This is a genomic window from Tsukamurella sp. II2bb, assembly GCF_057815145.1.
In genome coordinates this window covers 433,277-490,947 of sequence record NZ_JBYPZI010000002.1, presented here as the reverse complement: position 1 = coordinate 490,947, position 57,671 = coordinate 433,277, and the positions used below count along the sequence as shown (strand labels likewise).

Genomic DNA, 57,671 nt, shown 5'->3' with positions numbered 1-57,671 from the left:
CTGGCGTAGAGGGCACCGTCGGGTCCCCAGGCCAGGCCCTGCGGATTGCGGTGACCGAGGCTGTAGACGAGGGAGCCGGGGAAGGGGTTGTCGGCGGGGGACGGCCCCGTCGGGCGTCATCCGCAGTATCTTGCCGCCGAGTGCGCGCGGGTCCTGCGCGTCGCCGGGCCGCGCCGCATCGCCGACGGTGGCGTAGAGCATCCCGTCGGGTCCGAAGGCGATGCGGCCGCCGTTGTGGATCGACGCCGCGGGCAGGCCCGTGAGGATGGTGCGCGCGGGGCCCAGGGTGCGGGTCCCGGCGTCGCCCCGCAGCGGCATGCGGGCGATCCGGTTGTCCGTCGCGGTGGTGAAGTACGCGAACAGGTCGCCGTCGCGGATCGCGATCCCGAGCAGGCCGACCTCGCCGCGCGCCGCGACACCGTCGATCCGCCCGACCTCGCGCGGTGCGCCGTCGACGATCTCCACGATCCTCCCGCGGTCCCGCTCGCTGACCACGGGAGTGCCGTCCGCGAAGGCGATCGACCAGGGCGCGTCCAGGCCGGTCGCGATCGTCTCCATCGGTGCCGGTCCGGCGCTCGGGCTCCGGCCCGGGTCGCCCGACGGTGCGCCGCCGCACCCCGCGAGCATCAGTCCCGCGAGCAGCGCGACCGCGCTGCGTCGGTACCTGAGCCGGGTTCGCATACGTCCACAGTAGGCGAAAAGACCGATTCGGCTGCTGTGGCGCCCATGATCGGGTGCGTGGCCCGCGAGTGCTGGAAGGTACGCATAGGCCCGCTTAGCTGGCGATTTCTCGTCCCCGAGACGCATGGGGTAATCTTCTACAGCACCGCGAGAGCGGGCCACGGGCTGTGGCGCAGCTTGGTAGCGCACTTGACTGGGGGTCAAGTGGTCGCAGGTTCAAATCCTGTCAGCCCGACTAGAAGGTCGCGGAAACTTACCGGTTTCCGCGACTTTTTCGTTGGTGAGGTTTGATCCGGTTATCACAAACCCATCTTTTGACCTCTCTGCGGCCTGCCCTGATTGCTGCTCTAAGACGGCTGTTCGTCCGCTGCGGTCGTGCCCGTTCCTCTGCAGCGCACCTATTCGGCGTGGACACCGAGCACCCCGCAGACAACCACTGGGGCTTGGAGCCCCTGCTCGACGTCGGCCCACTCGCCGCCTACCTGGGCGTGCCGGTCTCGACGGTCTACGACTGGCGCACCCGTGGCCTCGGGCCGTGCGCGTACCGCTTCGGCAATCACCTGAAGTTCGCCGTCTCCGACGTGCGCATCTGGGTCGAGCAACAGCGCGACTCCTCTTCGTCGGAGAGGAGGTGATCGTGTGGCGCGCCAGCGCTTGACCATCGGCACTTTCGGCGAAACCGGCTACCTCTCCGGTCCGAGCGGCCGCGTCGTCGCTCGCGCTCGCTATCGCGACTGGGACGGCAAGAACCGGCTCGTGTACGCGACCGCCGATACCCGCAAGCGGGCGGAGCGTGCGCTGAAGGCGAAGCTCACCGACCGCAGCCTCCGTGTCGGACCTGTGGCCCGACAGCCCGTTCGCGGACCTCGTGACGTCTTGGCTGGAAGACCTCGAACTCGAAGGATGCATCTCCAAGCGCATACTGCAGTTGTTCGAGCGGAACATGCAGACGCTCGTGCTGCCGATGTTCGAAGGCCTGCCCATGCGGGAGGTCGGTGTGGCACGCTGCGATCACTTCCTCAAGCAACTCGCGAAGCAGAGCTACGCCGAGCCAAACAAGTGCGCGTCGTGCTCCGGCTTGCGCTCGGGCTAACGGTGCGGCACGAGGTGCTGCCACGCAACCCATGGATCACGTCTCCCGGCTCCGTCGCCCCGTCTCGACCCCCAATGCACTGACGCCTGCTGAGGTGAATGCCGTGCCTGCGGCGATCGCGTAGTGGGAGGCCGGACGCTCGTACTCGGGGCTGAGGTCCGATGGGCAGCTCGGTGCGATCATCGAGGTGCGACCCCGTCGATCCGGGTCGCCGGCACCATCGTCAGTCACCGTGGTGAGCCGACGGCACGGCAGGACCACCCGAAGACGGCGACGTCCAGGACTTGACTGGCCGCGGTCCAGGACTCGGCGGCGACGAGCGCCCCAGCCCGTATGCCTGTCGCTGGTTCGCATCGCGTTGGGCCGGGATGGAGAAGCCGTCCCGCGCGCCTCCGCGATCTGCCTGACGAACAGTAGAGACGCGGATTTAGGAGATCGCAGAACGTGGTGCGGACGAGGTGAGATCGTCGGCTGGAAATTGTGTGGAGATGTTGTGGTTCACTCCGACAACGCTTGTCAACGGGCAGGTGGGAAGCGCTGGTCAAGGAGGCGAGGAACCGTAGGTTTAGAGCTCGCGCCTGGAAGGTGAACTCGCGGAGGCGATGCCGAGATCCGTGCTACGGACGCGTCCGTGATGATCGACGCCATCGATCGCTTGGCGCGTGTCGCCTGAGAGCGAGGGCGGGATGAGAGAATATGAAAGGATATTGGACGAACAGTAGGTGACCCGGTCACCGGTAGGAGGTTTCCGCCAGGTGATGTCAGCCAGTGCCGACGTGACAAGTCGTCACCAGAGTTCAGCGCGGCGCTGTCCGTCTCGTCGGGAGCGTTGAAGAGTGGCCGCGGCGAAGGGCGCCTCCACTCAGCGAACCGGTTCCACCGCATCGGAGCGGGTGCGCGCGTCACGTGACGGCGACCGATTCCACTACACCTGGGGTGCGGCTCGTCTACTACGCCTCTTGAGTCCTGCGTCCAACCTTCGGCAGGTGCACGTAGAGGGAGCCGGATCAACTCTGTCGGACGACGAGCCCGACGGGGCCGAGGTTATAGACCTTACCGAGTTTTACGGCCCTCCCGAGGGAGACTTTACATCCCTGGAAGTGCGCCAGTTCAAGCACTCCACGCTGCGCTCTAACGAAAACCTCCCTTTCGGCGAGGTTTGCGCGGTCCTCCGCAAGTTCGCCGAGATTGACGATGCGTTAGACGCGCAGCACCCCCACGCCACCATTCGCTTCTCAATCGTCACGAACAAGCCAATTGCCCTGACCGCGATTAATGCAGTGCGAGAACTGGCGGCTGGTCCGTCGTCCGCAGATGGATCGGCAGCTGAGAGGCTGAAGGACACTGCAAAGCTCAACACCGAGACCGCCGCCTCTCTATGTTCGCGTCTCGACCTTCGCGGTCGTGAGCCGGGGGTTACCGCTCTCCGGCGCGGACTTGATCGAGAGGTTGGCGGCCTCACTGCCGACGCTGACCTCCGCGTGTCTGCCTCGCTTGTTGACCTTGTCGCGTCGCGAGCGAGTACCGAGTCCAGCGGCCCAATCCTGAAGTCGGACGTACTCACTGCTTTCGGGTGCCGAGAGGATGAGCTTGCTCCCGCGCCGTGCCTACTCGACGACACGCCCTTCATCGCGCGAGATGCGTACAGAGACCTCGCGGATCAGATTCTCGAAACTCCTGGATCGATGGTCCTCACTGCCGAGGGCGGCGTAGGCAAGAGCACGTTCGCTCGCGCGCTACCAGACCTGCTATCTGATCGTGCCGATCTCATCATCTACGACTGCTTCGGGAATGGCAATTATCGGAATCCGGCTCACCCGAGGCATCGTCACCGGGACGGGCTCGTTCAACTCGCGACTGAGATGGCCGGACTAGGACTGTGCTTTCCAATCGTTCATTCTGGGAATCTCGCTCCTGAGGAGTATATCAAGGCTTTCGTTCGTCGTCTCAACCAGGCAAGCGAGATGCTCATGCAGAGCGGAAATCGCCAGTTGGTCATCGTGGTGGACGCTGCCGACAACGCTGTGATCGCAGCCGAGGACAACGCAGATCCCAGGCCGTTTGTGCGTGACCTCCTCCGGCTGCAAGCAGATGTTCCTCCGAATGTTCGCATCGTGCTGACCTGTCGACCAGAGCGTCTCGATCGCCTTGAGGCTCCAATTGGCTTGGCTTCGTTCGAATTGCCACTCGACGTCGATCATTACCGGCCGACTCTAGTTCCAGCGAAGCGTGGCAAGTACGATCCCGCGAAGTCCAATGACGAGGATCTCAATCGCTATCTGCGTCCCGCGATCAGCTGGCTGAGCACCTGGGCAAAGTACGCTCGCGGCAGCCTTGACCCGCAAGCCGCAGCGGCAGTGATCGCGAGCTACCCTAAACGCCACTTACAAGATGATCTTTGGTCGATGTCCAATCGAGTCGCTCGGCAGATCTTGCCCTTACTCGGCGCGGCCTCCGAGGAAGAAGCAGTGACGGTCGCTTGCAATCAAGCGATTCAGGCGATCGCTGCTGATGCTCCGATTGCTGGTGCTCTCGGCCTGATCGTGGGTTTGCGTGGCGACGCCCGTTTCGCGCAGGCGGTCCTCGATCTCTCCAACGCGGCACGACATGCTCTGACCGGTAGTGCTGAAGGTGCCGACAGCAAGGCCGACACGCTAGTGCGGATAGCTCGGGGACTGCACCGCTTTAGCCAGGCAGAAGCTCAAAGCTACTTCGACCAAGCTGTCAGGGCTGCTGCCGGAGTGGGCGATGACGCGCTTCATCGATGGGATGCAATAGTCGCCCTCACACGGGCAGCTGCTGGCATCGATCCTCTGGATGCGATCGCCCTCGCCGAGCGTGTCGCTCACCTCGGCGAGGCCGTCGAACCGATCGTGTATGACGGATTCAACCAAGACAAGCTCGTCGCTGCACTCGCGCTGATCTCGGGCGCCAATGTTCTCCGGATTCTCGGGCGGTGGCGGGATCGCCGGTTCGGGACGCTCGACTGGCAGTTCAGGGGGCTTGCCGAAGGGTGCGAAGCTCTGTTGGCGGGACGACCAGATCTCACGATAGTTTTGGCGCCCTACTCAACCGGGCTTGATCTAAACGCCGCGCTCCGTGAGCTTGACACATCCGGCCGCCTCAACGCAAAGTCGCTGTCTACCGCAAATGATCTCGCAAACAGACTTGGGTGCTCTCTCGATGCCGAGTTCGCGCAACTCGCACTTCCTGATCCCCCTCGTGCCAATGACCCTGACGAGTTCCGGAGCACAACCTTCGACCTCACCCCAGACGAAAAGGCAGAACGCGCTGCTCAGTTGGAGGCATGTAAGGTGCAGATCGCGGCGCTTGACCTCACTCAGACAAGCGGCGTGAACGCGGCGGTTCGTCTTCAGCAAGAGGCTCATTCATACAGTGACGGCCTCTTCATCGGAGAGGTCTTTACGCGTCCCGTCCTGCAGTGGGGCCCGATCCTGGACGCAGCATTGAGCTCTGACGCCCTCAACGATTATGAGCTGGCCAAGCTCTTGAACGAGGCCCTCGCGCGTCCTCGTACGGCTCAGTCCTTCGTCCACTCACTGAAGAAGGCAGTCGGTACCTATGTCGATCGACATGGCGTCCGTCTACTTCACCACAACTGGATGAGCTTTGACCTGTCTGCGGCAGCAGATCTCTTGGAGGTGCGCAAGACCGATCTCCTTCAACGGGCCCTCGACCACCTGAATCTTGAGGAAGCGTTGACCGACGCCGACCACTGCTACATGCTCGCAGCTGGAGCCTCAGCCGTCCTCGACCCTTCCACGGCTGCCCGCGTGCTTAGCGAAGCGCTCACCGCCTTCGAGGGAGAACTGGGAATTGGTCCCAGGACAGCCATCGACCAGACGCCGGCGGACCCAATCAATATCGCCGTAGCCAACTTCCTCTGGGCCGCGCTGGGCGACCCGCGCTCAGCAGTTCGTTGGCAGGCTGCACACGCAGTGCGTACTGCCGTTGAGCTCGGCGTGAGCGACGTGATCGTTGCGCTCGGCTCCGCCGTCATACGGGGCGATGCAGCTGGCTACGCCGACGAACGATTCCACTACTACGAGATGACCGCGGCAGAGTGGTTCCTGGTCGCTGTCGAGCGAGTAGCTCGAGACGATACGTCTGGCACGGACGCACTCATGTCCGCAGTGATCGAACTAAGCGATCGTTATCCGGACCACGCCGTGATTCAAGGGCGCTGTTCATCAATTGCTCGACTGACCTCCATGCCAATTGGCCGTTCTGTTGGGACCGACTGGAAGGCTTTGCTTGCAGAGCCCGTGCTCGTCGAAAGCGGGCACCGCCCCACATACCCCAGTCCAATGATGAAAGGCGCACCGCAAGGTGAGTTCCGATTCCATTCGGACTTCGACGAGTACGTCCTCGGCGAACTGACCAAAGCATTCGTCATCACACACCAAGAAGTGCTAGATGCGGCTAGCGATCTGATCATCGATGAATGGGGATGGCGAGCCGACAGTGAATGTCTAGTGGACCCGAGGCGGACGGCGGCGGTTTACCAGGACGGCGAAACTTATGGATACAAGTGGGAGATCCCTAAAGCTGAAGACCTCGACTACTACCTAGAACGTCACGCGACACTCACCATCGCCGGAAGGCTGATGCGGACCGCTATTCCGTACCGCGACCCTGATGCGGAACAGCTGGACGTCCTAGAATGGCTCGCCGGCTTCGACGTCGCACGCTACGACGGGCGATGGATTACAGATCAGCGAGGCCCGGTTCCTGGCCCCTTGGCTACCGTCGGCCCACGAGGAAGCGAGCAAGTTCACGGATCCGAGTTCCTGGCCGCTCTCAAACCCGCGAAGGGATGGGTAACGGTCTGGCAATCGGCGTCTGTCACCGAATATGAACGATCCTTAAGTATCGAAATCGCGTCAGCTCTGGTCAACCCCGGGGTCGTCGGGGCGCTTGTGCGTGCCCTGCAAACTGCTGACGGTTACTGGAGTTTCCGAATCCCATCAGCTGACCTCGACGACGAAGAATTCCAGTTCTCTTCACCTCCATTTCAAATTCAAGGTTGGGTGTCAACGCCGCACTCTGAAGGCGGTATTGATCGATTGGACCCCCTCGCCACCGAACTCACTCCCGAGCTGCCTCGCCCTTCCGCGGAAATTGCGGAGAAACTCAGCATCGCGTCCGCGGACGGTGGCCTGCGCTGGGAGCGCGAGAACGGGGACGCCGTCTTGGCGTCTGAGACCTGGGCGGAGATTAGCGCCGGCCGTAGACCACATGGCCCATCAGGAAATCGGTTACGGATTACGACCGAAGCGCTCGACCAGATGTTGGGACGCCTCGATGCCGCGCTCATCGTGGAAGTACGAGTCAGGCGTGAAGATCGTCGCGCTCGCTATGCCGGGATCGCAGACAACGACGATGAAGGAGGTGGCACCGATCATGACAACGACTTCCGGGTCTTCTCCTACCAACCGGGGACAGGATGGAACGACTTCAACGGCTGTGTTGGAACTAGGTAAGTTGCTGGCGGCTGAGCTGGAACAGACCGACACTCTCGGACGCTGGATAGCTCACTATCTTGCGGAGCGCATGATCAGCCTCGAGCAGAAGACCGGATCTGAGAGAGGCGCCGCCGAGGCTGAGGTCGCCGACCTAATCCTCCGCCTCTGGTCGCTCCGACGTCAGCTGCCCGGCGGCAGGTTACCTCTCGCTGAAGTGGACGAGGTCGAGGCGGCAATCGAAAGGCTGGCACCCGGACGAAGACCGTGGGCGTACTTCGGAGCATTCGCCGCTGATACCGAGCCGAGCCCGAAGGAGACCGAGACAAGCACCACGCTGAAAGCCGCACTGCTCGTCGATCGATTCGCCGGCGATCTCGTCCATGGGCTGATTGGCTGCGCGGCTGCACTTGCTGAGGAAGATGGCGCGGCTTGGACCAAGTACGCGGAGAAGATCGGAGATGGGGCGCTGCGGACGGTCCGTCGCATTCGCCCCACCGACCACGGCGGTGAAGACGATGCCGAGAATCCGGACTGGAACAGTGAGGTCATAAGGAGGGCAACAGCGCTGTCATCGGTAGTGTCGACCTTGGTCACTGCACGTGAAGCTGAGGGGCGGGAGCTTCCGGGTGATAGCCGGGGCTGATTTTCCGGCATCATCTCATGGCAGGCCGATGGATACCTTTCTCAGCAGCAGAACGTCGATTGCGCGTTCTCAAACGCAGCCACGATGGGATTGCCTCGTCGGAGCGGCCTCGGGAGAGCTTTGGCGCGCCATGGTCTGCGTGGCTCCGTGCATCCGCTCAGCGAACAGGGTTCAATGGCGTGACAGGTGCAAGATTCCCGACGACGCCCAGCGAGATGATCGGACTGGAGCAGAGGAAGCAGACACGCTACTCGACGGTGACGTCGACGGTGCTGCCCAGGCGTGCGGCCACGTCTGCCCACGAATCCGCGAACGGTCCGTAGGCGGTCTTGATCGTGGTGCCGACGGGGAGTTCCGGGCATTCGTTCTCGCCGTTGGTCCCCCAGTTCACCCAGCCGGACTGCGGCCGCTGGACGATCTGGAAGGCGCCGCTGGGCGCGGACGTCCACCAGACCATCGCGCGGCCCGTTCCGGTGTGCAGTTCGACGGTGCTCTGCGCGGGCCCGGCGAAGATCGTCTCGTCGGGCGTCGCGGAGACGTCCACCGGCTGCTCGCTGATCCGCCACAACCGGTCGGGGTGGTCGGCCAGGACGTGCGAGGCCTCGCGTACCGCGGCGAGCCGGGCACGGATCTCCTCGGGGGACAGGGCGTTCTCCCACGCGCAGAACAGGCGCCAGTACAGGTCCCAGTGGGCGGCGGCGAGGTCGCCGGTCAGGGCCTCTTTGAAGGAGGCGAACGTCGGAGTGCTCGACGAGGATTCGGCGAGCGTCCGGTCGACCATCGCGGCGAGCTGAGCGGCGTACGGGTCGCCCTCCCGATACACGGTGGTGCCGAGGGCGGCGAACCGGTCGAAGACGAGTTCGCCCTGCCCGCCCTCGAACTCGTCGCCGACGGTGATCTTGTCCGTGATCGACCGGCCGTTGATCACCGTCTGGAATCCGTCCACCCGGTACCGCCGGCGGAAGTAGGGCGTCCGATGGGTGAACCACCAGTCGATGGTGAAGGACTTGCCGCGCAGCTCGGGCAGCAGCCCGTCGGGCACGGTGCCGTGCATCCGGTAGTGGTGCAGGACGGGACCGCGCTCGACGACCTCGATCTTGACGGTCGTGTGCTCCGGCGGGTTGATCAGCCCGTTCTCCGGGGTGAAGAACGGCCCGTAGAACCCGCCGATCGCGTTGTTCCCCGACGGGAGCAGATCCACGCCCTCGTCGAGGGACGCGAAATGCCGCAGGCCCCACTTCGCGTCGCCGGTCCCCGTCGCGGTGCCGCTGCACAGCTCGAGGTCGAAGTAGCCGGTGTCGAGGCGGGCGAAGGCGTCGGCCTCCCGGGCGGTCAGTGCCGTGATTCCCGGGGGCGGAGTGGTGACCGGCCCGGCCAGCGTGAGGTCGAGGGCACCGTCGACGTCCACGACGGCGACGAACCGCGTGCTCCCGGCGGGGGCACCGTCGATGCGCTGGCAGACGACCGCGTCCCCACTGTCCGCGCGCGCCTCCCACAGGTCCCCGTCGAGCTCGCCCGCGACGGTGAACTCGATGGGCTCGGCGACCCGGAGACCCGGGTGCGGGGACCGGACTCGAATGGTGTGTGGCATGGTCCTTCTCCGTTTACGCGGTCGCAGGGGCGGTGGACAGGAGTCGGCCGAGCCGGATCGGGTGGCGCTTGAGGCCGTCGATCGCGACGGCGACGATGATCACTGCGCCCTTGATCAGGAGCTGCGTGAAGAAGGGCACGTTCATCAGGATCAGGCCGGTGCTGAGCACGCCGAGGATCACCGATCCGATCAGCGTTCCGTAGAGGCGGCCGCGGCCCCCGGCGAGGCTCGTGCCGCCGAGGACGACGGCGGCGATGGCGTCGAGCTCGTACCCGGTCCCGGCGGTCGGCTGGGCCGAGACCACGCGCGCGGCGAAGATGACGCCGGCGAGTCCGGCGCACGCGCCGGCGATGACGTACACCGAGGTGATGATCCGCTTGACGTTGATGCCGGCCAGGCGCGCCGCCTCGGCGTTGCCGCCCACCGCGTAGACGTGCCGGCCGTACCGGGTGCGCTCGAGGACGAACCAGGCGATGACGTAGACGAGGATCATCACGATCACCGGCGCCGGGATCCCCAGCAGGTAGCCGTTACCGATGCCGCGGAAGTTCAGCATGTTGTCGACGATCGGCTGGCCGTCGGTCATGGTGTAGGCGAGGCCGCGCAGCAGCGTCATGGTGCCGAGGGTGACGATGAACGCCGCGAGTGCCATGTAGGCCGTGAGCACCCCGTTGAGCAGGCCGGCCACGGCGCCCGCGAGGACCGCGATCAGGACCGCGAGCGGCGCGGGGAGCCCGGACTGGGCGGCCAGCACCCCGGCGACGCCCGCCACCGCGACGATCGAACCGACCGACAGATCGATTCCGGCGGTGAGGATCACGAAGGTCATGCCGGCGGCGAGGATCGCGTTGATCGAGATCGCCCGGGCCACGTTGAACATGTTGTCGACGGTGGCGAAGTTCGGGGCGATCGCCGCCATGAGCGCCACGAGCGCAACGAGGACGACGAGGATCCCGACGCGGTCCCACCAATAGGCGAAGTCGGTGCGGCGTGCGGTCGTGCCCGTGGCACCCGGTGCCTTCGGTGCGGCGGGGGACGTCGGTCGGTCAGTCATGATGGTTCTCCGGAGTCGGTGGCGGGCATGGTGCCGGTGGCGTGGGCCATGACCTGTTCTTCTGTGGCGGTGGAGGAATCGAGGCTCGCCGCGATCCTTCCGCCGCGGACGACCAGCAGGCGATCACTGATCCCGATGGCCTCGGGCAGGTCGGAGGAGACGACGAGGATCGCCTTGCCCTCCGCCGCGAGATCGTCGATCACGCGGTAGATCTCACTCTTGGCGCCGATGTCGACGCCGCGCGTCGGCTCGTCGAGGATGAGGACCTTCGACGAGCGCAGGAGCCAGCGGCCGAGGACGGCCTTCTGCTGGTTGCCGCCGGACAGTGCGCCGACGGGCAGGTCGATCGCGGTGCGGCGCAGGTGCAGCCGGTCCATCTGCTCGCCCGCGGCGCGCGCGATCGAGCGCCGCCGCAGCGCGCCGAGCCGGCGGAAGTCGGCGAGCGAGCTGACCGAGATGTTGTCCTGGACGGCGTGCTCGAGGAACAACGCCTGTTCCTTGCGGTTCTCGGGGACCATCGCGATGCCGTGCTCGATGGCCTCGCGCGGGGTGGCCGCATCGGCGGCCCGCCCGTCGACGGTGACCGTCCCTCCGGTCCTGCCGTCGGCGCCGAAGATCAGCCGGACGAGTTCGGTGCGGCCGGCGCCGATCAGGCCCGAGAGGGCGACGACCTCGCCCGCGCGGACCTGCAGGTCGACGGGGCCGACACTGTCGCCCGCCAGGCCCCGTACGTCGAGCACGACGTCCCCGAGGGTGCGCGGCGTATGGGCGTACAGGTCGTCGAGCGGGCGGCCGACCATCATCTTGACCACGTCGGACGGGCTGATCCGCTCGCGGTCGCGGGTGCCGACGAAGGTGCCGTCGCGGAAGACGGTGACCCGGTCGGCGAGCCGCCACACCTCCTCCATCCGGTGCGAGATGTAGATCATGGCGACGCCGGCGCGGCGGCGTTCGTCGATCACGCGGTACAGGTGCTCGGACTCGGCCCGCGAGAGCGCCGCGGTCGGCTCGTCGAGGACCAGTACCCGGGCGTTCTCGGAGACCGCGCGCGCGATCTCCACCATCTGCTGGAGCCCGACGCTGAGCTCGCCGAGCCGGCGCCCGGGGTCGATGTCCGCGCCGATGGCGTCGAGCTTCGCCCGCGCCGCGCGGAGCATGGCGACGCGGTCGAGCACCCCGAACCGGCCGCGCGGCTCACGGCCGAGCGCGAGGTTCTCGGCGACGGTCATCGCGGGAACCGTGTTGAGTTCCTGGTGGATGATGGCGATGCCGTGCGCGGCCGCGTCGGCCGGGGAGGAGATCTCGATCTCCTTCCCGTCGAGCACGATCCGGCCCGTGTCGCGGTGGACGTTGCCGGCGAGGATCTTCATCAGCGTCGACTTGCCGGCGCCGTTCTCGCCCATCAGGGCGTGCACTTCGCCGGCGTGCACGTCGAGGCCGACGTCGCTGAGCGCCTGAGTGGCGCCGAAGCGCTTGGAGATGCCCTCCAGCCGGAGCAGTGGGGTCTTCGTTGCGGTGGTCATGGTGGCCTTCTCCTCACCAGCCGGGGTAGCGGGCGACGTTGTCCCGGTCGATCAGTTCGCTGGGGACGAGGACGGTGTGCTCCGCCGGGGGCCGGCCGGCGATGATGTCCTCGGCGATGGTGACGCCGCGGCGGACCATCTCGGCGGGGTTCTGGGTCGCGGTGGCGATGTAGGGGGAGCCGGGGCGTTCGATCTCGGCGATGCCGTCGGGGCTGCCGTCGACGCCGGTCACCTTGATCCCGGTGCGGTGCGCCTGCTGCACCGCCAGCACCGCCCCGAGCGCCGACGGGTCGTTCATCCCGAAGATCCCCTGCACGGAGGGTGCGGCGGTGAGCATGTCGGTGGTGACGGCGAGCCCGCTCGCGCGGTCGTTCTTCGAGGACTGGTGCCCGACGACCTTCACGCCGGGGAAGTCCTTGAGTGCGTTCTCGCAGCCCTTGATCCGGTCGATGATCGTCTTGATCGGGGTGCCGTCGACGAGGAGGACGTTGCCCTTGCCGCCGATCTGCTCGAACAGGTAACGGCAGGACTTCTCGCCCGCCTGGACGGCGTCGGTCATCACGACGGCGTCGGCGCCCCGCGCCGGGGTGTCGACGGCGATCACGATGACGCCGGCCGCGCGGGCACGGATCAGCGCGGGTTCGATGCCCTTCTCGTCGACGGCGGAGATCACGATCAGGTCCACCTTCTGCTGGATGAAGGCGTCGATCTGGTTGGTCTGCGTGCCCAGATCGAGCTGGGCGTCCTGGATGTTGAGCCGCGCGCCGATCCGCTCCGCAGCCTGTCGCGCGCCCTTGGTCATGGCGGAGAAGAAGGGGTTGGACATGTCCTGGACCAACAGGCCCATCGACGTGATCTTGGTGGGGCGGACCGCTTTGCTCAGGTCCGGGTCTCCGGTGCTGCACGCACCGGTCGCGAGTAACGCGAGCGCCGCGCCGAGCGCGGCGAGTCGTCTGCGGGTGTCCATGGTCGTTCGTTCTTTCGGGAGAGCGGCGTCATCGCCGCGGGACAACGGGGTGGAGGTAGGGCTTGGGGGTGGCGGGGTGCTCAGCACCCGCAGGACTTGCGCACGACGAGTTCCGCGGGCATCTGTCTGCGGTCCTCGGCGCGGTATTGCGGGGCCGCGGTCCCGCCGGCGGATTCGGCCTCGATCTGGTCGTCGATGAGCCGCATCAGCGTGGTCGCGGCGACCTCGCCGATGGCGTCGCTGTTCTCGTCGACCACGGTCAGCGGTGGGTCGAGCAGGGGTGCCCAGGCGAACTCGTCGAAGGCGACCACCGCGACGTCCTGGGGGATCCGCACGCCGTGCTCGCGGAGGAACCGCAGCACGCCGAGCGCGATCGGGTTGTCACCGGCGACGATGGCGCCCGGGAGGCCGGCACCGTCGGGATAGCGTTGCGCGAGCACGGCTGCGACGGCGTCCGGATGGTTCTCGCTCTCGCAGACGGTGAGCTCCGCGCCGTGCAGTTCGGCCGCTTCGCGCAGGCCCTGCTCACGCGCGCGGCGGGTGGCCCAGCGCTCCGGGTAGGCGACGAACAGCCACTCGGTCACGCCGTGCTCCGCCAGGTGCGCGCCGACCTGGCGGCTCGCGCCGGCGTTGTCGACGGTGACCGAGGGCAGCTCCTCGTGCCCGACCGGGGCGGGGGAGTCGACGAAGACCACCGGGATGTTCCACTTGCGCAGCATCGCGATGTTGTTGTCGGCGAGCGTCATCGTCGAGATCACCCCCGCGGTGCGCGAGGCGATCATCTCCTGGACCACGCGATCCTCGTCGTCCGCGGTGTACCGGCCGGAGGCGGCGATATCGGCGACGACGGCGGTGCGGCCGGCGGCGTGGACCGCCCGCTGGACGCCGGCGAGGAGATCGATGTAGTAGGCGTTCGCCGTGTCGGCGGTCAGCACCGTGACCGTCCGGCGCGAGCCGCGCCGGAGCTCGCTCGCGCGCCGGTCCGGTACGTAGCCGAGCGCCTGCGCGGCGGCCTGCACGGCCGCGCGGCTGCTCTCGGAGACCCCGTCCGCGCCGCTGAGCGCCCGGGAGACGGTGAACACCGAGAGTCCGCACGCCGCCGCGATATCCCGCATGGTCGGTGCCTTCATCACATCTCCTAATCGATTAGTGCTAATCGTTTATGACAATAGATGTGATGCGCGCCACTGTCAATGGGTGGCTGGGGAACGCCGGCGGCATGATGGGGCATGAGTCCTTCTGACAAGGCGACCGAGCTCGGCGCGTGGTGTCTCGAGAACGGTCATCGCGCCCTGCTGGCGATCACGGGCGGGCGCTTCCCGAAGCGGGTGCTCGGCATGCAGGCGCTGGAGCTGCACACGATCGGCCGCACCTCCGGCCGGCGTCGTTCGACGATGCTGACGGCACCGATCTACGAGCCCGACCGGATCGTGGTGGTCGCGTCCAAGGGCGGGCACTCGGACCACCCGGACTGGTTCAAGAACCTGGCGGCGAACCCGGAGGTGGAGGTCACCGTCGACGAGGCGACGAGCGCATGGACGGCGAAGGCGGCGTCCGCGGAGGAGAAGGCCCGGCTCTGGCCCCGCATCGTGCAGGCCTACAGCGGCTACGAGGGCTACCAGAAGCGCACGGACCGCGACATCCCGGTGGTGGTGCTCACGCCGCGGTGAGGGATCGTGGATCCGCCCGCTCGAAGTCCGTGCACGGGCTACGGTTCCGGACATGAACATGCAGCGTGTGAAGAAGTTCGCTACTGCGGCGGCCGTGCCCGGGGCCCTGGTCCTCGGTCTCACCGGGTGCTCGCAGTCCACGGGAGGGCACCCCGTCGCCGAGGGCACGGCCGCCGCCACCTCCGCGGCGCAGTCCGCCGGCACGTCCACCGCCGCCAGGGCGGGGCAGTGCGCCCCGGCCTCCGGTCGCGTGCTGACGCTGCCGGCCAAGGCGGCGGGGGAGCCGACGCTGGGGTTGCCGCAGCCGACCGGGTGGGACCGCGAGACCTCCCAGGACTCCGCCGTGATCCGCGGCGCGATCGTGAACAAGAAGCTCGTGGCGGACGGCTTCGCCGCGAATGCGGTGATCACGCTGGAGAACGCCAAGGGCATGACGCCGCAGCAGGCGCTCGACGCCCAGGTCCAATCGCTGCGCGACGGACTCAAGGTGACCGACCTCAAGCGAGTGCCCGGCACCGTCTGCGGTTACCCGAGCACCACCGTCACCTACGCGATGCCCGGCAGCACGCCGAACCACAAGGTCACGACGGTGGCGGTATCCGTCCCCGACGGGGCGAACCTGTGGTCGGTCACCCTGACCGTGCAGTCCAAGATGCCCGACGACGCCACCTACCGCCGTGACTCGCAGGCGATCCTGACGGGGCTGCAGATCACGAAGTGAAGGCCGGATCCCGCCCGATGAAGGCCATCAGCGAGGTCACCTCATCGGTCCCGTCGGGCACCGGGATCGGCGCGCCGAACTGCCCCGACTCCTGCAGCATCGGCCCCATCGACTCGAGCCCGCCGTGCAACGCCTTCGCGAAGCCCGGATCGAGATCGGGCGTGATCCCGTGGGAGCGGGCCAGGTCCCACGTGTGCATGAAGACGTCCGCGGTGTAGAATCGGTCGACCAGCTCATCGAGCGGCGTCTCGCCGAACATCGGCGTGGTCACGGTGCGCGAGGCGTCCGGCGCGTCGAGGAGGGCCTGCACCGCCTCGGTCAGTTGCCCGAACGCGGCGGCCGGCTCCGCGGCGTCCGAGGGCGCGCCGGGTAGCTCGGTTCCGGTCATGGCGAGGAACCCGGGAAGCCACTCGACGAGGTGGCCGACCACGTCGCGCGCCTTCCACTCGGGGACGGGGGTCTGTGCGTCCCAGTCGGTGATCGCGGCGGCGACCTCCGCGAAGGTGGCGGCGGCCGCGCGGTGCCGTTCGGCGGGGGACAGCGAGCTGAGTTCGGTCATGGCGTCACTGTCGCACGCGCCACCGACAGGTAGGTGCAATAGCCTGGAATCCGTGACCGAGTACCTGTCCATCCCCACCCCGGCCGGATCGTTCGACGCCATCGCCGCCGGCCCCGAGCGCGGTCGCCCCGTGCTCCTGCTGCACGGCTTCCCGGAGGCCGGGACCGAATGGCGCCACCACGTCTCGGTGCTGGGGGACAACGGTTTCCGTGCCGTCGCCCCCGATCAGCGCGGCTACTCGCCCGGCGTTCGTCCGGAGCGACCCGCCGAGTACGGCATCACCGAACTGATCGCCGACGTCGTGGCGATCGCGGATGCGCTGGGCTGGCCGGTGTTCGACCTCGTCGGCCACGACTGGGGCGGTGCCGTCGCCTGGTGGACCGCCGCCGAGCACCCGGACCGGCTGCGCTCCCTGACGGTGATCTCCACGCCGCACCCGGCCGCGCTCGCGACGGCGATGAAGACCGACGAGGATCAGGCGAACCGGTCGAGGTACATGACCGAGTGGCGCGCCGCGCCCGCGACCGAGAAGGCCATGCTCGCCGACGGTGCCCGGGTGCTCCGGGGGATCTTCGGCCGGGACGTACCCCGCGATGCGGTGGACGAGTACGTCCAGCGGCTGCAGGAGCCGGGCGCGCTCACCGCGGCCCTGAACTGGTACCGCGGCGGCCGGCCGCCGGCGGCGATCGGCACCGTCGAGACCCCCACGCTGTACGTCTGGCCCACCGACGATGCCGCCTTCGGCGACGTCGCGGCCCTCGGCACCGAGCAGCACTGCACCGGGCCGTACCGGTTCGAGATGCTCGAGGAGGTCTCGCACTGGGCGCCGGAGCAGGCGCCCGAGGCGATCACCGGCCTGATCCTCGAACACCTCGCGGCGACATCGTCTACCCCGTCATGATCGTCGGGGAATGCGTGACGGGGCAGGTCAGGGTCGCGGCGATGTAGCACTGTTCGCCGGCGTCGTGGTGCAGCGCGCGAGCGAGGCCGACGTCGGCGCCGCCCGCGACGGTGACTCGAGGGGACAGCTCGATCGCGGTGAATCCACCGCCTCCGCCGGGGGTTTCGACCATCGTGCCGGTGGCGCTGTCGACGTAGTCGAGCACCACCACGCCGTGCCGCGCGCACAGCGCGAGGTACGAGAGCATGTGGCAGTTCGCGGCGGCCGCGACGAGCAGTTGCTCCGGATTCCACAGGGCGGGATCACCCAGGAAGTGCGGGTCGGCGGACGCCGCGATCGATTGCGCCGCCGCCGAACTGAGGACGTGGTTCCGGGAGTAGGTGCGGTAGCCGGCGGTGCCCTCGGGAGCCGACCATTCGACGTCGACCGCGTACGTATGGGTGTTCACCACGACATCATCCTGCGCCGCTCGCACCGTGTCATCCGAGATGGCGCCGACGGTCCGACCGCTCAGCGGGGGAGCATGAGCTCGCGGAGGAGGCGGGCGATGAGTGCCTCGTACTCCTCCTCGGAGCCGCCCTCGATCCGCACCAGGCGGTCGTAGACCTCGACGGATCCGATCAGGTCCGCCCAGCGCCGGAGTTCGTCGTCGGCGACGTCGTCACGCAGCCATCCGCGATCGCGCCAGAGCCGCAGGATCGTCAGGCTCTCGGTGCGGAGGCCGATCACGAGGTCGCGGAACGACCGGGCGAGCTCCTCGTCGGTGCGGGAGGCCTCGGACAGCGCCAGCCACAGGCCGTGACTGCCGCGGTTGATCGTCGTCAGGATCCGGGCGCTGATCGCCACGGCCTCGTCCGGGGTCTGCGCGCTCAGATACTCGGCGCCCAGCTCGCTCTCGAGCACCGGGACCTCGCCGCGGGTGGCGAAGGCGGCGAGATCCATGGCGTCGTACAGCAACCGGATCTTCGGCCCCTGCGCCTGCACCGTCTCGGTGGACACCCCGGCGGCGCGCGCGATCTGCGGCAGCGACGTTCCGGCGTAGCCGCGGGCGGCGAACAGCTCGGTGGCGGCGCGGATGATGCGCTCGCGGGTCGCCGCCGCCTGCTGCTCACGCAGCCGCGATGTGTAGCGGCGGGAGTTCTCGGACGTCCTCTGCTCCGACATATTGACTACGGTACCACTGGGATGAATACTTTGATGCGGTAGTCGATCGCGCGCACCAGATGGGAATCGTCATGGCAGCCATCCTCTTCGGCAGTGTGCCGATCCACGGGCACGTCACCCCGCTCCTGCCGCTGGCGCGGGCCTGTGTACTCAGGGGCGATCGGGTGCGGTTCCTCACCGGGGCGCGCTTCCGAGACGCGGTCCGGGGGACCGGAGCTGAGCACGTCGCGTTGCCGGCGGACGCCGACTTCGACGACCGGGATCTGTCCGCACGCTTTCCCGACCGCGACCGGCTCTCTCCGGTCCGGGCGATCGTGCACGATGTGGAGCACCTGTTCGTGCGGCCGGGTGTCGCGCAGTACCGCGCGGTGCGGGAACTGATCGACACGGAACCCGTGGACGCGGTCGTCGTCGATCCGACGTTCGCGGCGGGGGCGCTCCTGGTCGAGCTGCCGCCGGAGCAGCGTCCGCCCGTCGTCGTCGGCGGTGTGGTCCCGCTCAACCGGCCGGCGCCGGGGCTCGCGCCCTTCGGCTTCGGCCTCGCGCCGCTGCACGGCCTCGCCGGTCGCCTGCGCAACGGTGCGCTCGAGGCCGTGAGTGCGCGGCTGTTCTCCCGGGTCGAGCGGGCGGGCGTGGACATTCACCGGCAGGTCTTCGGCCGCGCGCCGCGGAACGTCGCCGTCATGGACTGGAGCCGCCACGCCGACGCCTTCGTCCAGTTCACCGTGCCCGCCTTCGAGTACCCGCGCCCGGACGCCGACGCGCGGCTCACCTTCGCCGGACCGGTCTCGTCGTCGGGCACCGTCGAACACGCGTTGCCGCAGTGGTGGGGCGAACTGGACGGGACCCGCCCCATCGTCCACGTCACACAGGGCACGCTCGCCAACGACGACCTCGGCGACCTGATCGTGCCGACGATCGAGGCGCTCGCCGACAGCGACGTCCTCGTGGTCGCCGCGACCGGCGGTGCGCCGGTCTCCGCGCTGGGGCCGCTGCCCGCGAACGCCCGTGCGGCGGAGTTCCTCCCGTACGAGGAGCTCATGCCGCGCACGGCGGTCATGGTCAGCAACGGCGGATACGGCGGCACGCACTTCGCCCTGCGCCACGGGGTGCCGCTGGTCGTCGCCCCGGGGCAGGAGGACAAGGTGGAGGTCGCCGCGCGGATCGCGTGGTCCGGCGTCGGGGTGCGGTTGCGGTCGCAGCGGCCCACCGCCGCGCAGGTGCGGGCCGGCGTCGAACGGGTGCTGCGCGATCCGTCGTACCGCAGTGCGGCGCAGCGGATCCGGGCCGACATCGCCGCGGCGCCGGGGATCGGGGGATTCCTCCGCACCGTCGACGCTGCGATCGCGCACCGCCCGGAACGCTCCGCCCCCTAGTGCCCTGGGGCCCGCCCCGGATCCAGTAGCTCCGCCAGATGCCGGCCCGGTCCCGACAGCCCGAGCTGCGTCACCTGCATGGCGCACGAGAAGCCGTCGGTGACCACCCCGGCACCGTCGGGCAGCGCGCGCAGGGCCGGGGCGAGGGCCTGCTCGGCCACCTGCATGCTGAGGGCGAAGTGCTCCCGCTCGAAGCCGAAGTTCCCGGCGACGCCGCAGCATCCGACCGCGTCGCGGGCGACGGCGCCCGCGGCCGCCAGCACCCGGTGGTGCGCCCCGGCGCCGAAGACGGCGTACTCGTGGCAGTGCGTCTGCAGCACGACCTCCGCGGGCAGCCGTCGCGCGGGCGCGGGGCGCCAGCCGTCGCGCAGCATCGCGTCGGCGTACGAGGCGACCGTGTGCACCCGCGCGGCGACCCGGCGCGCCCGCTCGTCCGCGACCAGTTCCGGCAGGTCCTTGCGGAGCGCGGCGGCGCAGCTCGGCTCGACGACGACGATCGGATCGTCGGTGCCGTCGTCGAGCGCCTCCGCAGCGCGGGCCAGGAGCTTTCGCGCGGTGCCGAGCTGTCCGGTGGAGATCCAGGTCAGGCCGCAGCAGGCATCGGCGGCGCACTCCACCCGCCGGCCCGCGCCGCTCAGCACCCGCGCCGCCGCCCCCGCCACCTCGGGGCGCAGTCCCCGGGTGAACGTGTCCGCGAACAGCACGACGCGGGAGCCGGAGGCACCGTCGGACAGCGCCGGCGCGACCTCCGCGCGCCACGCACGCCGGGAGGCGAAGCGCGGCAGCACCCGCTCCGGGGCGACGCCGCCGAACCGTGCCGCCCACCGTCCCACGCGCGTGCGCAGCGCGGCGTTGACCGCCGGCGCGACGACGCCCGTCACGCGCAGCCACCTCGGGAGAGCCCCCATCGAGTAATGCGAGACCGGCCGCAGCCGGCCCTCGTAGTAGTGGGAGAGGAACTCCGACTTGTAGGTCGCCATGTCGACGCCCGTCGGGCAGTCCGCCGAACAGGCCTTGCAGGACAGGCACAGGTCCAGCGCCTCGCGCGCCTCCTCCGACCGCCAGCCCGCCGCCACCGACGGTGCGCCCCGCACCATCTCCTGCAGGATCCGGGCGCGGCCGCGGGTGGAGTCGGTCTCGTCGCCGGTGGCGCGGTAGCTGGGGCACATCACCCCGCCCGCGTCCGACCGACACTTGCCGACGCCGATGCAGCTCTGCAGGGTGTGCACCCACGGGTCGGGCAGCGCGAACCGGGTGGGCCACGGGCGGTCCGGCACGCCGGCCAGGGCGAGGTCCGCGTCGATCGGCGCCGGATCGGTGATCGACGACGGGTTGAGCAGGCCCGCCGGATCCCAGATCCGCCGGAACGCGGCGAACGCGGCCAGCATGTCCGGTGAGTACATGACCGGCAGGAACTCCGACCGCGCGCGACCGTCGCCGTGCTCGCCCGAGAGCGACCCGCCGTGCCGCACCACGAGTTCCGCGGCGGCCGCGGTGAACCGGCGGAAGACCGCGCGACCCTCCGTCGAGCGCAGGTCGTAGGTGATCCGGATGTGCATGCAGCCCGCGCCGAAGTGCCCGTACATCACGCCGTCCAGGCCGTGTGCGGCGAGGAGGTCGCGGAAGTCCGCGAGGTAGTCCGCGAGCCGCTCCGGCGCGACCGCCGAATCCTCCCAGCCCGGCCACGACTGCGCGCCCGACGCCAGCCGCGAGGACAGCCCGGCCCCGTCCTCCCGGACCCGCCACAGCGAGGCGCGCTCGGCCGGATCCGGCACGACCCGCCCGTCCACCAGGCGCCCGGACGCGCGGAGCCGGTCGAGCAGCTCCTCCGCGCGGGCCTCGACGGTGACCGGATCGTCACCGTCGAGGTCCACGTACAGCCAGGCGCCGCCCTCGGGCAGCGCGGCGACGGCGTCGGCGCCCCGTCGTGCGCGCATCGTCGCGACGATCGCGTCGTCCACGCCCTCCACGGCGGCGGGGGAGAAGCCGAGGATCGTCTCGATGTCGCGCGCCGCCTCCACGACGTCGCGGTAGCCCAGGCAGACCAGCAGCGCGCTGGCGGGCCGCGGCACGACGCGCACCCGCGCGCGGACCACGATCGCGCACGTGCCCTCCGATCCGACCAGGGCCCGGGCGACGTCGAAGCGCTTCTCGGGCAGGAGCTGGTCGAGGTGGTACCCCGACACCTGGCGCGGGATCGTGCTCAACTCGGAGCGGAACCGCGCCAGATTGTCCGCCGCCAGCGCCCGGAGGCGCGCGTTGAGTTCGTCGGCGCGCGCCGCGCCGGTGGCATCGCGAGGGTCCGTGGCGCGCAGGCCCCCGGCGCCCGCGGTGAGCCGCGCCCTGTCGGCGGTGACCAGGTCCAGTTCGACGACGTGATCGGACATCCGGCCGTACCGGACCGAGTGGTTGCCGCAGGCGTCGTTGCCGATCGCCCCGCCGACCGTCGCCCGCGTGCGCGACGACGGGTCCGGGGCGAAGGTCAACCGGCCGCCGGAGCGGTCCTCGACGGTGCGGGACAGGACCGACAGCACGACGCCGGGGTCGACGTCGACGGTGCCCGCGGCCTCGTCGATCGCGTGGACCCGGTGCATGTGCCGGGAGAAGTCCAGCACCAGCCCGGGGCCGATCGCGTTGCCCGCCATCGACGTGCCGCCGCCGCGCCCGATGACGGGGATCCGCAGCTCCGCGCAGGCGGTGACGGCCGCGAGTACGTCGTCGGCGGTGCGCGGGAAGGTGACGGCGACGGGCTCGACCCGGTAGTTCGAGGCGTCGTAGGCGTACTCCGCGCGCCGGAGTGCGGAGGTCTCGACGGAGACGCCCGCCGCGCTGAGGCGCCGCGCGAGCTCGGTCCCGGTATCGGTGGGCGTGTTCATCCGACAATCCTCCTCTCCTGCGTATCTAATGAGGCCATGGTGCACATGGATAAGAACTCCACCATTCTCCGGGTCGTCGGCGCGCTGGCGGCGATGAGCCTCGTCGCGGCGGGCTGCGGCACCGCGGGGGAGCCGGCGGCACCGTCGAGCTCCGCGGCCGGATCGTCCTCGAAGGCCGCACCCGGCAGCGCCGCGCGCCCGGCCCCCGCCGGCGGGGCGGACGACGCCCGGGCCGTGGAGAAGGCCAGGGCGCTCGCGGACGCGGTCACTCTCGACGGTGCGATCACGCACCTGCAGGCGCTGCAGGACATCGCGAACCGCAACGGCGGCAACCGCGCGCTGGGCACGCCCGGCTACCAGCAGAGCGTCGAGTACGCCGAGAAGGTGCTGCGCGATGCCGGCTACAGCCCGGTGCGGCAGGAGTTCACCCATGCCGCGTGGACGGCGTCGAAGACGGATCTGCAGGCCGCCGGCGCCCCGGTGAAGGCGGCGGCGCTGCAGTACTCGGGTGCCACCGGCGGCGCCGTCACCGCCAAGGCGGTCGTGACCGGGAACCTCGGCTGCTCCGCGGCGGATCTGCAGAAGGTCACGCCGGGATCGATCGCGGTGGTCCAGCGCGGTACCTGCCAGTTCGGCGAGAAGTACCGGGCCGCGGCGGCGAAGGGCGCCAAGGCCCTGGTGATCGTCAACAACAACGACGAGGACTGGAAGGGCGGCACCCTCGGCCTCGACGACGGCGCCTCCATCGCCGTCGTCGGGGTCGCGAAGAACGCGCCGATCGCCGACGGTCAGGAACTCACGCTCACCGTCGACGCCAAGACCGTCAAGTCCACGACCTGGAACATCCTCGCCGAGACCGCCAAGGGCGACGCGGACAACGTGCAGATGGTGGGCGCGCACCTCGACAGCGTGGTCGAGGGGCCCGGCATCAACGACAACGGCACCGGGTCGGCCGCCGTCCTGGAGACCGCCGTGAAGCTCGGCGTGAACGCCGACGTCAAGAACAAGGTGCGCTTCGCCCTGTGGGGCGCCGAGGAGGAGGGCCTCGTCGGCTCCGAGCACTACGTCAAGCAGCTGAGCCCGGAGCAGTCCGCGAAGATCAAGCGCTACCTCAACTTCGACATGCTCGGCTCGCCGAACGGCGGCTACTTCACCTTCGACGGTGACGGTTCGTCCAAGCTCCAGGGCGGCGCGGGCCCGGCCGGCTCCGGCGTGATCGAGCAGGTCTTCCGCAACTACTTCGCATGGCGGAACGTCCCCGTCGAGGCGTCCGCCTTCGACGGCCGCTCGGACTACGGGCCGTTCAAGGAGATCGGCATCGCCGCCGGCGGTATGGACACCGGTGCCGACGGCAAGAAGACGGCCGAGCAGCAGCGGCAGTGGGGCGGCACCGTCGGGGCCACCTTCGACCCGAACTACCACAGCGCGCGCGACACCCTGCAGAACGTGAACCGCGACCTGTACCGCATCGCGCTCGGTTCGGTGGGCTACTCCACGGCGTACTTCGCGGCGCTCTGATACCCCGGTACGCTCGGTGACGCATTCGTCGAGCGGGAGGTCACGTGGGCAGGTTCAGCAACAAGGTGTGGAAGGTGCTCGGCGCGCAGAGCACGCGGAACCAGTCCCGGTCCGTCGCGCTGATCGAGCAGTCCGCCGCCTTCGACGAGTGGGCGCAGGGCCTCTCCGACGCGGAGTTCCCGGACGCCGCTCTGGCGCTGGACGTCTACGCCGCCAAGTCGGACGATCGCGCGAAGTTCATCGCGATCGCCCGCGAGGGCGCCGACCGCGCGCTGGGCCTGCGCCCCTTCGACGTCCAGTTGCAGGGCGCCGACCGCCTCCTCGAGGGCGACGTCATCGAGATGGCCACCGGCGAGGGCAAGACCCTCGCCGGTGCCATCGCCGCCGCGGGTATGGCGCTCTCGGGACGCAGCGTGCACGTGATCTCGCCGAACGACTACCTCGCCCGGCGCGACGCGGAGTGGATGAAGCCCTTCTTCGACCTGCTGGACGTCACCGTCGGCTACGTCGCCGAATCGTCCACCCGCGAGGAGCGGCGCGCCGCCTACGCCAAGGACGTCGTCTACGGCTCGGTGAACGAGATCGGTTTCGACGTGCTCCGGGACCAGCTCGCGACGCGCGCGGAGGATCTGCTCTCGCCGACGCCCGACGTCGCGATCGTCGACGAGGCCGACTCCGTGCTCGTCGACGAGGCGTTGATCCCGCTGGTGCTGGCCGGCTCCGTCAAGGGCGACGTGCCGCAGGCCGCGATCATGGAGGTCGTGGCCCGGCTGCGCGAGGGCAAGCACTACGAGATCGACTCGGACGGCAAGTCCGCCTTCCTCACCGACGACGGGGCGAAGCTGGTCGAGGAGGAACTGGGCGGCATCGACCTCTACTCGGACCTGCACGTCGCCTCGACGCTGCCGCAGGTCAACATCGCGCTGCACGCCTATGCGCTGGTCGAGCGGGACGTGCACTACATCGTCCGCGACGGCCAGGTGAAGCTGATCAACTCCTCCCGCGGCCGCGTCGCCGAGCTGCAGCGCTGGCCGGACGGCCTGCAGGCCGCGGTCGAGGCCAAGGAGGGGCTCTCGCAGACCGACTCCGGCGAGGTCATCGACACGATCACGGTGCAGGCGCTGCTGCAGCGCTACGCGCTGGTGTGCGGCATGACCGGTACCGCCATCGCGGCCGGCGAGCAGCTGCGCCAGTTCTACGACCTGGGCGTCTCGCAGATCCCGCCGAACACGCCGACCGTCCGCGTCGACCAGCCGATGCGCGTCTACGACAACAAGGGGAACAAGGTCGCGGGCATCGTCGACTACGTGCGCGAGGTGCACGAGACCGGGCAGCCCGTGCTCATCGGCACGCACGACGTCGCGGAGTCCGAGGAGCTCGCGCACATGCTCAAGATCTCGGGCGTGACCGCGACGGTGCTCAACGCCAAGAACGACGCCGACGAGGCGCGGATCATCGCCGACGCCGGGAAGAAGGGGGCGGTCACCGTCTCCACCCAGATGGCGGGCCGGGGCACCGACATCAAGCTCGGCGGTCACGACGCCGGTGACGACAGCCCCGAGCACGACGAGGTGGCCGAGCTCGGTGGCCTCGCCGTGGTCGGTACGGGCCTGCACGATACCGAGCGGCTCGACCAGCAGCTGCGCGGCCGCGCCGGCCGCCAGGGCGACCCTGGCACGTCGGTGATCTTCGCCTCCGTCGAGGACCCGATCGTCGAGCGGCACCTGCCGCTGAAGCGGCCGCCCGGCGGTGCGGACCCGGAGACCGGCGAGTTCCCTCGCGGCAAGGCCGCCGACATGCTCGAATCGGCGCAGCGCGTGGCCGAGGGCGGGATGCTCGAGACGCACGCCAATACCTGGCGGTACAACCAGCTGGTCAACCAGCAGCGCGACCTGGTGATGGCCCGCCGGCACACGCTGCTGACCACCGACCGGCCGCTCACGGACTTCGCCGAGATGGAGCCGGAGCGCCTTGCGGAGCTGCGGGAGGCGGACATCCCCGACGAGGTCCTCGAGCAGGCCGCCCGCGAGGCCTTCCTGTATCACCTGGACCGCGGCTGGGCGGAGCACCTGGCCTTCGTCTCCGAGGTGCAGACCACGATCCACCTGCGGGCGCTGGGCCGGCAGTCGCCGCTCGACGAGTTCCATCGCCTGGTGATCGAGGAGTTCCGCAAGCTGCCCGACGAGGCCGTGCGCCGGGCGCGGGAGACCCTGCGTGAGGCCGACATCACGGCCGACGGCATCGACCTCGACGGTGCCGACCTCGGCCGCAACACCCTGACCTGGACTTACATGGTCCACGACAATCCGTTCGCCACGAAGGGCATGGCGAACATGTTCGGGATGATCTGAGCGGGAGGTGAGCGCACCGTCGGACACCGGGGCGGGGCCGAGCCCCCTGAACGTGCCCAACGCTCTCAGCGTGCTGCGCCTGCTCGGCGTGCCGCTGTTCCTGTGGCTGCTGCTGGTGCGGCACAGCGACGGGTGGGCGCTGGCGGTGCTCATGGCCTCGGGGTTCACGGACTGGCTCGACGGCAAGCTGGCCCGGCTGCTGAACCAGCAGACCCGGCTGGGGGAGCTGCTCGACCCGGCGGCGGACCGGCTCTACATGATCGCGATCCCGATCGCCTTCGGCGTCCGCGAGATCCTGCCGTGGTGGGTGATCGGCCTGGTGATCGGGCGCGAGGTGCTCCTCGCCGGCACGGTCCCGCTCCTGCGCAGCCGCGGGCTCACCGCGTTGCCCACGCTGTATCTCGGCAAGGCCGCGACGATGGCCCTGATGTACGCGCTGCCCATGCTCCTGGCCGGTACCTTCGACAACGCGCTGGGCGCCGTGATGCACCCGCTGGGCTGGGCCTTCCTCCTCTGGGGCCTGGGCATGTACTGGTGGACCCTCGCGCTCTACTGGTGGCAGACGGTACTGGTGGTGCGTGACCTGCCCCGGGTGCGGTAATCGGGGGGTGTGTTGCTCAATCCTCGTGGCGCCCACTAAGTTGTAACCCGCTGCGCGGCCCCGCCCAGCCCTCGCGAAAGGACATCCACGTTGAGTGCCAGCTTCCCGGGTGAACTGATGTACACCCCCGATCACGAGTGGCTGCTGAAGAAGAGCGAGACGGTGGTGCGGATCGGGATCACCGATTACGCGCAGGACCAGTTGGGCGACGTCGTCTTCGTGCAGCTGCCGGAGGACGACGCCGAGGTCGCCTCGGGTGACTCCTTCGCCGAGGTCGAGTCCACCAAGAGCGTCTCCGACATCTACGCGCCGCTCACCGGCACCGTCGTCGCGATCAACGGTGAGCTCGACGCGAGCCCCGACCTGATCAACTCCGACCCGTACGGCGAGGGGTGGATCGTGGAGATCGAGGCGGCGTCCCCCGAGGACCTGGAGACCGCGCTGGGCGAACTGCTCGACGCGGACGCCTACAAGGCCCTCACCGCCGAGGCGTAGAACGCCTTCCTTAGAACGGCTTTAGAGCAGACCGATCCGGCCGCCTCCGAGGCGCCGGGCACGGTACCGTGGACCGTACGTCCATCAGGTGTCGTGAACTACAGACCTGTGCAGTGATCACTGACGAAGGAGCGATGTGAGCGAGAACGACAAGGGCAACGAATCGGCCCCCGTTGAGACCACTTCGGTGTTCCGCGCCGACATCATCCGCGAGATGGACGCCTCCGGCGGCGTCGAGAGCGATGCGCCCGTCTCGGGACTCGAGAACCTCCCGGCCGGCGCGGCGCTGCTCGTGGTCAAGCGCGGCCCGAACGCGGGCTCCCGCTTCCTGCTGGACCAGGAGACCACCTCCGCGGGCCGGCACCCCGATAGCGACATCTTCCTCGACGACGTGACCGTCTCCCGTCGGCACGCGGAGTTCCGCGCGGTCGAGGGCGGCTTCACCGTGGTCGACGTGGGCAGCCTCAACGGCACCTACGTCAACCGGGAGCCGGTGGACGCCTCGCCGCTCGCGCACGGCGACGAGGTCCAGATCGGCAAGTTCCGCCTGGTCTTCTTCGTCCCGGCGGCCGGCTGAGCCCTGTGACGGCACCACGCCAGGAATCGGCGGCCCCGAGCGCGATGTCGATCGGGGCCGTCCTCGAACGCCTTCGCGACGAGTTCCCGGACGTGACCATCTCCAAGATCCGATTCCTCGAGTCGGAGGGACTGGTCACGCCCGACCGGTCCCCGTCGGGGTACCGGCGGTTCTCGCCGAAGGACTGCGAGCGGCTGCGCTACGTGCTCACCGCGCAGCGCGACTACTACCTGCCCCTGAAGATCATCAAGGAGCAGTTGGACGCGCACGATCGGGGTGAGTCCGTCGAGGGCCCCGCCCCGCGTGCGCCCCGCGCGCTCGCGTCGGTGTCGTCGAAGACGGCGCCCGCCACCGACTTCTCCGCGCGCCGGCAGACCCGGATCAGCCGCGCGGACCTGCTCGCCCGCTCGGGGGCCGACGAGGCCTTCCTCCGGGAGCTGGAGCGCTCCGCGCTCCTGACGTCCGGCAAGGCGGGCTTCTTCGACGAGGACGCCGTCGCGCTGGTGCAGGCGGCCAAGGCGCTCGCCGAGTACGGCCTCGAGGCGCGGCACCTGCGCGCCTTCAAGACCTCCGCCGATCGCGAGGCGGGTCTCATCGCGCAGATCGCCAATCCCGTTGCGCGCGGCGGGGACGCGGGTGCGGCGGAGCGCGCCGCCGAGTTGGTGCGCGAGCTGGCCGCCCTGTCGGTCACCTTCCACACCCAGCTCGTGAAGGCCGCCGTCAAGGACGCGGTGCGCTGAGCGCGCCCGGGTCACGGATCGCTGCTGTGTCCGCGGTTCGTCGGCGCAGTCGCGCCGGTAAGCTGGAAGCATGATCGAGATGACCGTCGCGGGCATCCGGATGGACCCGCCGCAGAACGATCCCGTCCTGCTCCTGCGTGAGGCCTCCGGCCCGCGCTACCTCCCCATCTGGATCGGGCAGGGGGAGGCCACGGCGATCGCGATCACCCTGCAGGGGGTGGAGCCGCGCCGGCCGCTCACGCACGACCTGATCGCGGATCTGCTCGAGACCGTGGGCCGTTCCCTCACCGAGGTCCGGATCACGGGCCTGCAGGAGGGCACGTTCTACGCCGATCTCGTGCTCGACGGTGACCAGACCGTGTCGGCCCGCCCGTCGGACTCCGTGGCGATGGCGGTCCGGCTGGACGTGCCGATCTTCGCCGAGGAGGAGGTGCTCGCCGAGGCGGGTCTGCTCCTTCCCGACGAGGAGACCGATACGGAGGCAAGCGAACCCGATGCGGAGCCGCCCGCCGACGAGGAGGTCGAGGCGTTCAAGGAGTTCCTCGATTCCATCTCCGCGGACGATTTCAAGGCGCCCGGCGAGTCCTGAGTTCCGGGCCCGGAGGTCACGATTCGGTCTCGACCTCAAGTTCACCTTGAGGGTATCGGTGTGTCGCGTTGATTCGGGACGCCGTGCGTCATAGCGTTCACGCCGACACCGCGAAATGGCACCGAGGGAATTACACCGACGGCCGTCGCGCGGCAGGCGTACTGTGTGGAGTGCGCACGGACCTCATGAGGGAGACGGCAGTGACCGATCAGGACGGCACCGGGCGGAACGCCCCGCAGGCGGGTTCCGCCGTAGGGACGCAGGGCACGCTCGAGGACATCGCGCCGGGCCTGTTCCCGAACGACACCATCCCGGACGAACTGCTCGGCTACCGCGGACCCAGCGCCTGCCAGATCGCGGGTATCACCTATCGCCAGCTCGACTACTGGGCCCGCACCTCGCTCGTGGTGCCGTCCATCCGCAGCGCGGGCGGCTCGGGCACGCAGCGCCTGTACTCCTTCAAGGACGTGCTCGTCCTCAAGATCGTCAAGCGCCTGCTGGACACCGGCATCTCGCTGCAGAACATCCGCGTGGCCGTCGATCACCTCCGCCAGCGCGGCGTCGAGGACCTGGCCCGGATCACCCTCTTCTCCGACGGCACCACGGTCTACGAGTGCACGAGCGCCGAGGAGGTCGTCGACCTGCTGCAGCACGGCCAGGGCGTCTTCGGCATCGCCGTCTCCGGCGCGATGCGCGAGCTGACCGGTACCATCGCCGACTTCCCGGGCGAGCGCGCGGACGGCGTGGCCGCCGAGGCCGCACCCGAGGACGAGCTGGCTTCCCGCCGCCGCAACCGCGCTCGCGCCACCGGATAGTCGCTCCCGGGAAAACCTTTCGACACGCCACGGCCCGCGCGCCTAGTTTGGGCGGTATGGCCCATATCGCGATGTTCTCCATCCCCGCCCCGGGGCACGTCCTCCCGTCGCTGGACCTGATCGCGGAGCTCGTCCGCCGCGGCCACCGCGTGACCTACGCCAACGATCCGTCCATGCGCGCGACGGTCGAGCCCACCGGCGCGGAACTCAAGCCCTACCGGTCGAGAATCCCCGCGATCGGCGAGGCCGCGTCCGCCGGGGACGACGAGGCCTTCGCAGGCGACGTGATCGACCAGCTCACCGTCTTCGCCGACGAGTACGAGAACCAGCTGCCCCAGTGGTTCGACCTCTACGAGAACGACCGCCCCGACCTGATCCTCTACGACATCGCCGGCGCGATGTCGGTCGTCCTCGCCCGCACCTGGGGCGTCCCCGCGCTGCAGATCTCGCCGACCTACGTGGCCTGGAAGGGCTATGACGAGGACATGGCGGCCTTCTACGACGGGCTCCGCGCGGATCCGCGGGGCGCGGAGATGCTCGCGCGCCAGGACCGGCTCGTCGCCGGCTACGGCATCGAGGAGTCGTGCCTCGACCTGCTGGGCAAGCCCGAACGCTCGCTCGTGCTGATCGCGCCGTCGATGCAGCCGAACGCCGACCGCGTGGACCGCGACTTGTACACCTTCACCGGGCCGGCGCGGCGCCTGCCGGGCGGAGGGGCCGGCACCGTCGGGCGGAGCGACCGCAGGACGACGCTGCTGGTCTCCTTCGGCTCCGCCTTCACCGACCAACCGGAGGTCTACCGCGCGGCGTGCGATCTCGCCGCGCAGCGTCCCGACTGGCGCGTGATCCTCCAGGTCGGGGGCCGGACGGAGCCGTCGACGGTGACGGCCTCCGACGGTGCCGTGCCGCCGAACGTGCAGGTGCATCCATGGATCGACCAGGTCGCGGTGCTGCAGGAGAGCGATGTCTTCCTCACCCACGCGGGCATGGGCGGATCCAGTGAGGCGATGCTGACCGGCACGCCCGCGGTGACCGCGCCGCAGGCGGCGGACCAGTTCGAGAACGCGACGATGCTCGCGGCGGCGGGGATCGCGGTGCCGATGCCGGAGGAGGTGTCCGGCGCGACGCTGGGGGAGGCCTGCGATGCGGCGCTGGCGCTGACCGGGCGCGCTCGGGAGCTCGCGGCGGAAGTGCTCGACCTGGGCGGACTCGACCGGGCCGTCGAGGTGGTGGAGTCCCGGCTCCCGGCCTGACCTCACCGTACGGGCGTCCTGCTGAAATGCGTTAGAATCTCCGTGCGTCGCAACACCGCGTGGGAGAGCCCAGCGGGCACCGTCGAGCACGGGCCCACGGGCGCCGAAGGAGCAACACCTCTCCGTCAATCTCTCAGGCACCAGGACCACGTGGGTTGGGCGCCTCTGGAGCCGCCGGCGACTGAGGGGGAGGGCACCGTCCCTTGCCCGGAGGTCCCAGTGTCCGACAACACTCCCGTGAGCAACTTCCCCGCGCGCCACATCGGCCCGGACCCGAGTGAGCTCGAGCAGATCCTGCGCGTCATCGGCGTCGACAGCCTCGACGACCTGGCCCGCGCCGCCGTCCCGTCGGCCATCCTCGATCCCGCGGACGAGAACGGCCTCGGCGCGCTGCCGGCCGCGATCGACGAGCACGAGGCGCTCGCGGAGCTGCGCGCATTGGCGGACCGCAACACCGTCGATCGCTCGCTGATCGGCCTCGGCTACTACGACACGCTGACCCCGCCGGTGCTGCTGCGCAACATCATCGAGAATCCCGCCTGGTACACGGCCTACACGCCGTACCAGCCCGAGATCAGCCAGGGCCGCCTCGAGGCTCTGCTCAACTTCCAGACCATGGTCTCCGACCTGACCGGCATGGAGATCGCCAACAGCTCGATGCTCGACGAGGCCACGGCCGCAGCCGAGGCCATGACGCTGCTGCGCCGCGCCGGCAAGTCCAAGAGCCCGCGGTTGGTGGTCGACGTCGACGTCTTCCCGCAGACCCTCGCGGTGATCTCGACCCGCGCGGAGCCGCTGGGCATCGAGGTGGTCGTCGCGGATCTGGCCGACGGCCTGCCCGAGGGCGAGTTCTTCGGCGTCGTCCTGCAGACGCCCGGCGCATCGGGGCGCATCCCCGCCGTGAAAGCGGTCATCGACGCGGCGCACGAGCGCGGCGCGCTGGTCGCCGTCGGCGCCGACCTGCTGGCCATGACGCTGCTGACGCCTCCCGGTGAGGAGGGCGCCGACGCCTGCTTCGGCACCACGCAGCGCTTCGGCGTGCCGCTGGGCTTCGGCGGCCCGCACGCCGGCTACCTCGCGGTGCATTCGAAGCACGCCCGCCAGATCCCCGGCCGGCTGGTCGGCGTCTCCGTCGACGCCGACGGCAACCTCGCCTACCGCCTCGCCCTGCAGACCCGGGAGCAGCACATCCGCCGGGAGAAGGCCACGTCCAACATCTGTACCGCGCAGGTGCTGCTGGCCGTGCTGGCCGCGATGTACGCGTCCTACCACGGCCCGGAGGGGCTGCGGGCGATCGCGTTGCGGGTGCACGCCCGCGCCTCGGCGCTGGCCGCGGCCCTGGGCTCCGCCGTCGTCCACGACACGTTCTTCGACACCGTGCTCGTGAACGTGCCCGGCCGGGCCGACGACGTGCTCGCGGCCGCGAAGGCCGCCGGCTACAACCTGTGGCGCGTCGACGACGACCACGTCTCCGTCGCCTTCGACGAGACCTCGACCCCGGGCGATGTGGCCGCGGTCGCGCAGGCGTTCGGTGTGCAGCCGGTGGAGGCGGCACCGTCGGACATCGAGAACCGCACCTCCGAGTACCTGACGCACCCGGCCTTCCACGCCTACCGCACCGAGACGGCGATGCTGCGCTACCTGCGCAAGCTCGCCGACAAGGACATCGCGCTGGACCGCTCGATGATCCCGTTGGGCTCGTGCACCATGAAGCTCAACGCGACCGCCGAGATGGAGTCCATCACGTGGCCGGAGTTCTCCCGGCAGCACCCGTTCGCGCCGGCGTCCGATACCGAGGGCATCCGCGCGCTGATCGGCCAGCTGGAGGAGTGGCTGGTCGCGATCACCGGCTACGACAACGTCTCGCTGCAGCCGAACGCGGGGTCGCAGGGCGAGTACGCGGGCCTGCTCGCGATCCGCAACTACCACCTCTCGCGCGGCGATGCGCACCGCACCGTCTGCCTGATCCCGTCGTCCGCCCACGGGACGAACGCGGCGTCGGCGGTGATGGCGGGGCTGCGCGTGGTCGTCGTCGCGTCGCGGGAGTCGGGCGACGTGGACACCGCGGACCTCAAGGAGAAGATCGCCAAGCACGCCGACGAGTTGGCCGCGATCATGATCACGTACCCGTCCACGCACGGCGTGTACGAGCACGAGGTGCGGGAGATCTGCGGCGCGGTGCACGAGGCCGGCGGGCAGGTCTACGTCGACGGTGCCAACATGAACGCGCTGGTCGGGCTCGCCCGGCCGGGCAAGTTCGGCGGCGACGTCTCGCACCTGAACCTGCACAAGACCTTCTGCATCCCGCACGGTGGCGGCGGTCCGGGCGTCGGCCCGATCGGCGTGCGCAGCCACCTCGCGCCCTTCCTGCCGGGGCATCCGCTCGAGCCGTCACTGGGTTCGGGGCCGACCATCTCGGCGGCGCCCTACGGCAGCGCCTCGATCCTGCCGATCACCTGGGCGTACATCCGAATGATGGGTGCGTCCGGTCTGCGTGCGGCCACGCTGACGGCGATCGCCTCGGCGAACTACATCGCGGCGCGCCTCAACGATTCGTTCCCGGTGCTCTACACAGGTGAGAACGGCCGCGTGGCGCACGAGTGCATCCTCGACGTGCGCGGTATCACCAAGGAGACCGGCGTCTCCATCGACGACGTCGCGAAGCGCCTGGCGGACTACGGGTTCCACGCGCCCACCATGAGCTTCCCGGTGGCGGGCACGTTGATGGTGGAGCCCACGGAGAGCGAGTCGCTCGGTGAGATCGACGAGTTCTGCGATGCGATGATCGCCATCCGCGGGGAGATCGCCCGGGTCGCGTCGGGGGAGTGGCCCGTGGACGACAACCCGCTGCGCGGCGCCCCGCACACCGCCGAGTGCCTGGTGACGGAGTGGTCGCATCCGTACTCGCGGGAGGTCGCGGTGTACCCGCAGGGTCTGCCGTCCGGCGGGGCGCGGGCCAAGGTCTGGCCGTCGGTCCGTCGCATCGACGGTGTCTACGGCGACCGCAATCTGGTCTGCTCGTGCCCGCCGATCGAGGCTTTCGCGGAGTAGTTCGCGGTAGGGGGCATGCGTGGCGCGCACATCCCAAGCCTCGCCCGGCCCGGTCCGGTCGCAGAAGCCCGCGAGCTGATCCGAATCTTCACTCCAGCTGCGGACCGCGGCGATATACGCCGCGCCGGCCGCGAGGATTGGAAATCGGGTGGCGACACCGCCTGCTGAGGGGGCGGAGGCCGACAGGCCGCCGGGCAGGAGGGCAGAGGTATGCGCGGGCGCGTGACGCCTGGTGTGTTCGTGCCACCGACCGACGCCTCCGCGGGGCGCAAGGCGGCCTCCTGTCGCCAGTTGCGAGCTGAAGGCGATTTGCCGGTTTGGTCGATTAATCTCAGGATCGTGGATCGATCGGACTGGTGGAACTCGTACGCCGCAGGGGTACTCGTCGTGATGGTGCCGACGTTGGTGTTCGTCGGTGTCTTCGCGTGGCTGACTCGGCGGGAGCGCGTCCAGGTCCGGGCTGTTGAACTCGTCGTCGGCTACGGGATCGGGTTCGTGGTCGGGCTGGTGATTCTGCGCTTGATCGATCCACAGTCGTCGTTCGGCCTTGCTGTCTGCAACATGCTCATATGCATGATTGCGTATCCCGTTGTCCTATCGTGGAGTTACGTTCGTACGCGTCGTTGGCGTCGTGATGACAGCGCAGGACGTGCGGCGACACGCTCGGCGATTCCGGCGGCAGCACGCGAGTATTTCGCCGCGGAGTCGTTCCAGCGCGAGTTGGCCGGGATCTCCGAGGCATATTCGCCCACGCCGGCGACGGCATCGGATGTGATCGCTTGCTGGGCCTTTCGCGCCTTGGATTCCGGCGAGTACGTCGAGTGGTCATGGCTCATCCACTACGCCACCGCGATCAAGGGCTGGCGCATGTCCTCGCAAGCCCTCGCGGCGGGGATCCCGCGGCTCGCGGCCCCGTTTCTCTCCAGTGGCGACACACGTTGGGATCCCGCCGTGGACTGTGCCTTCCGCGAGCAGGCCCTCGCGTTGCTCACCGCCCGATTCGGTCAGCGGGTGACGGAGTGAAGGAGTTCCTGGTCGAGCTGGCGGGCGGCGCGATCGGCTGCGTTCTCGTATCGATCCTGCTGATGGCGATGTTGCCACTGTTCCGGCTGTCCCGGTGCGAGCCGAGAACCAGCGACCAGATCATCGGCACGGCGGTCGCGTTCGTCCCGGCGGTCGTGGTGATGGTCATGAGTCGCGTGATCCTCGAGGACGTCTCGCCGTTCCTCAGCTACGTCGGATTCGGCGCGGGGATCGGTGTCGTGATCTCCGGTGTCCACTACGTCGCCGCGATCCGGCACCGTCGGGCGCGCGGGTCGGTGACGCACGCCCCGCGCCCGGGGCGGTACGTGCCGCCCGCGCGGTTCTCGTCGGCGGTGCACCGTCGTTTCGCGGACCCCGAGGCTCGGGCCCGGTACGTGGTTGCGGCGTACCGTCAGGGCCTGCTCCCCGTGCAGTCCGTGCCGAGCCTGGCCGCGGATATCGTCGCGGAAATCCCCACCGCTGGGCCTGCGTGGGCCGAGTTCGCCACCGCGGAACACGAGTCCGCCGCGGGTCTGGACGCCATCGTCGACCGAGCGGCCGGCGAACTCGGCTATGCGCCCACGGACCAACAGGAGCGCGACGACCTCACCGAGCGACTGGTCTACAGCGCCCTCTGCAGCAGCGATCCACGGGTGCGGCGGGACACGGTCGAACTGCTTGCGCCCCCGGCTGGCCCACTGCGGCAAGACGTGCCCGAGTGGCAGAGGGATGAGCGAATCAGGGTGCTCCGCGCCGTGCTCACCGACGCGTTCGACGTTCGCTACGAGGCGGGTGTCAGCGAAGGGGTGCATCGCCACTTCGCGGATCCGATGGTGCGCGCCCGCTACCTGATCACGGCCTACCGATCGGGACTGCTGGCGCCGAGCGATCTGCCGGGTGAAGCGGCCACACTGATCCTCGACGTTCCAGGGGAGGCCTGGACCGAACTCGCGATGGCCTCGAACGACTCGTGGCGGTCGGACTTGGATCCTGTTGTCGCCCGCGCCGCCGCAGAGATCGGATACGCGCCTACGGACGCCGAGGCGGAATCAGTTCTTCTTCTCGATGCGGCGTACCGCGCCGTGACCGAGGGGCGGGTGCTTGAGGAAAGCTGTCGCCTGTACAAGGCGGAGTTCGAGGCCGAACACGATCGAGAGCTCGAGATGCTCAGGAACGCATGGTATCTGGTCGACGTATCCATTCCTGAGGACCTTCTGCCTCGTATTCGCAGGGACCTCGTCGTCTACCTCGACGCTCGCCATGGAGCGGTCTGACAGCCGATCACGCCCCGACAAGGTGCACAGGATTCGCGCTGGCCAGGCTCCGTCGCCCGAACCTCGGAGACGTCAGTGCCCACCCTGTTCATGAGGTGGGCACTGACGGTTCATGAGGCCGGTGTCAGCCCTGAGTGTTCGTCGGTGGGGTGCCGGGGGCAGGCTCCCCGCCCGCGGGCGGGGCAGTGTTGCCACCGGTGAGGCCGCCTGCGGCGTCCTTGGCCTTGTTCACCGCCAGATCGATCTTGTCCTCGTGTCCGGCGAACTTGCCCTTCGCCGCAGTGCCCGCCTTGTCGATCACTGAGTTGACCTGCTCGGAGTTCTTTCCGAGAAGTTCCTTGATCTTGTCGAGAAGAGCCATGATGCAACCTTCCGATGGATTCGTTCGCCGGCCGCCGTCGCCACTGCTTCACCGCGACGGCCCGCGGCTGTGTTCCTTCATCACCGTATCCGAGATCGACGGTGCTGCCGAGGTCTCGCTCGCGCCGATTCCAGACGGCGCGACACGAATGCGACACATCGCTCCTTCCGCGAACTGTTTCCGTGATCGCCGGACTCGGGACCCCACTGCGACGTCGAGCTTCGTGGTGAGGCGTTCGATTGACCGTCAGTAATCCGTTGCGATAGCGCTAGAACAAGTATACGATTGAATCATGACGCTGACGGCCGCTCTTCGTGATCTACCGGGGGATTTGATTCCTTCGGGGCTGACGGGCGCAGGTGGCCGGGAGCGTGCTCTCGCGGAGGTTTTGTTCGAACAACGTCGAGTCGAGAGTGTCGGGTACTGCCGCACGATGACGGCGGTCTATGCGTTGCATCGCGCGATGTACGCCGACGATGAGGCTGAGTACCTCGCTCAGCCGGCGGGGTTCGCGGATGCGGTGCAGGCCCGGCGGCAGCTGACTGCGGCGGGCGTGGCCTTGGAGGCTCAGGTCTCGACACTGCTGCGGCTGGGGTCCGCGGCCGCGCGCCTGGCGATCGAGACGGCCGTCGGGTTCGTGGAGCGCCTACCGAAGGTCTTCGCGCTGATCGGAGAGAACGTGATCTCGCCCAAGGCGGGGGAGGCGGCACTGCGGCGTTCGCACGCGCTCGACGACGTGCAGGTCCGGCGCTTCGATGAACTGCTGGCCGATCGCTTGACCGTTGATTTCGAGGTCTTGTCGCTTCCGGCATTGCGGGAGGCGGCGGACCTGATCGTCGATCAGATCGATGCGGAAGCCGCGGAGCGGCGGCGACGGGCGGCGATCGAAGACCGTCGGGTGACGTTCCGGCCGGAGGAGGACGGCATGGCGGCGGTGTTCGCGTTGATGCCCGCCGAGGACGCTTTGGAAGTACAGGCGCGTGTGGAGCACATCGCGGCGACGGTGTGCGACGCGGATCCGCGGACGCTTCCGCAGCGTCGCTCGGACGGCTGGGTTCAGCTGACCCGCGGTTTCAGTACCCTCGGCTGCCGGTGTGAGGCGCCGGATTGCCGGTACCGGGGGCGCGGTTCCACGGAGAGCCGGATGCGGACGGGGTGATCACCCGGTTCGTGACGCTGTTCAATGTCGTGCTGAACGAGCAGGACATGGTGTCCACGGGCGGCGAGGCCGCACCTGTGACGGAAGCGGCCAGCGAGGTGGTGTCGGCGACGGCGGGCGCTGCGGAGAACGGCGCAGCAGATAGGGACGTTGCGGAGAACGATGGGCGAGGGTCGGGATACCTGGTCGGGTACGGCCCGATCACTCTCGAGCACGCGTTGGCGCTCGCGGCCCGTGCGGATGCGAAGGTGAGACCCTTCGGCACGCGCATCGTCGACTGCGGACGTGCGAGTGCGGCGGCTGATCATGCGCATCTCGACGATGTCGACCCCCATGGGCGGTTGGACTTCGCTGCGGTGTGGGCGGATATCGTCGTCCGCCTCGAAGGACATTCCGGGCCCGGCGAAGGCTGGTCCTTCGGCGACGGCCCGGGCGGGCCTCCTGACGACGGCCCGGGCGGGCCCGGTATCGACGGCCCCGTTGGCGATCCACCGGGCGCGCCGCTCGGCGCCGCGGGCCACCCCGACTCACCCCACTCCGAGGCGCGGCCCGGTGCAGCCGGCGGGGAGGATCCGCGCCCTGTTTCGCTGCGGCCCGACGATCGGCTTCGCACGCATCGCACCGGCGGAGAGGCCCTGGTCACGGCGCGGGGCAGTGCCGGATACCGGCCGTCGGCTGATCTGCGACGGTATCTGCGTCTGGTGTTACCGCGCTGCGTCTTCCCGTACTGCACGCGTCCGGCGTCGCGAGCGCAGGTCGACCATCGGCGCGAGTTCGACCACCGTGATCCCGCGTCGGGCGGCATGACGACGGCTGATGAACTCCAGCCGCTGTGCGTGGCGCACCATCAGCTGAAGACCGCGGGCGAATGGATCGACGCGCGACTGCCGGACGGGCGGATCCTGTGGACCTCACCGGACGGGCGGCGCTACATCGTCGACCCGAGCGGTACGGTGTTCGCACTGTTCCCCGATCTGAAACGCGTTCGCTGGATCGTCCCCGAGCGGGCGGCAACGGGGGAGCACTACGCCGCAGAGCCAGGGGGGCGGACCCGCTTGCAGCGCGAGCACGCGCGACGGGAGCGGCTGCGGCAGCGGAACGTCGCGGCGATGCAGGCCGAGCTGGACCGCGCGAACACCCCGATCAGCACGATCGAGGACAACCTCGCCGCCGCACTCGGCGCACCCCGCCCATCGCGCCTCACACCGTCCTTCGACGGCCCACCGCCGTTCTGACGACGGAACCCGCGCCCCGACAGCAGGCCGGCAGTGGCAGTGTGCGGTGGCAGTGGCGTCCGCGCTCGATCACCCGAGGGTGCCAGATCCCACGATGACTGCGACGGCGGCGAGTGCGGGTGTGTCGAGGGCATCGCACGTGGCGCGGAAGCTGATCGGGAAGGTACGGCGCGACTAAATCACCCCCGCGCTCGTGCCTGTATCGCTGGTCAGCTCAAGGACGGTCGGCACGACGATATGGAACGGAATCGACGACAGGAGTTCGCCGAGCAGCCGGACCGCGGGGCGCGCCGGCCCGCGTTCGGAAGCCCGGAGAGTCACATCGCCGAGCTGGATCGTCCACATCCGCCGGAGGTAGTCGCCAGCCGGCGCCGATCGGATCGCGATCGCAGGTGCGCGACGGTTTCGCCACATGCCGTCGTGATACGTCAGGTGGAACCCCATCGGAGTCGGACTCGAACCTGAAGTCGCGCCCCTCGCGGGTCACTCGGAACGACGAGGTGGCGTCGCCGAAGCGCACCGTCCAGCGCAGGCGACGACCTGCGAGCGACATCGACGCGATGGCCTGGGGCATGGGCTCAGCGACGGTCGATCGTGTCGGCGAGGGCGATGACGGCGGTGTTGGGGGCGGGCGCCAGCGGCTCGACGGTGCCGAAGGCGACGGACGCCGTCTTCGCCGGGGCGGGCTGGCCGACGACCCGGAAACCGGCTTCCGCCAGGGGTTTCGCGTTGTCCTTCTGCGTCAGGTAGGAGACGAAGTCGGCGGCCGCACGGTCGTGCGCGTCGGTGGTCTCCTGCCGGTCGAGGACCGCGGCGGGGAAGGTCGCGGCGGCGGTGGGGCCCGCCGGGTACACCGCGACCGGAGCGGCGTCGCCGCGGCCGCGGGCGAACGACGCGAGCTGCTGCTCGGTGACGGGCACGGCTCGCACGGCATCACCGGGCGCGGTCAGGGCCTCCAGCGCCGCCCCCGCCGTGGTCGACTTCGGGGCGTCCTTCACCCAGCGCGCCAGCGAGCCCGCGACGACGGGGCTCTTGGCGGCGTCCACGGACAGTGCCGCCCCGGCGGTGCGGTCCACCGCCGCGGCGACGGACTGCGCCGCGAGGTAGGTGCCGTCGGCGTCCGCGCCCGTGGGCAGCGCGATCCGGAGCTGCTCCTGCCGGGCGGGGAGGTCGAGCCAGCGGACACCGTCGAAGGAGGACCGTGCCGAGTTGCGGACGGCCAGGACCACCGGCGACGACGCGATCGACGTGGGCTGCCCGGACAGCTCGGCGGGCTTGACCGTCGCGAGCCGCGCCGTCCACACCGTGCTCTCCGGGATCCACAGCGACGGCACCGCACCCAGCTTCGGATCCCAGGTGCCCGAGAGCGCGGCCAGCGCGACGGGGGAGTCGATCCCCGTCACCTCGATCTTGGCGCAGTAGTCGGCCGAGACCGTGCCGCTGGAGTTGAACCCCTCGGCGACTCGCCGGAGCGGCCCCACCAGTGCGGGCGCCGCCGCCACTTGCACCGTGAGGTCACCCCGCACGCAGGAGGCGGCCGCGTCGCGGCCCTCCTGCTGCGAGCGCCCCGAGAGCCAGACCATGGCCCCGGCGATCACCGCCACCGCGACGACCACGACGGCCGCGGCGATCAGCCAGCGCGCGATCCCGCGGGAACCGGATTTCGAACGGTGTGATCCCATCGAGAGAAACCTACCCGAAGACGCCGCGCGGCGGCAGCGGCGACACCTGAGCGTTCGCGCTGGTGAAGGGCTTCGCGCCACCCACGAACCTGGTCACGTCACCGCCCGCCAGCAGTGTCCCCGGGAACGGATCGCCGGCCAGGCGCCGGGCCAGCCCGTCGGGCACTGCGCCCGCCACGAGCACCAGGTTGCCGAATCGGCGGCCCTTCAGTACCGCCGGCTCGGCCGCGATCGCCACCTCGCCGAACACCCCTGCCACGGTCGCGACCACCGACCGTGCGAAGGCGAGCGGGGCACCGTCGGCGATGTTGAGCGCGACCACCGCGCCCGGCGCGAGCAGCGGCACGAGCGAGGCGAAGAACTCCGTGGTGGTCAGCGCGGCGGGCGTGCGGGCCCCGGCGAAGACGTCCAGGACCAGCACGTCGACGGTGCCGCGCATCCCCGGTGGCAGCACCGACGCGGCCGACGCGGCGTCGGCGCACCGGATCTTGATCTGCTCGCGCCTGGGCAGCGGCGCGGCCGCCCGGACCGCGTCGATGAGCGCCCGGTCGATCTCCAGCACCTGCTGCCGCGACCCCGGACGGGTGTGCGCGATGTACCGCGGCAGCGTGAAACCGCCGCCGCCCAGGTGCACGGCCGTGACCGGCGTGCCCTCCGGCCGTGCCAGGTCGACGACGTGCCCGATCCGGCGGACGTACTCGAACACCAGGTTCGTCGGGTCGCCGGTGTCGACGTAGCTCTGCGGCGTCCCGTCGAGCAGCACCGTGAACGCGCCGGGCCGGTCGCGATCGGCATCGATCACGACCGGCCCGGCGGCGGCGCCGGAGACTCCGGCGTCGGAACCGCTCAGCTGTTCGCGGCCTTGAACTCGCGACGGCGCGCGTGCAGGATCGGCTCGGTGTAGCCGTTCGGCTGGGTGCCGCCGAGCAGGATCAGGTCCTTCGCCGCCTGGAAGGCGATGTTGGAATCGAAGTCGGGCGCCAGCGGGCGGTAGTTCGGATCACCCGCGTTCTGCTGGTCGACGACGGGCGCCATGCGCTTGAGCGCGTCGACGACCTCGTCCTCGGTGACCACGCCGTGGCGCAGCCAGTTCGCGAGCAGCTGCGAGGAGATGCGCAGCGTGGCGCGGTCCTCCATGAGGGCCACGTCGTGGATGTCGGGCACCTTCGAGCAGCCGACGCCCGCGTCGATCCAGCGGACGACGTAGCCGAGGATCGACTGGGCGCTCTCGTCCAGCTCCTCACGCTTCTCCTCCTCGGTCCAGTTCGGGTTCGCGGCCAGCGGGATGGTCAGGATGTCGTCGACCGACGCCGGGTCCCGCTTGGCGATCTCGTTCTGCACCTCGAAGACGTCCACCAGGTGGTAGTGCAGGGCGTGCAGGGTCGCGGCCGTGGGCGAGGGCACCCACGCGGTGGTGGCGCCGGCCTTGGGCTGGGCGATCTTCTGCTCGAGCATCGCGGCCATCAGGTCGGGCATGGCCCACATGCCCTTGCCGATCTGCGCCTTGTGCTGCAGGCCGGCGTGCAGGCCCACGTCCACGTTGGAGTCCTCGTAGGCCTTGATCCAGGTCTGCGCCTTCATCTCGCCCTTGCGGACCACGGGGCCGGCCAGCATCGACGTGTGGATCTCGTCGCCGGTGCGGTCGAGGAAGCCGGTGTTGATGAACACCACGCGGTCGTTCGCGGCGGCGATCGCGGCCTTGAGGTTGACCGTGGTGCGGCGCTCCTCGTCCATGATGCCGACCTTGAGCGTGAGCGCGGGCAGGCCCAGCAGCTGCTCGACGCGGCTGAAGATCTCCGCGGTGAAGGCCACCTCCTCGGGGCCGTGCATCTTGGGCTTGACGATGTAGATCGAGCCGGTGCGCGAGTTCTTCTTCTCGCCCGACAGGCCGTGGATCGCGATGAGCGAGGTGACGATGCCGTCGAGGATGCCCTCGCCGATCTCCTGGCCGTCCAGCAGGATGGCGTCGGTGGTCATCAGGTGACCGACGTTGCGCACGAACAGCAGCGAGCGGCCGTGCAGCACCAGCTCGGAGCCGTCGGGAGCGGTGTACACGCGGTCGGGGTTGAGGGTGCGGGTGAAGGTCTTTCCGCCCTTCGACACCTCCTCCGCGAGGTCGCCCTTGTTCAGGCCCAGCCAGTTCCGGTAGCCCACGACCTTGTCGTCGGCGTCGACGGCCGCGACGGAGTCCTCGAAGTCCATGATCGTGGTGACCGCGGACTCGACCAGGACGTCCTTGATGCCGGCGGGATCGGTGGAGCCGATCGGCGAGGAGGGATCGACCTGGATCTCCAGGTGCAGGCCGTTGTGCCGCAGCAGCACGCCCGACGGGGCCGCCGCCTCACCCGTGTAGCCGGCGAAGACGGTGGGATCGGCGAGGGCGCAGGTCTTCTCGCCCTCGGTGATGACGAGGGCGCCGTCGACGACCGCGAGGCCCGTGACGTCGGTCCAGGAGCCCGACTCGAGCGGGACGGCCTTGTCGAGGAAGTCCTTGGCGAAGGCGATCACCTTGTCGCCGCGGACCTTGTTGTAGCCCTTGCCCTTCTCCGCACCGTCTGCCTCCGGGATGGCGTCGGTGCCGTACAGCGCGTCGTACAGCGAACCCCAGCGCGCGTTGGCGGCGTTGATCGCGAACCGCGCGTTGAGGACGGGCACCACCAGCTGCGGGCCGGCGGTCGAGGTGATCTCGGTGTCCACGTTCGACGTGGTGATCTCGCGGTCCTCCGGGACCGGCACGAGGTAGCCGATGTCGGTGAGGAACTGCTTGTACGCCGGGAAGTCCACGGGGCCGGGATTGGCGGTGTGGAACTCGTCGATCTTCGCCTGCAGCTCGTCGCGGGTCGCGAGCAGCGCCTTGTTCTTCGGCGCCAGATCCGCGATCAGCTCCGCCGCGCCGTTCCAGAAGGCATCCCGATCGACGCCCGTGCCCGGAAGCGCCTCGTCGTTGATGAAGTCGTAGAGGACCGTTGCGACCTCGAGGCCGGCGACGGATGTCCGGGCGGTGTCAACCATGTAGTACTTCAACCCCTTCGTAGCGCCTTACTTAGATGCTCATCAGGTTACTCCGCGGGTGATCGCCCCCGACGCCGGGACCACGTGGCCGAAGTCCAGCTTGACCAGCTGGTCTGCGCGATCGAAGTAGCGGTCGTCGTGGGTGATCACCACCACTGTCTTGCCGCGTGCCTTGAGGTCGCCCACGATCCGGTCGTAGAAGACCTCGCGGAACCTCGGATCCTGATCGGCGGCCCACTCGTCGAACAGGTAGACGGGCCGGTCCTCGAGCAGCGCGGTCAGCAGCGCGAGGCGCTTGCGCTGCCCCGTCGAGAGGGCCAGCGTCGAGAGCCGACCGTCCCGCACCGTCACGGCGTGCGCCAGTTCCAGGTCGTACAGCAGCCCCCGGACCCGGTCGTCCAGGTCGTCGGCCGCCAGGCCCAGGTAGTCGTCGAAGAGGTGGAAGTCGGAGAAGACCGCGGTCGTGTGCTGCCGGAACCACTCGGTGTTGTGCGGGCCCACGACCTCTCCGCCGATCCGGACCTCGCCGATCCGCGGCGCGTACAGCCCGCAGATCAGCTTCGCGAGTGTCGACTTCCCGCTGCCGTTGCCGCCGACCACGAAGGTGACCTCGCCGGGGCGCAGCGTCAGGTCGAGAGGGCCGAGCCGGAAGCCGTGCGGCATGCCCGGAAGCGGACCCTGCGGCGGGTGCGGCGGCGGGCCGCCGGGGCCGGGGCGGCCCGGCGGGCCGTGACCGGGCGGGGGTTCGGGAAGGTACTCGTAGCCCACGCCCCGCAGTTCGACGGTGCCGTCCGTCAGCGGCCGGTCGTCGAAGGGTAGGGCGGATTCGTCGCGCGGGGTCTCCAGCGAGAGGTCGAGCCCGCGGATCTTGGCCAGCGCGACGTCGCCGCGCAGCAGGTCGGGGATGCGGTGCATGAGGCTCTGCATGGGCATCGACAGGAAGGTCGTGACCAGCACGTAGCCGATCATCGTCTCCCGCGGCAGTTCCAGCGCGCGGGCAAGCACGAAGAGGATGAGCACCATGGTGCCGAGCTGCAGGATCTGGCCCAGCGCCTGCCCGCCGGCGAACCGCGTCCCGGCGGCGACGTGCTTGCCGCGCAGGTCCTCGGCAGTGCCGAGCAGCTTCCGGTCCAGGAAGTCCGCGCGCCGGCCGCGGTGCAGCTTGAGCTCCTTGATCCCGTGCGTGACCTCCTGGAAGGAGCCGATCAGGGCGTCGTCGAGCTCGCGGGCCCGGCGATAGGTCTCCCGGACCCGGCGCAGTACCGTCTCCACGCAGGCGATGCCGATGAGCGTGCCGCCGACGGAGACCGCGAACAGGGTGCCGGAGACGGTCGCCAGGTAGGTCAGTGCGCCGAGGATCGTCGCCAGGTCGATGCACAGCCCGGGAATGCCGGACACGGCCATCGACAGCGAGCGGACGTCCTCGGTCAGCGTGGCCAGCAACCGGTGATCGCCCAGCCGCTCGATGTGCTCGAGCGGCGCCGCGAGGACGCGCTGCGACAGGCGCGCCCGCAACCGGTACACGGCCGCCTGCGCGAGGTGCAGCAGGATCAGCTGCGAGACCACGCCCGCCACCACCACGACGACCGCGGTGAGCACGAACTGGGTCACCGTCACCGTCGGCATCGCGCCCGGCGCGACCAGGCCGTTGATGAGGGTGAGCAGGTAGGCGTTCGCGCCGCCGGCGACGAGGCCCGCGACCACCGCCCCGGCGATGGCCGCCGGCGAGATGGAGAGCAGGAACTTGAGGAGCTTCACGGCGCGCTCATTCGCCGGTGATGACGTCGAAGAGGAAGCCCTCCACCGTCACCCCCGGTGCGAAGGAGAAGGCCATGCCCGTGCTCGGGGCGGCGCCGGCACCGTCGGAGACCTGTGCGAGGAGGCGCTCGAGGACGAAGAGGAGCGAGACACTGAGCATGTTGCCGTGCTCGGCGAGCACGTCCCAGCTCAGGTGTGAGGCCTCGTCGGGCAGGCCGAGTGCGGCGGCCGCGGACTCGATGATCTTCGGGCCGCCGGGGTGGATCGCCCAGTGCGCGATCGCCTCCCGGCCGAGCCCGTTGCGCTCGAGCACCCCGTCGATCACCGGCGCGACGCCGTTCACGATGTACTGCGGCAGCGACTCGGCCAGCTCGCAGGTGATGCCGTTGGCGTTGACGCCGAGCACGATGCCGTCCTCGGCACCGTCGAGCAGGTGGCTGAAGGTGTCGCGCACGACGATCCGGCCGGCGGGCAGCGGATGCCCGACCTCGCTCGCGCCGATGACCGCGGCGCCGCAGCCGTCGGCGAAGAGGCTGGAGATGACCACGTCGTTCGGGTCGCCGGAGAAGACGGCGTTCACCGAGCTCAGCTCCAGGCAGATCATCAGCGACTTGCGGTCGGGATGGGCGCGGACGTAGTCGGTGGAGACGCGCAGGGCGTTCATCGCGGCAGCGCAGCCCATGAAGTTGATGACCACGCGGCCTGTCTGCGGCGCGAGGCCGAGGGCGCGGATCACGGCTACGTCGACGCCGGGGGCGAGGAAGCCGGTGCTGGTGACGAACACCAGCTGGCCGACCTCGGCCGGGTCGAGGTCGCCGAGCGCGCGGCGGGCCGTCTCGATCGCGAGCGGCGCGGCGTGCTCGTAGAACAGGTCCATCCGCTCGCGGACGGTGTCGGGGCGGGCGCTGAACGCCGCGAACTCGGGCGTCAGCGGGTCGATCGCCAGATGCCGCTGCGCGACCCGCGTCTTGGCGTAGACGCGCCGGATCCGCTCGGCCTGGCGCGGGTCGTCGAACCGCGCGGCCACCCGGTCGGCGGATGCGGCCTGGTCGTGGACCTGCACGGGGGAGCCGGTCGCCAGGGACTCGATCACCGCGACCGTGGTCGGCGGGGACGGCGGGGACCCCAGCCAGGCGAGGGTCCTGCCCGACGGGACCTCGGCGCCCGCGCCGACCCCGACGAAGGCCCCGGGGGAGCTCTGCGGCAGGACGGTCTGCTGCTCCGTGGTGTTCATGGTGATCTCCTTACACCGTGCCGATGCCGGTGAAACCGGCGACGACGTACGAGCCCGAGGTCTTGAGCGCCTGGGGCGAGAAGTGTTCGCGGAAGAATCCGTGACCCTGTTCCTGCGCGGGCCGGGCCTTGCTGCCGAGGAAGGTGCGCACCTGGTCGGGCAGGCGGTCGAAGAAGAAGCTGCGCCGCGGCAACCACTCGACGCCGAACTTCGCGGCCTCCTCCGCCATCAGGTCCTCGGTCGCGATGTTCGCGAAGCCGCTGCGCTGGTACGGGAGGACGTGGTGCACGCGGTGGCTCGACAGGCCGGCCGAGAGGAAGCAGTCGACGTAGCGGTTGCCCGATATCCACAGGTCGTAGGCCTGATTGAGCTGGTTCACGGCCCAGTCCTCGGTCTCGACCTCGGGGAGCTCGTCGACGTCGGTCTCGAAGTCGTGGCTCGCGACCACGAGGAAGGTGCTCACCCACAGCACGGCGACGAACTGCGCCACCCACGCCCAGATGTCGCCGAGGAAGAGGAACAGGAAGAACTCGCCGATCAGCAGCGCACGCATCGCGAAGGCACCGATGAAGTGGGGGAGCGCGCCGCGCAGCGAGCCGTACATGTCGGCCACGCCCACCTGCCGGGTGAGCTTGACGATCTCGCACAGGCGCATCGTCATGCCCGTCGCGGTGTGCCCGAACTTGTGCAGGGTGTGGATCGGGACCCGGTACCAGCGCGGGATATCCATCATCATGGTGAAGACGTTCTTCTTGATGTCCACCTCGCTCTGCGTGTGCGGGTGATGCAGCAACGCGTGCCCGTCGGCGGTGACGAAGGACAGCGCGACGTAGTTGATGTCGAAGGCGTTGACCAGGACCTTCGTCGCGCCCTTCTGCGCCCGGTGGATCGCGTAGTGGCCGAAACCGGCCAGGGAGCTGCGTAGGACGACCATGAGCAGCACGAACAGCCAGATCGGCATCCACGACGGGACGCCGAGCCGGGTCGCGATCACCGCGACATAGGCCACGGCCAGTACTGCGGCCACGATGTTGAACCAGCGGTCCATCCGCTTCACGCGCGCCTTCATCGCCGGCTCGCGCAGCCGCGCCTTCACCGCGTGGAGCAGGTCCTTCGGATCGTCGAACCGGTATCGCGGGGTGTCGCGCCAGCTGTCGAAGCCCTCCTTGAAGAGGAAGGCGGGAGCGTTGTTCTTCGGGTGCACATCCTCGATCAGGGCGTCGCGGTCGAGGGCGAAGCGCTGGAGCATCTTCTCGATCTTCTCGGGATTCGCGTGATACGAGCCGATGATCGAGGTGATGTCACGATTCTTCGAGCGCCCGATGAAGAATTCCCCGCCCGGGTGCTTGTTGATCCATTCCGAGAGATCGTAGGCGCGGCCCTTGTAGACCCACACGTTCGACAGTTGCGGTCCGCCGCCGGGGCCGGGCCCGCGGCCGAGGTCGCGGGGGCCGGGGTCGCCGGTGGTGTCGAAATCGCGGCCGCGGGGGCCCGCGGGACGCCGGCCCGGGTCGCGTGGATCCGGGTCGGACGCGCCGTCGCTGCCTGGGCTGTCGCCGCGCCCCGGGTCGGCGATGCGCTCGAGATCGCGGGGGCCGGGATCGGCCGCGCCGCGCTCGGCGGACGCCGGTGGCGGGGTGGGATTGATCGACACTTCTCGTTCCTCCTGAGTACTGCCGGATTCGGCGGTCACGTAGACCGTCTCCGGTCACGCTAATGGATCGCTGAAGGGGCGCTTGCTGCTACCACGTACTGTCCGTTTTGTCGGGAAATCGGGCGGAAGAATGCTTCGAAGGACCGCGGTACTCATGCATACTTCTTCCGTGAGGGCGGGGCTTCCGTCCTTCATTGAAGCCCCGGGCGATCGGCGCCCGGACAGATTCCAGGGGGGAACCCAATGAACCTCAAGGCATCACGGGCGGCGATCGCCCTGCTCGCCGCCGGTGCGCTGGTGCTCACCGGTTGCGCGGACAAGAAGTCCGACGACGGCGGCGCCACGACCGCCACGTCCGCCGCCGCGGGCGCGAGCGGCGCGTCGGGCGCACCGTCGGCCCCGCCGTCCGTCGACGCGAACGGCCTGCCCACCGCCCAGATCGTGCAGGACGCGGCGCTCGCCACGCGGGAGACCTACTCCGAGCACCTGACGCTCACCGTCGACAAGGGCATCCAGGGCCTGCCGGTGACCAGCGTGACCGGCGACATCATCTCCTTCAAGGACACCAAGCGGGTCGCCGCGCAGGGCGAGGCCAACGTCCGCGTCCAGGACAACTACGTGCAGACGAAGTTCGTCGTCGTCGACGGTGTGCTCTACGCCAACCTCGGCGGCGCGAAGTACCAGCCCATGGGCAAGGCGGGCGAGAAGGGCGTCTACGACCCCGCGATCATCCTGGACCTGGACAAGGGGCTCGCGAAGATCCTCGACTCCATGAAGGACACGAAGGTCGCCGGTAAGGACACGGTGAACGGCCTCAAGACCGTCAAGGTCACCGGCACCGTCAGCACGCAGGTCCTCGACCCGCTGCTGCCGCAGATCACCGACATCGCCACGCGCGGCAACGCGGGCACGTCGCTGCCCATCACGGTCTGGATCGTCTTCGACGCGTCGGCGAACCCGATGCCGAAGCCGAACGTCACGCGCATGGAGATCAAGCTCAAGGAGCTGCCGATCACCCTGAACCTCACCGAGTTCGGCAAGGACGTGAAGATCACCAAGCCGGCCACCTAGGCGGCACGCACGCGGGAGTACGGGGCCCGGCGGACTTCGGGGGGAGTCCGCCGGGCCCCGTCGTATCCCGGGCGGGCGATCAGGGCCAGGCGCGGACCGTCTCCAGCAGACGCGCCCTGATCGGCGCGGCGCGGCGCGCCAGCGCGGCCTGCTGCCGGGCGTACTCGCGGCGCCCGTCGGCGGTCTCGATCGGGACGGGCTCGAAGCCGTGCGCGGCGAGATCGTAGGGACTGGCCCGCATATCGAGTTCCCGGGCGTCGCGGGCCAGGTCGAAGGCGTCGGCCACCAGGTCCGACGGTGCGCCGGGCGTCAGTTTGAAGGCCCACTTGTACAGATCCATCCCGGCGTGCAGGCAGCCCGGCTGCTCGGAGTCCACCTGGCTCTCGCGCGTGAGCTCGGTGGCGTTGCGCCGCACCGCGTCGGGCGTGAAGAACCGGAAGGCGTCGTAGTGGGTGCAGCGCAGGCTCCCCGCGCGGACCACCTCGTCGGTGCCCGCCGGGCCCAGGCGCAGCGGCACCGGATGCCGCGCCTGGTCCGCCTCGCGGTAGACCATCGCCCATTCGTGCAGGCCGAAACAGCCGAAGACGGGCGCGCGCGAGGCGGTGGCCGCGAGCAGGCGCTCCACGTACGCCGCGGTGCCGGCGCGCTTGGCCAGCGCCGCCGGGTCCGCCCGGACCCGCGTGCCGGTCACCACGTAGCCGCGGGCGCCGGCGTACTCCGCGGCCGCGCGCGGCCCGTCGAGTTCGACGCCGAGTCCCGGATGCCAGCGCAGCAGGTGCGCGGGCCGGTGCCCGTAGTACGTGAACAGGAAGTCCCAGACGGGATGCTTCTCGCCGCGGGCGGCGCGCCGGCGGTGCTCGTCGACGAAGGGCGTCAGGCGGTCCCGGTGGGCGGCGGCGCGGGCCTCCCACTCGGCGTCCGAGAGGACCTCCGTCACACCCGGTGGGTCCCGTCGCGGACGGTGCCGACGAACTCCTCGACCACGTCCTCCAGGGCGACGATGCCGATGGTGCGACCGTGATCGTCGGCCACGGCCGCGAGATGGCCGCCGAGGCGGCGCAGGTCACCGGCCGCCTGGTCCAGCGACAAGCTCCCGTCGACCACCGGCAGCGGGCGGATGCGGCTCGCGCCGATCACGGACTCGGGCCCGACGGCGGCGTCCATGATGTCCGGCAGCACGTCCTTGACGTGCAGGTATCCGGTGAAGGCGCCCGATCGGCTGCGCACGGGGTAGCGGGAGTAGCCGGTCTCGGCGACGGCGGACTCGATATCGCCGAGGGTCGGCCCCCACGTGCCGTTGGTGCCCTGGACCGCCTGCAGCCCGCGGATCTTGGTCAGCGGGATCGCGACGTCGGCGACCGTGCGCCGCGAGGTCTGCAGGGCGCGCGTGAGCCGCACCCGCTCCTCGGCGTCGATCAGGCCCTCGTCGTGCGACTCGGCGATCAGCTCGCTCAGCTCGCCCGCCGAGACGGTGCTCTCCAGTTCGTCACGGGGCTCGACACCGCCGGCGCGGAGCACCAGCATCGCGAGCCAGTTGTAGACCGCGATGAGCGGGCGCACCAGCCGGACGAAGGCCACGTGCGGCGGCACCAGCAGCATCGCGGCGGCCTCGGGCCCGGCCAGCGCGATGTTCTTCGGCACCATCTCGCCGAGCAGGATGTGCAGGATCACGACCAGCCCCAGCGAGACCGTGAAGGAGATCGGGTGCAGCAGCGCGTCCGGCACGTGCGCCCAGGCCAGCGGCTTCTCCAGGACGTGCGCGATCGCGGGCTCGCCGACCTTACCGAGCAGGATCGAGCAGATCGTGATGCCGAGCTGGCAGCCCGCCAGCATCAGCGAGAGGTTCTCCGCCGCCTTGATCACGGCCTTCGCGCTCGACCGTCCCTGTTCCACGAGGGCCTCGAGGCGGTCGCGCCGCGCGGCGATGAGTGCGAACTCGGCGGCCACGAAGAAGGCGTTCGCGGCGAGCAGCAGGACGGTCAGGGCCACGCCCAGGAGGTCATTCATGGGTCACCTCCACCAGGTCGACGCGGCGGCCGTCCATCCGGGCCACCCGGGCCGACCAGTGCACGGTTCCGGTCTCCTCCTCGTCCACGGACGGGTGGTTCGGCAGCGGCACGCGGTCGCCGACCGCCGGGATCCGGCCCAGCAGGAACATCACCAGGCCGCCGAGCGTGTCGTAGTCGCCCTCGGGGGCGCGGTACCCGGTGTCGCGTTCGAGTTCGTCGATGCGCAGGAGGCCCGCGCACAGGAAGCCGTCCTCGGTGCGCTGCACGTCGACCGGCTCGTTCTCGTCGTGCTCGTCGCGGACGTCACCGACGATCTCCTCGATCAGGTCCTCGACGGTGACGATCCCGGCGGAGCCGCCGTACTCGTCGACCACGAGCGCCATCTGCAGGCCGTTCGCGCGCAGCTGCTCCATCAGCGCGTCACCGTCGAGGGTGGCGGGAACGACGGGGGCCGCGGTGGCGATCTCGGCGACCGTCACGGTCGCGCGACGGTCCGCGGGCACCGTCAGCGCCTGCTTGACGTGCACCAGCCCGATCGTGTCGTCCAGGTCGCCCCGGACGACGGGGAACCGGGAGTGCCCGGACTCGATGGACAGGGCCACCAGATCGGCGACGGTGTCCTCCGCGTCCAGGGAGTGGATCCGCTGCCGCGGGGTCATGAGTTCCTCCGCGCTGAGCTCGCCGAATTCGAGCGAGCGGCCCACGAGCTCGGCGGTCATCTCGTCGATGGCGCCGTGCGCGGCGGAGTTGCGCACCAGCGCGCTGAGCTCCTGCGCCGACCGCGCCGAACTGAGTTCCTCCGCGGGCTCGATGCCCAGGCGGCGGACCAGCGCGTTCGCGGAGCGGTTGAGGAAGCTGATGGCGAAGCGGAAGGTGGACGAGAAGAGCGACTGCGCACCCGCCGTGAGCCGCGCCGTCTGCAGCGGCCGGGCGATGGCGAGGTTCTTCGGCGCCAGCTCGCCCAGCACCATCGACAGCGAGGTCGCGATGATCAGCGCCAGGACCAGCGTGAGCGCGGTCGACCAGACCTCCGGCATGCCGGTCCAGGCCAGGGCGGGGTGCAGGAACTTCGAGAGGACGGGCTCGGCGAGGTAACCGGTCACCAGGGTGGTGATGGTGATGCCGAGCTGGGCGCCCGAGAGCTGGAAGGACAGAGTGCGGTGCGCGTTCTGGACCTGCTTGGACCTGCGGTCGCCGCGGTCGCGCACGTTCGCGTCCACCGTCGACTTCTCGAGCGCGGTCAGCGAGAACTCCGCCGCCACGAACAGCGCGGTACCCAGGGTCAGTGCGAGGAAGCCGACGATCGCGCCGATCGTGATCAGCGCGCTAGCCATCGGCTCGCCTCCTCGACGTGGTCGCTCCGTGCTCTCGTCGTCGGCGGCGTTTGCCGGGTCTTCGGGGTTTCATGATCCTTTCCAGGGTCGTCGGAAGCGGTGAGATGCATCCTACCGACGATCGGGCGAATTGCTCACCAACCGCCGGGGAGCGGCCGGCCCTCGGCGAAGCCCGCGGCGCTCTGCACGCCGACGGTGGCCTTGGCGTGGAACTCCGGCACGGTGCGGGCGCCGGCGTAGGTGAACGAGCTCCGGACGCCGGAGGTGATGCGGTCCAACAGGTCCTCGACGCTCGGGGCCTCGGGGTCGACGCGGATCCGCGAGCTGGAGATGCCCTCCTCGAAGAGCGACTTGCGGGCGCGGTCGAAGGCGCCCTCGCCGGCGGTGCGGGCCGCGACCGCCCGCTTCGAGGCCATGCCGAAGCTCTCCTTGTAGGCGGAGCCGTCGGTGGCGTACTTCATGTCGCCGGGCGACTCGTAGGTACCGGCGAACCAGGAGCCGACCATGACGTTGGAGGCGCCGGCCGCCAGGGCCAGCGCGACGTCGCGCGGGTGCCGCACGCCGCCGTCGGCCCAGACGTGGGCGCCCAGCTCGCGGGCGGCGGCCGCGCAGTCCAGCACCGCGCTGAACTGGGGCCGGCCCACACCGGTCATCATGCGGGTGGTGCACATCGCGCCGGGCCCCACGCCGACCTTGACGATGCTCGCGCCGGCGTTGACCAGGTCGCGGGCACCCTCGGCGGCGACCACGTTGCCGGCCGCGAGCGGCAGGCCGAGGTCGAGCGCGGCGACGGCCTCGAGGGCGTCGAACATCTTCGCCTGGTGGCCGTGCGCGGTGTCCACCACCAGCACGTCGGCGCCGGCCTCGGCGAGCGCGCGGGCCTTGGCGGCCACGTCGCCGTTGATGCCGACGGCGGCGGCGATCCGGAGCTTGCCGGCACCGTCGACCGCGGGGGTGTAGATGCCCGCGCGGACGGTGCCGGTGCGGGTGAGGACGCCGTGCAGGCGGTCGTCGGCGTCGACGAGGACGGCGAGGTCGGAGTGGTTCCGATCGAGCAGGTCGAAGACCGCCTCGGGGGCGGTGCCGGCCGCGGCGCGGACGAAGGAGGTGGCCATCACATCGCGCAGGCGGGCGAACCGGTCGACGCCCTCGCAGGCCGCGGCCGTGACGAGTCCGACGGGGCGGCGGTCCTCGTCGATCACCACGACCGCGCCGTGCGCGCGCTTGGGCAGCAGCGCGACGGCGTCGCTCACGGAGTCCTCGGCGCTGAGCGTGACCGGGGTGTCGGCGACGAGGTCGCGGCTCTTGACGTACGCGATGGTCTCCGCGGCCGCCTGCAGCGGCAGGTCCTGCGGGAGGACGACGATGCCGCCGCGGCGCGCGACCGTCTCCGCCATCCGGCGGCCGGCGACCGCCGTCATGTTGGCGACGATCAGCGGGATCGTGGTGCCCGTGCCGTCGTCCGACGACAGGTCCACGTCGAATCGGGAGGTGACGTCCGACCTGTTCGGGACGAGGAAGACATCGTCGTAGGTCAGGTCGTACTGCGGGCGGCTATCAGGAAGGAACTGCACGTGTGGTCATGCTAGCGCACGCGCGGCCGGAGTCGGGCATCGGCGTCAGGACCGGAGCACGCGGCCCTGCGCGTCCCGCACCGAGCCGGTGAGCATCATGATCGCGTCGACCAGCGCCCAGATGCCGCCGGACATCCAGAACAGCATCGCGATCAGCATGCCGATGCCGAAGGTGACGAAGCCCAGGAGGAAGAAGAACCACCCCGCCAGGTGCAGGGCGAGCTGGATCGAGCCGATGAGGCCGTAGCCCAGGTAGAACCGGCCCACGCCGAGGCCGCCGAGGAAGAGCTGCAGGAGTCCGGCGGCGACCTTCGACTTGTCGGAGAGGGGCAGCCCGGTGGCCGGGTCCACGGCGTAACCGTAGCCGCCGGCGACGCCGTAACCGGGCTGGGCGTAGGCCTGCTGCGGGTAGGGCTGCTGGGGATGGCCCTGCTGCGGATACGCCGGATACGCGGGTTGCTGGGTCTCGTACTGGTACGGCTGGAGCTGCTGGCCGTAGGGCTGCTGGTACTGGTACTGCTGCTGCGGATCGGTCATGATGGTCCTCCTCGTGTCCCCCGGAGCGACCAGATTAACCGGTGCGGTCAGCGCATGACGAGGCGGTAGATCTCGGTGAGCCAGGGGACCGCGACCGCGACCGTCGGGACCACCAGGATCAGGCCCGCGAGGAGGTAGACCGCGGCGCTGAAGAGGTTGCTGGCCGGGGGCATCGACAGCCGCTCCACCCGGACGACGGTGCCGGTGGCGCCGACCGCGAGCGCGCCCCGGGGCGCGGGGCTCTGGGCGCAGGTGACCAGGGCATTGGCGAGGGGGACGGGTCCGGCGGCGGCCACCGCCTCGTCGTCCGCGAGCAGTTCGACGAGCAACTTGACCGCGTCCAGCGCCGTCGAGGAGCGGACGACCGTGGGGAAGGCGTGGTGCACGGCGGTGAAGGCCTCGAGCACCAGGTCGTGCCGCGAGCGCAGGTGGGCGCGCTCGTGCGCCAGCACCGCGGTGAGCTCCTCGTGGCTGAGCCTGGTCAGGGTGCCGACGCTGAGCACCACTCGCTGGCGGATGCCGGGCAGGCAGTAGGCGAGCGGCTGGTCGACGGCGAGCACCCGCAGGTCCGCGGCGGAGACGGGGTGGTCACCGTCGACCGCCTGCGACAGGATGTCGACGACGGTGCGGTGCCGGGCGCGGCGCCGGCGGGTGCGGACCGCCAGGCGAACGGTGGAGGTGATGAGCCGGGCGCCGACCAGCAGGGTGAGCGCGAAGGCGACGACGGCGACGATCCAGGGGACCACCCCGAGCTGGCGGATCTCGTCGATCGGGTTGGTGGTGGGCCTGCCGTCGGCGCCGGGGACGAGCAGGCGGCTGGCGATCACCAGGCCGGCGCTGAAGGCGGACAGCACGGCGGCGAGCGCGATCGCCTGCCACAGGACGAGGGCCGCCCGCGGCGCGCGCAGCGGCCAGGCGGCGCGGGAGAGCCACGCGGGCACCGGCCCCGCGAGCAGCAGGGCCAGCGCTCCGAAGATGAAGGCCGCCATGGTGACGAGCCTACTGGTTGATCAGGACTCGGCGCGACGAGCGGCGTCGCCGCCTTCGAGCTTGGCCAGGGCGCGGCGCAGGGCCTGGGCCTCGTCGGCGCCCACGCGCTCGACGAAGTGCACGAGCGCGGCCTCGCGGGAACTCTCGGCCTGGGCCAGGGCGTCGAACATCAGATCGGCGACGAGTTCCTCGCGGCCGAAGCTGGCGGCGTAGCGGTGGGCGCGGTCGGTACGGATCTGGCTGACCAGCTTCTTCTTGGCCAGACGCTGCAGCACAGTCATCACGGTGGTGTACGCGAGTTCGCGGTCGGCGGCCAGCGATTCGTGCACCTGTCGCACGGTCTGCGGTTCCGTGGACGCCCAGAGATGGTCCATGACCGCGCGTTCGAGATCTCCCAATGCCGCCATTGCTCTGATTCTACTCGGCATGGCCCGCATCGCTACGACGGCGTGTCGTAATCCACGCCACATCGATGAGGGCTTGCTAAGTTAGGCGAGCCTGTCCTAGAGTAGATCGTGTCGCCGAGAGCGACGAACGAACCACATCGGACCGTGACGCGAACTGAGGGCTGCAGTGATCCGCCGGTCTGTGCCACGGCGGGTCCGGGGGATGGCTGAGCCCCCGGACCCGCCGATTACTTTCCACCGTCAGTCCTTCGGCATCACGAGCCACAGCAGCAGGTACAGCAGGAACTGCGGTCCGGGCAGCAGGCAGGAGACGACGAAGAGGACGCGCACCAGCGTCACGTCGATGCCGAAGTAGCGGGCGATACCCGCGCAGACGCCGCCCATCCAGTTGTTCTGGAGGTCGCGGCTGAAGCGCTTGCGGGGCGCGGGGATGTACGGGGTCTGGGTGAAGGGCGAGTTCTCGGTCATGTCTCCACCCTGCCCGCCGCCGGCGTCCGCGCGCATCGGGGTCAACCCCGAATCCGGCCCGGAGATCGGGCCCCGCGGGCACCGTCCTACTGTGTGGCTATGACGCAACCCACACCCGGACAGCAGCAGGTCATCGACGCGATCCTGGCCGGCGGCACCGCCGGCTTCGATTCGCTTCTCGGCCTGCAGTACACCGCGATCACCCCGGACCGCGTCGAGGCGACGCTCACGCTGCGCCCCGAGCTGCACCAGCCCTTCGGCATCACCCACGGCGGCGTGTACTGCTCGATCGTGGAGTCGGTGGCCAGCGTCTCCGGCGAGGTCTGGCTCGGCGGCAGCGGGCACGTGGTCGGCGTCAACAACAACACCGACTTCCTGCGCGCCCTCTCCAGCGGTGTGCTGTCCGTCCGGTCCACCCCGATCCACCGCGGCCGGCGCCAGCAGCTCTGGCTCGTCGAGATCGACGGGGAGGACGGCAGGACCGTCGCGCGCGGGCAGGTGCGGCTGCAGAACATCGAGGCCTGAGAGCGCCGGAACGCGAGGAGCGGGGGGGGAAAAAAAGAGGGGGGGGCGGGTCATTGTTCTTGGTTGGTG

49 protein-coding genes, 1 tRNA gene, 1 pseudogene and 1 riboswitch (1 of these 52 cut by a window edge) are annotated in these 57,671 nt (G+C 69.7%); of the genes and pseudogenes, 25 read left to right on the top strand and 26 right to left on the bottom strand.

Annotation, left to right across the window (positions count from 1 at the left end; all coding sequences use genetic code 11):
- Positions 1-681, bottom strand: a pseudogene (locus tag AC21LY_RS08365) (PQQ-dependent sugar dehydrogenase) (it extends 382 nt beyond the left edge of the window).
- Positions 682-842: 161 nt separating this feature from the next.
- On the opposite strand from AC21LY_RS08365, the gene AC21LY_RS08360 reads away from it, so the two are divergent.
- The 5 genes from AC21LY_RS08360 to AC21LY_RS08340 all read left to right on the top strand — a co-directional run bounded on the left by AC21LY_RS08360 (position 843) and on the right by AC21LY_RS08340 (position 7,903).
- Positions 843-916 (top strand) — tRNA-Pro (locus AC21LY_RS08360).
- A gap of 172 nt (positions 917-1,088) precedes the next feature.
- The gene (locus AC21LY_RS08355) at positions 1,089-1,316 is read left to right on the top strand and encodes a helix-turn-helix domain-containing protein (protein WP_489045944.1); all 228 of its coding nucleotides are present in this window, start codon (positions 1,089-1,091) and stop codon (positions 1,314-1,316) included.
- Between the two features lie 194 nt (positions 1,317-1,510).
- A complete protein-coding gene (locus tag AC21LY_RS08350; protein ID WP_489045943.1) occupies positions 1,511-1,774 on the top strand; it encodes a hypothetical protein in 264 nt (87 codons plus the stop codon).
- Positions 1,775-2,760: 986 nt separating this feature from the next.
- Complete coding sequence (locus AC21LY_RS08345) at positions 2,761-7,278, top strand: ATP-binding protein (protein WP_489045942.1); 4,518 nt, start codon at positions 2,761-2,763, stop codon at positions 7,276-7,278.
- Between the two features lie 70 nt (positions 7,279-7,348).
- A complete protein-coding gene (locus tag AC21LY_RS08340; RefSeq protein ID WP_489045940.1) occupies positions 7,349-7,903 on the top strand; it encodes a hypothetical protein in 555 nt (184 codons plus the stop codon).
- Positions 7,904-8,150: 247 nt separating this feature from the next.
- Here the strand turns inward: AC21LY_RS08340 and AC21LY_RS08335 are convergent, their stop codons facing one another.
- From AC21LY_RS08335 to AC21LY_RS08315, 5 genes are all read right to left on the bottom strand, one after another.
- The gene (locus AC21LY_RS08335; RefSeq protein ID WP_489045939.1) at positions 8,151-9,494 is read right to left on the bottom strand and encodes a hypothetical protein; all 1,344 of its coding nucleotides are present in this window, start codon (positions 9,492-9,494) and stop codon (positions 8,151-8,153) included.
- 13 nt (positions 9,495-9,507) lie between these two features.
- The gene (locus tag AC21LY_RS08330; protein WP_489045938.1) at positions 9,508-10,548 is read right to left on the bottom strand and encodes an ABC transporter permease subunit; all 1,041 of its coding nucleotides are present in this window, start codon (positions 10,546-10,548) and stop codon (positions 9,508-9,510) included.
- Positions 10,545-12,071 carry a sugar ABC transporter ATP-binding protein gene (locus tag AC21LY_RS08325; protein ID WP_489045937.1) on the bottom strand — a complete coding sequence of 509 codons (1,527 nt, stop codon included), beginning with the start codon at positions 12,069-12,071 and terminating at the stop codon, positions 10,545-10,547. The genes AC21LY_RS08330 and AC21LY_RS08325 overlap by 4 nt, the downstream gene beginning before the upstream one ends.
- A gap of 13 nt (positions 12,072-12,084) precedes the next feature.
- Entirely contained in the window at positions 12,085-13,038 is a 954-nt protein-coding gene (locus AC21LY_RS08320) for an ABC transporter substrate-binding protein (protein WP_489045936.1), read from the bottom strand.
- Between the two features lie 80 nt (positions 13,039-13,118).
- A complete protein-coding gene (locus tag AC21LY_RS08315) occupies positions 13,119-14,168 on the bottom strand; it encodes a LacI family DNA-binding transcriptional regulator (protein WP_489045935.1) in 1,050 nt (349 codons plus the stop codon).
- Positions 14,169-14,267: 99 nt separating this feature from the next.
- Between AC21LY_RS08315 and AC21LY_RS08310 the strand changes: the two genes are divergently transcribed.
- Positions 14,268-14,708: a nitroreductase/quinone reductase family protein gene (locus AC21LY_RS08310; RefSeq protein WP_489045934.1), complete on the top strand. Its 441-nt coding sequence runs from the start codon at positions 14,268-14,270 to the stop codon at positions 14,706-14,708.
- 52 nt (positions 14,709-14,760) lie between these two features.
- Positions 14,761-15,429: an LpqN/LpqT family lipoprotein gene (locus AC21LY_RS08305; protein WP_489045933.1), complete on the top strand. Its 669-nt coding sequence runs from the start codon at positions 14,761-14,763 to the stop codon at positions 15,427-15,429.
- Here the strand turns inward: AC21LY_RS08305 and AC21LY_RS08300 are convergent.
- Positions 15,419-15,988, bottom strand: coding sequence for a maleylpyruvate isomerase family mycothiol-dependent enzyme (locus AC21LY_RS08300; protein WP_489045932.1), 570 nt, complete (start codon positions 15,986-15,988; stop codon positions 15,419-15,421). The genes AC21LY_RS08305 and AC21LY_RS08300 overlap by 11 nt on opposite strands.
- 52 nt (positions 15,989-16,040) lie before the next feature.
- On the opposite strand from AC21LY_RS08300, the gene AC21LY_RS08295 reads away from it, so the two are divergent.
- Entirely contained in the window at positions 16,041-16,889 is an 849-nt protein-coding gene (locus AC21LY_RS08295) for an alpha/beta fold hydrolase (RefSeq protein ID WP_489045931.1), read from the top strand.
- Here the strand turns inward: AC21LY_RS08295 and AC21LY_RS08290 are convergent.
- Positions 16,876-17,340 (bottom strand): OsmC family protein, encoded by a 465-nt coding sequence (locus AC21LY_RS08290; RefSeq protein WP_489045930.1) that lies wholly within the window; start codon positions 17,338-17,340, stop codon positions 16,876-16,878. The two genes, AC21LY_RS08295 and AC21LY_RS08290, sit on opposite strands and share 14 nt — an antisense overlap.
- 59 nt (positions 17,341-17,399) lie before the next feature.
- Positions 17,400-18,053, bottom strand: coding sequence for a TetR/AcrR family transcriptional regulator (locus tag AC21LY_RS08285; protein WP_489045929.1), 654 nt, complete (start codon positions 18,051-18,053; stop codon positions 17,400-17,402).
- 71 nt (positions 18,054-18,124) lie between these two features.
- Here AC21LY_RS08285 and AC21LY_RS08280 point away from each other — a divergent pair, with 71 nt between their 5' ends.
- Positions 18,125-19,429: a glycosyltransferase gene (locus tag AC21LY_RS08280; RefSeq protein WP_489045928.1), complete on the top strand. Its 1,305-nt coding sequence runs from the start codon at positions 18,125-18,127 to the stop codon at positions 19,427-19,429.
- Here AC21LY_RS08280 and AC21LY_RS08275 read toward each other — a convergent pair.
- Positions 19,426-22,305 carry an FAD-binding and (Fe-S)-binding domain-containing protein gene (locus tag AC21LY_RS08275; protein ID WP_489045927.1) on the bottom strand — a complete coding sequence of 960 codons (2,880 nt, stop codon included), beginning with the start codon at positions 22,303-22,305 and terminating at the stop codon, positions 19,426-19,428. The genes AC21LY_RS08280 and AC21LY_RS08275 overlap by 4 nt on opposite strands.
- A 36-nt stretch (positions 22,306-22,341) precedes the next feature.
- On the opposite strand from AC21LY_RS08275, the gene AC21LY_RS08270 reads away from it, so the two are divergent.
- The 12 genes from AC21LY_RS08270 to AC21LY_RS08215 all read left to right on the top strand — a co-directional run bounded on the left by AC21LY_RS08270 (position 22,342) and on the right by AC21LY_RS08215 (position 36,592).
- On the top strand, positions 22,342-23,823 hold the full coding sequence (locus AC21LY_RS08270) for a M28 family peptidase (RefSeq protein WP_489045926.1): 1,482 nt from the start codon (positions 22,342-22,344) through the stop codon (positions 23,821-23,823).
- A 44-nt stretch (positions 23,824-23,867) separates the two neighbouring features.
- Positions 23,868-26,174, top strand: a complete 2,307-nt coding sequence (gene secA2, locus AC21LY_RS08265; protein WP_489045925.1) for an accessory Sec system translocase SecA2 — start codon at positions 23,868-23,870, stop codon at positions 26,172-26,174.
- Positions 26,175-26,181: 7 nt separating this feature from the next.
- The gene (locus AC21LY_RS08260; RefSeq protein WP_489045924.1) at positions 26,182-26,775 is read left to right on the top strand and encodes a CDP-alcohol phosphatidyltransferase family protein; all 594 of its coding nucleotides are present in this window, start codon (positions 26,182-26,184) and stop codon (positions 26,773-26,775) included.
- 90 nt (positions 26,776-26,865) lie between these two features.
- Entirely contained in the window at positions 26,866-27,270 is a 405-nt protein-coding gene (gcvH, locus tag AC21LY_RS08255; protein WP_489045923.1) for a glycine cleavage system protein GcvH, read from the top strand.
- 136 nt (positions 27,271-27,406) lie between these two features.
- The gene (gene odhI / locus AC21LY_RS08250) at positions 27,407-27,847 is read left to right on the top strand and encodes an oxoglutarate dehydrogenase inhibitor Odhl (protein ID WP_489045922.1); all 441 of its coding nucleotides are present in this window, start codon (positions 27,407-27,409) and stop codon (positions 27,845-27,847) included.
- A 5-nt stretch (positions 27,848-27,852) separates the two neighbouring features.
- Positions 27,853-28,587, top strand: coding sequence for a transcriptional regulator FtsR (ftsR, locus tag AC21LY_RS08245; RefSeq protein WP_489045921.1), 735 nt, complete (start codon positions 27,853-27,855; stop codon positions 28,585-28,587).
- Between the two features lie 70 nt (positions 28,588-28,657).
- Positions 28,658-29,176: a bifunctional nuclease family protein gene (locus tag AC21LY_RS08240; protein ID WP_489045920.1), complete on the top strand. Its 519-nt coding sequence runs from the start codon at positions 28,658-28,660 to the stop codon at positions 29,174-29,176.
- A gap of 200 nt (positions 29,177-29,376) precedes the next feature.
- Positions 29,377-29,991 carry a MerR family transcriptional regulator gene (locus AC21LY_RS08235; RefSeq protein ID WP_489045919.1) on the top strand — a complete coding sequence of 205 codons (615 nt, stop codon included), beginning with the start codon at positions 29,377-29,379 and terminating at the stop codon, positions 29,989-29,991.
- A gap of 56 nt (positions 29,992-30,047) precedes the next feature.
- Positions 30,048-31,244: a nucleotide disphospho-sugar-binding domain-containing protein gene (locus AC21LY_RS08230; protein WP_489045918.1), complete on the top strand. Its 1,197-nt coding sequence runs from the start codon at positions 30,048-30,050 to the stop codon at positions 31,242-31,244.
- 50 nt (positions 31,245-31,294) lie between these two features.
- Positions 31,295-31,403, top strand: a riboswitch (glycine riboswitch).
- A gap of 60 nt (positions 31,404-31,463) precedes the next feature.
- Positions 31,464-34,295 (top strand): aminomethyl-transferring glycine dehydrogenase, encoded by a 2,832-nt coding sequence (gene gcvP / locus AC21LY_RS08225; protein WP_489045917.1) that lies wholly within the window; start codon positions 31,464-31,466, stop codon positions 34,293-34,295.
- 210 nt (positions 34,296-34,505) lie between these two features.
- Positions 34,506-35,318, top strand: a complete 813-nt coding sequence (locus tag AC21LY_RS08220) for a hypothetical protein (protein WP_489045916.1) — start codon at positions 34,506-34,508, stop codon at positions 35,316-35,318.
- On the top strand, positions 35,315-36,592 hold the full coding sequence (locus AC21LY_RS08215) for a hypothetical protein (RefSeq protein WP_489045915.1): 1,278 nt from the start codon (positions 35,315-35,317) through the stop codon (positions 36,590-36,592). Before AC21LY_RS08220 ends, AC21LY_RS08215 begins: the two co-directional genes overlap by 4 nt.
- A gap of 124 nt (positions 36,593-36,716) precedes the next feature.
- Here AC21LY_RS08215 and AC21LY_RS08210 read toward each other — a convergent pair whose 3' ends face one another.
- On the bottom strand, positions 36,717-36,953 hold the full coding sequence (locus AC21LY_RS08210) for an antitoxin (RefSeq protein ID WP_489045914.1): 237 nt from the start codon (positions 36,951-36,953) through the stop codon (positions 36,717-36,719).
- A gap of 292 nt (positions 36,954-37,245) precedes the next feature.
- On the opposite strand from AC21LY_RS08210, the gene AC21LY_RS08205 reads away from it, so the two are divergent.
- A complete protein-coding gene (locus tag AC21LY_RS08205; protein WP_489045913.1) occupies positions 37,246-38,112 on the top strand; it encodes a DUF222 domain-containing protein in 867 nt (288 codons plus the stop codon).
- A complete protein-coding gene (locus AC21LY_RS08200; RefSeq protein ID WP_489045912.1) occupies positions 38,109-39,347 on the top strand; it encodes an HNH endonuclease signature motif containing protein in 1,239 nt (412 codons plus the stop codon). Before AC21LY_RS08205 ends, AC21LY_RS08200 begins: the two co-directional genes overlap by 4 nt.
- 174 nt (positions 39,348-39,521) lie before the next feature.
- Here the strand turns inward: AC21LY_RS08200 and AC21LY_RS08195 are convergent, their stop codons facing one another.
- The 7 genes from AC21LY_RS08195 to AC21LY_RS08165 all read right to left on the bottom strand — a co-directional run bounded on the left by AC21LY_RS08195 (position 39,522) and on the right by AC21LY_RS08165 (position 48,438).
- The gene (locus AC21LY_RS08195) at positions 39,522-39,791 is read right to left on the bottom strand and encodes a hypothetical protein (protein ID WP_489045911.1); all 270 of its coding nucleotides are present in this window, start codon (positions 39,789-39,791) and stop codon (positions 39,522-39,524) included.
- 134 nt (positions 39,792-39,925) lie between these two features.
- Positions 39,926-41,029 carry a substrate-binding domain-containing protein gene (locus tag AC21LY_RS08190; RefSeq protein WP_489045910.1) on the bottom strand — a complete coding sequence of 368 codons (1,104 nt, stop codon included), beginning with the start codon at positions 41,027-41,029 and terminating at the stop codon, positions 39,926-39,928.
- A 10-nt stretch (positions 41,030-41,039) separates the two neighbouring features.
- On the bottom strand, positions 41,040-41,831 hold the full coding sequence (locus tag AC21LY_RS08185; RefSeq protein ID WP_489045909.1) for a spermidine synthase: 792 nt from the start codon (positions 41,829-41,831) through the stop codon (positions 41,040-41,042).
- 44 nt (positions 41,832-41,875) lie between these two features.
- Positions 41,876-44,041, bottom strand: coding sequence for a malate synthase G (locus tag AC21LY_RS08180; RefSeq protein WP_489045908.1), 2,166 nt, complete (start codon positions 44,039-44,041; stop codon positions 41,876-41,878).
- A gap of 42 nt (positions 44,042-44,083) precedes the next feature.
- A complete protein-coding gene (locus AC21LY_RS08175; protein WP_489045907.1) occupies positions 44,084-45,799 on the bottom strand; it encodes an ATP-binding cassette domain-containing protein in 1,716 nt (571 codons plus the stop codon).
- Between the two features lie 7 nt (positions 45,800-45,806).
- Entirely contained in the window at positions 45,807-47,033 is a 1,227-nt protein-coding gene (locus AC21LY_RS08170) for a type III polyketide synthase (protein ID WP_489045906.1), read from the bottom strand.
- A 10-nt stretch (positions 47,034-47,043) separates the two neighbouring features.
- A complete protein-coding gene (locus AC21LY_RS08165; RefSeq protein ID WP_489045988.1) occupies positions 47,044-48,438 on the bottom strand; it encodes a fatty acid desaturase in 1,395 nt (464 codons plus the stop codon).
- 492 nt (positions 48,439-48,930) lie between these two features.
- Here AC21LY_RS08165 and AC21LY_RS08160 point away from each other — a divergent pair, with 492 nt between their 5' ends.
- Positions 48,931-49,758, top strand: a complete 828-nt coding sequence (locus AC21LY_RS08160; RefSeq protein ID WP_489045905.1) for an LppX_LprAFG lipoprotein — start codon at positions 48,931-48,933, stop codon at positions 49,756-49,758.
- A gap of 79 nt (positions 49,759-49,837) precedes the next feature.
- On the opposite strand, the gene AC21LY_RS08155 is transcribed toward AC21LY_RS08160, so the two are convergent.
- From AC21LY_RS08155 to AC21LY_RS08120, 8 genes are all read right to left on the bottom strand, one after another.
- Positions 49,838-50,695: a 3-methyladenine DNA glycosylase gene (locus AC21LY_RS08155; RefSeq protein WP_489045904.1), complete on the bottom strand. Its 858-nt coding sequence runs from the start codon at positions 50,693-50,695 to the stop codon at positions 49,838-49,840.
- The gene (locus AC21LY_RS08150) at positions 50,692-51,765 is read right to left on the bottom strand and encodes a hemolysin family protein (RefSeq protein WP_489045903.1); all 1,074 of its coding nucleotides are present in this window, start codon (positions 51,763-51,765) and stop codon (positions 50,692-50,694) included. Before AC21LY_RS08150 ends, AC21LY_RS08155 begins: the two co-directional genes overlap by 4 nt.
- Positions 51,758-53,101, bottom strand: a complete 1,344-nt coding sequence (locus AC21LY_RS08145) for a hemolysin family protein (RefSeq protein ID WP_489045902.1) — start codon at positions 53,099-53,101, stop codon at positions 51,758-51,760. Before AC21LY_RS08145 ends, AC21LY_RS08150 begins: the two co-directional genes overlap by 8 nt.
- 134 nt (positions 53,102-53,235) lie before the next feature.
- The gene (guaB1, locus tag AC21LY_RS08140; RefSeq protein ID WP_489045901.1) at positions 53,236-54,675 is read right to left on the bottom strand and encodes a GMP reductase; all 1,440 of its coding nucleotides are present in this window, start codon (positions 54,673-54,675) and stop codon (positions 53,236-53,238) included.
- A gap of 45 nt (positions 54,676-54,720) precedes the next feature.
- Positions 54,721-55,212, bottom strand: coding sequence for an NINE protein (locus AC21LY_RS08135; protein WP_489045900.1), 492 nt, complete (start codon positions 55,210-55,212; stop codon positions 54,721-54,723).
- A 47-nt stretch (positions 55,213-55,259) separates the two neighbouring features.
- Positions 55,260-56,201 carry a M56 family metallopeptidase gene (locus AC21LY_RS08130; protein ID WP_489045899.1) on the bottom strand — a complete coding sequence of 314 codons (942 nt, stop codon included), beginning with the start codon at positions 56,199-56,201 and terminating at the stop codon, positions 55,260-55,262.
- Between the two features lie 21 nt (positions 56,202-56,222).
- Positions 56,223-56,609 (bottom strand): BlaI/MecI/CopY family transcriptional regulator, encoded by a 387-nt coding sequence (locus tag AC21LY_RS08125; RefSeq protein WP_489045898.1) that lies wholly within the window; start codon positions 56,607-56,609, stop codon positions 56,223-56,225.
- Between the two features lie 240 nt (positions 56,610-56,849).
- Positions 56,850-57,077, bottom strand: coding sequence for a PspC domain-containing protein (locus tag AC21LY_RS08120; protein WP_489045897.1), 228 nt, complete (start codon positions 57,075-57,077; stop codon positions 56,850-56,852).
- Positions 57,078-57,176: 99 nt separating this feature from the next.
- Here AC21LY_RS08120 and AC21LY_RS08115 point away from each other — a divergent pair, with 99 nt between their 5' ends.
- On the top strand, positions 57,177-57,602 hold the full coding sequence (locus AC21LY_RS08115; RefSeq protein WP_489045895.1) for a PaaI family thioesterase: 426 nt from the start codon (positions 57,177-57,179) through the stop codon (positions 57,600-57,602).
- Positions 57,603-57,671 lie beyond the last annotated feature (69 nt).

What these genes read in the sequence shown, in the direction of transcription:
- AC21LY_RS08340 (WP_489045940.1), top strand. Translation starts at nt 7,349, where the DNA reads ATGATCAGCCTCGAGCAGAAGACCGGATCTGAGAGAGGCGCCGCCGAG.
- AC21LY_RS08335 (WP_489045939.1), bottom strand. Translation starts at nt 9,494, where the DNA reads ATGCCACACACCATTCGAGTCCGGTCCCCGCACCCGGGTCTCCGGGTC.
- AC21LY_RS08330 (WP_489045938.1), bottom strand. Translation starts at nt 10,548, where the DNA reads ATGACTGACCGACCGACGTCCCCCGCCGCACCGAAGGCACCGGGTGCC.
- AC21LY_RS08325 (WP_489045937.1), bottom strand. Translation starts at nt 12,071, where the DNA reads ATGACCACCGCAACGAAGACCCCACTGCTCCGGCTGGAGGGCATCTCC.
- AC21LY_RS08320 (WP_489045936.1), bottom strand. Translation starts at nt 13,038, where the DNA reads ATGGACACCCGCAGACGACTCGCCGCGCTCGGCGCGGCGCTCGCGTTA.
- AC21LY_RS08315 (WP_489045935.1), bottom strand. Translation starts at nt 14,168, where the DNA reads ATGAAGGCACCGACCATGCGGGATATCGCGGCGGCGTGCGGACTCTCG.
- AC21LY_RS08310 (WP_489045934.1), top strand. Translation starts at nt 14,268, where the DNA reads ATGAGTCCTTCTGACAAGGCGACCGAGCTCGGCGCGTGGTGTCTCGAG.
- AC21LY_RS08305 (WP_489045933.1), top strand. Translation starts at nt 14,761, where the DNA reads ATGAACATGCAGCGTGTGAAGAAGTTCGCTACTGCGGCGGCCGTGCCC.
- AC21LY_RS08300 (WP_489045932.1), bottom strand. Translation starts at nt 15,988, where the DNA reads ATGACCGAACTCAGCTCGCTGTCCCCCGCCGAACGGCACCGCGCGGCC.
- AC21LY_RS08285 (WP_489045929.1), bottom strand. Translation starts at nt 18,053, where the DNA reads ATGTCGGAGCAGAGGACGTCCGAGAACTCCCGCCGCTACACATCGCGG.
- AC21LY_RS08280 (WP_489045928.1), top strand. Translation starts at nt 18,125, where the DNA reads ATGGCAGCCATCCTCTTCGGCAGTGTGCCGATCCACGGGCACGTCACC.
- AC21LY_RS08275 (WP_489045927.1), bottom strand. Translation starts at nt 22,305, where the DNA reads ATGAACACGCCCACCGATACCGGGACCGAGCTCGCGCGGCGCCTCAGC.
- AC21LY_RS08270 (WP_489045926.1), top strand. Translation starts at nt 22,342, where the DNA reads ATGGTGCACATGGATAAGAACTCCACCATTCTCCGGGTCGTCGGCGCG.
- AC21LY_RS08240 (WP_489045920.1), top strand. Translation starts at nt 28,658, where the DNA reads ATGATCGAGATGACCGTCGCGGGCATCCGGATGGACCCGCCGCAGAAC.
- AC21LY_RS08230 (WP_489045918.1), top strand. Translation starts at nt 30,048, where the DNA reads ATGGCCCATATCGCGATGTTCTCCATCCCCGCCCCGGGGCACGTCCTC.
- AC21LY_RS08220 (WP_489045916.1), top strand. Translation starts at nt 34,506, where the DNA reads ATGCGCGGGCGCGTGACGCCTGGTGTGTTCGTGCCACCGACCGACGCC.
- AC21LY_RS08210 (WP_489045914.1), bottom strand. Translation starts at nt 36,953, where the DNA reads ATGGCTCTTCTCGACAAGATCAAGGAACTTCTCGGAAAGAACTCCGAG.
- AC21LY_RS08205 (WP_489045913.1), top strand. Translation starts at nt 37,246, where the DNA reads ATGACGCTGACGGCCGCTCTTCGTGATCTACCGGGGGATTTGATTCCT.
- AC21LY_RS08195 (WP_489045911.1), bottom strand. Translation starts at nt 39,791, where the DNA reads ATGGGGTTCCACCTGACGTATCACGACGGCATGTGGCGAAACCGTCGC.
- AC21LY_RS08190 (WP_489045910.1), bottom strand. Translation starts at nt 41,029, where the DNA reads ATGGGATCACACCGTTCGAAATCCGGTTCCCGCGGGATCGCGCGCTGG.
- AC21LY_RS08180 (WP_489045908.1), bottom strand. Translation starts at nt 44,041, where the DNA reads ATGGTTGACACCGCCCGGACATCCGTCGCCGGCCTCGAGGTCGCAACG.
- AC21LY_RS08170 (WP_489045906.1), bottom strand. Translation starts at nt 47,033, where the DNA reads ATGAACACCACGGAGCAGCAGACCGTCCTGCCGCAGAGCTCCCCCGGG.
- AC21LY_RS08160 (WP_489045905.1), top strand. Translation starts at nt 48,931, where the DNA reads ATGAACCTCAAGGCATCACGGGCGGCGATCGCCCTGCTCGCCGCCGGT.
- AC21LY_RS08150 (WP_489045903.1), bottom strand. Translation starts at nt 51,765, where the DNA reads ATGAATGACCTCCTGGGCGTGGCCCTGACCGTCCTGCTGCTCGCCGCG.
- AC21LY_RS08145 (WP_489045902.1), bottom strand. Translation starts at nt 53,101, where the DNA reads ATGGCTAGCGCGCTGATCACGATCGGCGCGATCGTCGGCTTCCTCGCA.
- AC21LY_RS08135 (WP_489045900.1), bottom strand. Translation starts at nt 55,212, where the DNA reads ATGACCGATCCGCAGCAGCAGTACCAGTACCAGCAGCCCTACGGCCAG.
- AC21LY_RS08130 (WP_489045899.1), bottom strand. Translation starts at nt 56,201, where the DNA reads ATGGCGGCCTTCATCTTCGGAGCGCTGGCCCTGCTGCTCGCGGGGCCG.
- AC21LY_RS08125 (WP_489045898.1), bottom strand. Translation starts at nt 56,609, where the DNA reads ATGGCGGCATTGGGAGATCTCGAACGCGCGGTCATGGACCATCTCTGG.
- AC21LY_RS08120 (WP_489045897.1), bottom strand. Translation starts at nt 57,077, where the DNA reads ATGACCGAGAACTCGCCCTTCACCCAGACCCCGTACATCCCCGCGCCC.
- AC21LY_RS08115 (WP_489045895.1), top strand. Translation starts at nt 57,177, where the DNA reads ATGACGCAACCCACACCCGGACAGCAGCAGGTCATCGACGCGATCCTG.